This window comes from Brevundimonas sp. ZS04 (assembly GCF_001956865.1).
GTDB lineage: Bacteria > Pseudomonadota > Alphaproteobacteria > Caulobacterales > Caulobacteraceae > Brevundimonas > Brevundimonas diminuta.
Genome location: NZ_MTHE01000006.1, coordinates 1 through 55490, shown reverse-complemented (window position 1 = coordinate 55490; position 55490 = coordinate 1). Strand labels below are relative to the sequence as shown.

At 68.3% G+C, this 55490-nt stretch carries 54 protein-coding genes and 1 pseudogene (1 of these 55 running past the window's edge); 13 read left to right on the top strand and 42 right to left on the bottom strand.

Annotation, left to right across the window (positions count from 1 at the left end):
- Nucleotides 1-2862: the 5' portion of a TonB-dependent receptor domain-containing protein gene (locus BJP32_RS09545; RefSeq protein ID WP_076223823.1), read on the bottom strand. It extends 90 nt beyond the left edge of the window; 2862 of the gene's 2952 nt are visible here — the first part of the coding sequence; the start codon lies at nt 2860-2862; the stop codon falls past the left edge of the window.
- 76 nt (nt 2863-2938) lie between these two features.
- On the bottom strand, nt 2939-4618 hold the full coding sequence (locus tag BJP32_RS09540) for an amidohydrolase family protein (RefSeq protein WP_233126796.1): 1680 nt from the start codon (nt 4616-4618) through the stop codon (nt 2939-2941).
- A gap of 385 nt (nt 4619-5003) precedes the next feature.
- Here BJP32_RS09540 and BJP32_RS09535 point away from each other — a divergent pair, with 385 nt between their 5' ends.
- Nucleotides 5004-6404, top strand: a complete 1401-nt coding sequence (locus BJP32_RS09535; protein WP_046653331.1) for an amino acid permease — start codon at nt 5004-5006, stop codon at nt 6402-6404.
- A 45-nt stretch (nt 6405-6449) separates the two neighbouring features.
- Here the strand turns inward: BJP32_RS09535 and BJP32_RS09530 are convergent, their stop codons facing one another.
- A complete protein-coding gene (locus BJP32_RS09530) occupies nt 6450-7052 on the bottom strand; it encodes a GGDEF domain-containing protein (RefSeq protein ID WP_046653330.1) in 603 nt (200 codons plus the stop codon).
- A gap of 127 nt (nt 7053-7179) precedes the next feature.
- On the opposite strand from BJP32_RS09530, the gene purE reads away from it, so the two are divergent.
- Both purE and BJP32_RS09520 read left to right on the top strand, forming a co-directional pair.
- Entirely contained in the window at nt 7180-7686 is a 507-nt protein-coding gene (gene purE, locus BJP32_RS09525; RefSeq protein WP_040345841.1) for a 5-(carboxyamino)imidazole ribonucleotide mutase, read from the top strand.
- Nucleotides 7686-8759, top strand: coding sequence for a 5-(carboxyamino)imidazole ribonucleotide synthase (locus tag BJP32_RS09520; protein WP_046653329.1), 1074 nt, complete (start codon nt 7686-7688; stop codon nt 8757-8759). The genes purE and BJP32_RS09520 overlap by 1 nt, the downstream gene beginning before the upstream one ends.
- Nucleotides 8760-8850: 91 nt before the next feature.
- Here the strand turns inward: BJP32_RS09520 and BJP32_RS09515 are convergent, their stop codons facing one another.
- Entirely contained in the window at nt 8851-9204 is a 354-nt protein-coding gene (locus BJP32_RS09515) for an endonuclease domain-containing protein (RefSeq protein WP_046653308.1), read from the bottom strand.
- A gap of 114 nt (nt 9205-9318) precedes the next feature.
- Nucleotides 9319-9984: a COQ9 family protein gene (locus BJP32_RS09510; protein WP_046653306.1), complete on the bottom strand. Its 666-nt coding sequence runs from the start codon at nt 9982-9984 to the stop codon at nt 9319-9321.
- A gap of 190 nt (nt 9985-10174) precedes the next feature.
- On the opposite strand from BJP32_RS09510, the gene rpsU reads away from it, so the two are divergent.
- A complete protein-coding gene (rpsU, locus tag BJP32_RS09505; RefSeq protein ID WP_087139870.1) occupies nt 10175-10408 on the top strand; it encodes a 30S ribosomal protein S21 in 234 nt (77 codons plus the stop codon).
- A 135-nt stretch (nt 10409-10543) separates the two neighbouring features.
- Here rpsU and BJP32_RS09500 read toward each other — a convergent pair whose 3' ends face one another.
- The 7 genes and pseudogenes from BJP32_RS09500 to BJP32_RS09475 form a co-directional block, all read right to left on the bottom strand.
- Entirely contained in the window at nt 10544-11986 is a 1443-nt protein-coding gene (locus BJP32_RS09500; protein WP_046653304.1) for an ABC transporter permease, read from the bottom strand.
- Complete coding sequence (locus tag BJP32_RS09495; protein WP_046653303.1) at nt 11986-12948, bottom strand: ABC transporter ATP-binding protein; 963 nt, start codon at nt 12946-12948, stop codon at nt 11986-11988. Before BJP32_RS09495 ends, BJP32_RS09500 begins: the two co-directional genes overlap by 1 nt.
- Nucleotides 12949-13057: 109 nt before the next feature.
- The gene (locus tag BJP32_RS09490) at nt 13058-13684 is read right to left on the bottom strand and encodes a M23 family metallopeptidase (protein ID WP_040345849.1); all 627 of its coding nucleotides are present in this window, start codon (nt 13682-13684) and stop codon (nt 13058-13060) included.
- 195 nt (nt 13685-13879) lie between these two features.
- The gene (locus tag BJP32_RS09485) at nt 13880-15682 is read right to left on the bottom strand and encodes an autotransporter domain-containing protein (RefSeq protein ID WP_076223821.1); all 1803 of its coding nucleotides are present in this window, start codon (nt 15680-15682) and stop codon (nt 13880-13882) included.
- 99 nt (nt 15683-15781) lie between these two features.
- Entirely contained in the window at nt 15782-17011 is a 1230-nt protein-coding gene (gene serA, locus BJP32_RS09480; RefSeq protein WP_232624027.1) for a phosphoglycerate dehydrogenase, read from the bottom strand.
- A 135-nt stretch (nt 17012-17146) separates the two neighbouring features.
- Nucleotides 17147-17671, bottom strand: a pseudogene (locus BJP32_RS17895) (HAD family hydrolase); the annotation flags it as partial.
- Nucleotides 17672-17768: 97 nt separating this feature from the next.
- Nucleotides 17769-18299, bottom strand: coding sequence for a hypothetical protein (locus BJP32_RS09475; protein WP_052748047.1), 531 nt, complete (start codon nt 18297-18299; stop codon nt 17769-17771).
- Nucleotides 18300-18487: 188 nt separating this feature from the next.
- Here BJP32_RS09475 and BJP32_RS09470 point away from each other — a divergent pair, with 188 nt between their 5' ends.
- A complete protein-coding gene (locus BJP32_RS09470; protein WP_040346899.1) occupies nt 18488-19420 on the top strand; it encodes an Hsp33 family molecular chaperone in 933 nt (310 codons plus the stop codon).
- 4 nt (nt 19421-19424) lie between these two features.
- On the opposite strand, the gene BJP32_RS09465 is transcribed toward BJP32_RS09470, so the two are convergent.
- The 7 genes from BJP32_RS09465 to BJP32_RS09435 all read right to left on the bottom strand — a co-directional run bounded on the left by BJP32_RS09465 (nt 19425) and on the right by BJP32_RS09435 (nt 27116).
- A complete protein-coding gene (locus tag BJP32_RS09465) occupies nt 19425-20144 on the bottom strand; it encodes a CPBP family intramembrane glutamic endopeptidase (RefSeq protein WP_003165710.1) in 720 nt (239 codons plus the stop codon).
- A 322-nt stretch (nt 20145-20466) separates the two neighbouring features.
- A complete protein-coding gene (phoB, locus tag BJP32_RS09460) occupies nt 20467-21156 on the bottom strand; it encodes a phosphate regulon transcriptional regulator PhoB (protein ID WP_003165711.1) in 690 nt (229 codons plus the stop codon).
- Between the two features lie 45 nt (nt 21157-21201).
- A complete protein-coding gene (gene phoU, locus BJP32_RS09455; RefSeq protein ID WP_003165712.1) occupies nt 21202-21948 on the bottom strand; it encodes a phosphate signaling complex protein PhoU in 747 nt (248 codons plus the stop codon).
- 10 nt (nt 21949-21958) lie between these two features.
- On the bottom strand, nt 21959-22831 hold the full coding sequence (pstB, locus tag BJP32_RS09450; RefSeq protein ID WP_046653298.1) for a phosphate ABC transporter ATP-binding protein PstB: 873 nt from the start codon (nt 22829-22831) through the stop codon (nt 21959-21961).
- A 5-nt stretch (nt 22832-22836) separates the two neighbouring features.
- On the bottom strand, nt 22837-24132 hold the full coding sequence (pstA, locus tag BJP32_RS09445; RefSeq protein ID WP_046653297.1) for a phosphate ABC transporter permease PstA: 1296 nt from the start codon (nt 24130-24132) through the stop codon (nt 22837-22839).
- Nucleotides 24125-25555: a phosphate ABC transporter permease subunit PstC gene (pstC, locus tag BJP32_RS09440; protein WP_076223817.1), complete on the bottom strand. Its 1431-nt coding sequence runs from the start codon at nt 25553-25555 to the stop codon at nt 24125-24127. The genes pstA and pstC overlap by 8 nt, the downstream gene beginning before the upstream one ends.
- A gap of 163 nt (nt 25556-25718) precedes the next feature.
- On the bottom strand, nt 25719-27116 hold the full coding sequence (locus BJP32_RS09435; protein ID WP_076223815.1) for a cell wall metabolism sensor histidine kinase WalK: 1398 nt from the start codon (nt 27114-27116) through the stop codon (nt 25719-25721).
- 147 nt (nt 27117-27263) lie between these two features.
- Here BJP32_RS09435 and BJP32_RS09430 point away from each other — a divergent pair, with 147 nt between their 5' ends.
- Nucleotides 27264-29594: an ATP-binding protein gene (locus tag BJP32_RS09430; RefSeq protein ID WP_076223813.1), complete on the top strand. Its 2331-nt coding sequence runs from the start codon at nt 27264-27266 to the stop codon at nt 29592-29594.
- 28 nt (nt 29595-29622) lie between these two features.
- Here the strand turns inward: BJP32_RS09430 and BJP32_RS09425 are convergent, their stop codons facing one another.
- Both BJP32_RS09425 and aceA read right to left on the bottom strand, forming a co-directional pair.
- A complete protein-coding gene (locus BJP32_RS09425) occupies nt 29623-29832 on the bottom strand; it encodes a hypothetical protein (protein ID WP_003165718.1) in 210 nt (69 codons plus the stop codon).
- A 29-nt stretch (nt 29833-29861) separates the two neighbouring features.
- Complete coding sequence (gene aceA, locus BJP32_RS09420) at nt 29862-31139, bottom strand: isocitrate lyase (protein ID WP_046653292.1); 1278 nt, start codon at nt 31137-31139, stop codon at nt 29862-29864.
- 156 nt (nt 31140-31295) lie between these two features.
- On the opposite strand from aceA, the gene BJP32_RS09415 reads away from it, so the two are divergent.
- On the top strand, nt 31296-32726 hold the full coding sequence (locus BJP32_RS09415) for a short-chain fatty acyl-CoA regulator family protein (RefSeq protein ID WP_076223811.1): 1431 nt from the start codon (nt 31296-31298) through the stop codon (nt 32724-32726).
- A gap of 130 nt (nt 32727-32856) precedes the next feature.
- On the opposite strand, the gene BJP32_RS09410 is transcribed toward BJP32_RS09415, so the two are convergent.
- The 3 genes from BJP32_RS09410 to BJP32_RS09400 all read right to left on the bottom strand — a co-directional run bounded on the left by BJP32_RS09410 (nt 32857) and on the right by BJP32_RS09400 (nt 36254).
- A complete protein-coding gene (locus tag BJP32_RS09410; RefSeq protein WP_157683882.1) occupies nt 32857-33690 on the bottom strand; it encodes a universal stress protein in 834 nt (277 codons plus the stop codon).
- Between the two features lie 66 nt (nt 33691-33756).
- Nucleotides 33757-35193: a hypothetical protein gene (locus tag BJP32_RS09405; protein WP_046653290.1), complete on the bottom strand. Its 1437-nt coding sequence runs from the start codon at nt 35191-35193 to the stop codon at nt 33757-33759.
- Between the two features lie 77 nt (nt 35194-35270).
- Nucleotides 35271-36254: a YafY family protein gene (locus tag BJP32_RS09400; protein WP_076223809.1), complete on the bottom strand. Its 984-nt coding sequence runs from the start codon at nt 36252-36254 to the stop codon at nt 35271-35273.
- A gap of 100 nt (nt 36255-36354) precedes the next feature.
- Between BJP32_RS09400 and BJP32_RS09395 the strand changes: the two genes are divergently transcribed.
- Together BJP32_RS09395 and BJP32_RS09390 are read left to right on the top strand one after the other, a co-directional pair.
- Nucleotides 36355-36594 carry a hypothetical protein gene (locus BJP32_RS09395; RefSeq protein ID WP_003165726.1) on the top strand — a complete coding sequence of 80 codons (240 nt, stop codon included), beginning with the start codon at nt 36355-36357 and terminating at the stop codon, nt 36592-36594.
- Nucleotides 36595-36680: 86 nt separating this feature from the next.
- A complete protein-coding gene (locus BJP32_RS09390; protein ID WP_046653288.1) occupies nt 36681-37256 on the top strand; it encodes an HdeD family acid-resistance protein in 576 nt (191 codons plus the stop codon).
- Here BJP32_RS09390 and BJP32_RS09385 read toward each other — a convergent pair.
- The 14 genes from BJP32_RS09385 to BJP32_RS09320 all read right to left on the bottom strand — a co-directional run bounded on the left by BJP32_RS09385 (nt 37234) and on the right by BJP32_RS09320 (nt 48507).
- Entirely contained in the window at nt 37234-38700 is a 1467-nt protein-coding gene (locus tag BJP32_RS09385) for an amidohydrolase family protein (RefSeq protein WP_076223807.1), read from the bottom strand. The genes BJP32_RS09390 and BJP32_RS09385 overlap by 23 nt on opposite strands.
- Nucleotides 38701-38739: 39 nt before the next feature.
- Nucleotides 38740-39153: a DUF1801 domain-containing protein gene (locus BJP32_RS09380; RefSeq protein ID WP_076223805.1), complete on the bottom strand. Its 414-nt coding sequence runs from the start codon at nt 39151-39153 to the stop codon at nt 38740-38742.
- A 13-nt stretch (nt 39154-39166) separates the two neighbouring features.
- The gene (locus BJP32_RS09375) at nt 39167-39550 is read right to left on the bottom strand and encodes a cupin domain-containing protein (RefSeq protein WP_076223803.1); all 384 of its coding nucleotides are present in this window, start codon (nt 39548-39550) and stop codon (nt 39167-39169) included.
- A gap of 7 nt (nt 39551-39557) precedes the next feature.
- Nucleotides 39558-40043 (bottom strand): hypothetical protein, encoded by a 486-nt coding sequence (locus BJP32_RS09370; RefSeq protein ID WP_158043304.1) that lies wholly within the window; start codon nt 40041-40043, stop codon nt 39558-39560.
- An 8-nt stretch (nt 40044-40051) separates the two neighbouring features.
- A complete protein-coding gene (locus BJP32_RS09365) occupies nt 40052-40774 on the bottom strand; it encodes a hypothetical protein (RefSeq protein WP_233126794.1) in 723 nt (240 codons plus the stop codon).
- A 72-nt stretch (nt 40775-40846) separates the two neighbouring features.
- A complete protein-coding gene (locus BJP32_RS09360; protein ID WP_076223797.1) occupies nt 40847-42265 on the bottom strand; it encodes an NAD(P)(+) transhydrogenase (Re/Si-specific) subunit beta in 1419 nt (472 codons plus the stop codon).
- A 27-nt stretch (nt 42266-42292) separates the two neighbouring features.
- Complete coding sequence (locus tag BJP32_RS09355) at nt 42293-42664, bottom strand: hypothetical protein (protein WP_076223795.1); 372 nt, start codon at nt 42662-42664, stop codon at nt 42293-42295.
- A 19-nt stretch (nt 42665-42683) separates the two neighbouring features.
- The gene (locus BJP32_RS09350) at nt 42684-42965 is read right to left on the bottom strand and encodes a hypothetical protein (protein ID WP_046653284.1); all 282 of its coding nucleotides are present in this window, start codon (nt 42963-42965) and stop codon (nt 42684-42686) included.
- The gene (locus BJP32_RS09345) at nt 42962-43270 is read right to left on the bottom strand and encodes a hypothetical protein (protein WP_046653283.1); all 309 of its coding nucleotides are present in this window, start codon (nt 43268-43270) and stop codon (nt 42962-42964) included. The genes BJP32_RS09350 and BJP32_RS09345 overlap by 4 nt, the downstream gene beginning before the upstream one ends.
- Complete coding sequence (locus BJP32_RS09340) at nt 43270-43587, bottom strand: NAD(P) transhydrogenase subunit alpha (protein ID WP_003165738.1); 318 nt, start codon at nt 43585-43587, stop codon at nt 43270-43272. Before BJP32_RS09340 ends, BJP32_RS09345 begins: the two co-directional genes overlap by 1 nt.
- On the bottom strand, nt 43587-44720 hold the full coding sequence (locus tag BJP32_RS09335) for a Re/Si-specific NAD(P)(+) transhydrogenase subunit alpha (protein WP_076223793.1): 1134 nt from the start codon (nt 44718-44720) through the stop codon (nt 43587-43589). The genes BJP32_RS09340 and BJP32_RS09335 overlap by 1 nt, the downstream gene beginning before the upstream one ends.
- 125 nt (nt 44721-44845) lie before the next feature.
- Nucleotides 44846-45091: an aa3-type cytochrome c oxidase subunit IV gene (locus BJP32_RS09330; RefSeq protein WP_046653279.1), complete on the bottom strand. Its 246-nt coding sequence runs from the start codon at nt 45089-45091 to the stop codon at nt 44846-44848.
- Nucleotides 45092-45177: 86 nt separating this feature from the next.
- Entirely contained in the window at nt 45178-46530 is a 1353-nt protein-coding gene (locus tag BJP32_RS09325; protein ID WP_076223791.1) for a serine hydrolase, read from the bottom strand.
- 189 nt (nt 46531-46719) lie between these two features.
- On the bottom strand, nt 46720-48507 hold the full coding sequence (locus tag BJP32_RS09320) for a M3 family oligoendopeptidase (protein WP_076223789.1): 1788 nt from the start codon (nt 48505-48507) through the stop codon (nt 46720-46722).
- Nucleotides 48508-48629: 122 nt separating this feature from the next.
- Between BJP32_RS09320 and BJP32_RS09315 the strand changes: the two genes are divergently transcribed.
- From BJP32_RS09315 to BJP32_RS09300, 4 genes are all read left to right on the top strand, one after another.
- Nucleotides 48630-50426 (top strand): DUF4153 domain-containing protein, encoded by a 1797-nt coding sequence (locus tag BJP32_RS09315; protein WP_076223788.1) that lies wholly within the window; start codon nt 48630-48632, stop codon nt 50424-50426.
- 115 nt (nt 50427-50541) lie between these two features.
- Entirely contained in the window at nt 50542-52011 is a 1470-nt protein-coding gene (locus BJP32_RS09310) for a sigma-54 dependent transcriptional regulator (RefSeq protein WP_046653275.1), read from the top strand.
- A gap of 80 nt (nt 52012-52091) precedes the next feature.
- Nucleotides 52092-52853, top strand: coding sequence for a 7-alpha-hydroxysteroid dehydrogenase (gene hdhA, locus BJP32_RS09305; RefSeq protein ID WP_046653274.1), 762 nt, complete (start codon nt 52092-52094; stop codon nt 52851-52853).
- Between the two features lie 82 nt (nt 52854-52935).
- On the top strand, nt 52936-53598 hold the full coding sequence (locus BJP32_RS09300; protein ID WP_076223786.1) for a hypothetical protein: 663 nt from the start codon (nt 52936-52938) through the stop codon (nt 53596-53598).
- Nucleotides 53599-53663: 65 nt separating this feature from the next.
- On the opposite strand, the gene BJP32_RS09295 is transcribed toward BJP32_RS09300, so the two are convergent.
- From BJP32_RS09295 to ykgO, 4 genes are all read right to left on the bottom strand, one after another.
- On the bottom strand, nt 53664-54230 hold the full coding sequence (locus BJP32_RS09295) for a hypothetical protein (protein WP_076223784.1): 567 nt from the start codon (nt 54228-54230) through the stop codon (nt 53664-53666).
- 70 nt (nt 54231-54300) lie between these two features.
- Complete coding sequence (locus BJP32_RS09290; RefSeq protein ID WP_040345878.1) at nt 54301-54615, bottom strand: hypothetical protein; 315 nt, start codon at nt 54613-54615, stop codon at nt 54301-54303.
- A 101-nt stretch (nt 54616-54716) separates the two neighbouring features.
- A complete protein-coding gene (locus BJP32_RS09285) occupies nt 54717-54989 on the bottom strand; it encodes a DUF2312 domain-containing protein (RefSeq protein WP_003165749.1) in 273 nt (90 codons plus the stop codon).
- Nucleotides 54990-55294: 305 nt separating this feature from the next.
- A complete protein-coding gene (gene ykgO / locus BJP32_RS09280; protein WP_003165750.1) occupies nt 55295-55420 on the bottom strand; it encodes a type B 50S ribosomal protein L36 in 126 nt (41 codons plus the stop codon).
- Nucleotides 55421-55490 lie beyond the last annotated feature (70 nt).

The following is a 55490-nucleotide window of genomic DNA, read 5'->3' as shown; positions in this document are numbered from 1 at the left end:
CCAGGTGAACGGCGTCTGCGGCGGCGCTTCATCGGTGAAGTTGTTCACCCCGCCGAAGACAGAGAAGCGATCGAACCGATACTCGGCGCGCAGGTCGTGGGTCAGCCACGACGGAGCCTTCCACACTTCGTACGAGCCGACAGAGTCCTGATTGCTGCGCACGACGCTGCTCAGGTAGCGGTTGGCGTAGGACAGCGACAGCTTGTCATAGTCCCACGACACGCGGAAGTTGACCCGGCGCTTGGGATTGGGCGCCTCGCCGGCCTGTTCGTCGCGCACGCTGGCGTCGCCCGGAACCGGATCATAGGTCAGCTCGTCCAGGAAGCCCGCCGCCACGTTGAACGACAGCGAGCCGTAGGGCGGCAGGCCCAAGGCCTCTAGGTCCGTGCGATAGGACGCCGTCACGTCCCAACCCGAGTTGGTGTACTCGGCGACGTTCATCACCTGGTTGATCACCCGGCTGATGTTGCCGTCGGCGCCGCGCATGACGTTGCCGCAGAACGGATTGTCCAGGGTCGGGCTGTCGACGCAGTTGTTGATGATCGTGCGCGCGCCGAACGAGGCGATGACGTCGCTGATCTTGATGTCGTAGTGGTCGATGGTGACCGCCAGGCCCGGCAGGAAGGTCGGCGTCAGGACGACGCCCAGCGTCAGGGTTTCGCCCTCTTCCGGGTTCAGGTCCGGGTTGCCCTTGCTGACGGACGGCTTGGTCGCGATCGACTGGGTGAAGTCGGGCGCCAGGCCCAGGGCCGCGCAGTTCGCCTTGCGGTTGGCGGGATAGTTGCCCAGGTTCAACCGCGTCGCGTCGCAGGGATCGTCGAACAAGGCGAAGCCTTCGCTGCCGCCGTCGAACAGTTCGCTGATGTTCGGCGCGCGCACGGCCTTGGCGTAGTTGGCGCGGAAACGGATGTTGCGGTCGACCGTCCACTCCATGCCCAGGCCATAGCTGCTGTCGCCGCCCGTGGTGGTGTAGTCCTGGAAGCGATAGGCCGCCGTGAGGTCCAGATACTGGATGAAGGGCACGTCGGCCAGCAGCGGCAGATTCACCTCGCCGAAGATTTCCTTGGACTCATAGGCGCCCTCGGTTCTGGCCTGGGTGTTCTGGAAGATCAGCGCCTTCTGCGAACGCATGTCCGGCACGGCGCGGCTGGCTTCCTTGCGCCATTCCACGCCCGCCGCGAAGGCGACCGGCAGGCTGGTTCCGCTGAACAGCGACGGATAGGAGAACAGCTCGCCGTTGACGCTGGCCACCGCGTTCCACTGACGGATGCGATCATTGCGAACCGTGTAGATGTAGGAATAGTCGATCGCCTCCTGAGAGCCGACATAGGCGCCGAACAGGTTCAGCGGCTGGCAACCCCGCGCCCGCGCATCCGCGCTGCGGCAGACGATCTGGTTCGTCGACGGATCGCGCCAGGCGTCGATCGATTCATAAAACTCCTTCTGCAAACGGTCGAAGTTGGTGAACTCCGACTCGGTCTGGCCGTAGTTGACGTAGGCCTCGAACCGCCAGCCGTTGCTGAAGGCGCCGTCCACCCCGGTCACGAAGCGCGTGGTGTCGTAGACGCTTTGCGTGGTGCGGATGCCGAAGTCGGTGTCGATCCGGCTGATGTCGAAGAACGCCATATTGGCCTGCGCCAGCATGGTCTTCAGTTCATCAGGCAGGAAGGCGTTATCCGCCTTGATACGATAGGCGTTGCCCGTCGACATGCCCGGCGAACTGTCGGCGAAGGTGCCGTTCCGCGCCTGGCTGCTGGCCTCCATATGGAAATACTTGGCTTCGGCGAACAGATTCAGTTCGCTGATGAAGTCGCCCGAGGGCTGGAACTGGTGGCGCAGCTGCAGCTCGCCGCCGAAACGCTCGACCGGGGTGCGCAGCATGTCGTCGCGCAGCTTGAAGCCGTCGCCGCCGATCGACAGCTTCTGCTCGCGCCCGGCGCCGTCGTACAGGATCTGGCCGCGGTCGAACGGGACCAGCTTGCCGTCCGGCGTGAAGGTCAGGGCGAAGGCCTTGTTGGCGCCGATCGGCGTGACGATGACCGGGGTGAAGAAGTCGTTCTGGGTGTTGGTGTAGACGTCCCGCGCCATGATGAAGGACGGCAGGCCGTCGTTGGCGCTCTTCTTGTTCGGGTTCGGAATCTCGGCCAGGGAGCTCATGGCGTAGTCGCGCTCGTGGCGGAACAGCCCCTCGGACTTGTCATAGGTCAGAGCGCCCATGATGTTGGTCCGGTCGTCATTGAAGTTCCGACCCACGGCGACCGAGCCGTAGTAGGTGTTCGGACCGTCGGCCGAGCCGTACTGCGTCTGGACGGCGATGCCGTCGAAGTCCTGCTTGGTGATGAAGTTGACCACCCCGGCCACGGCGTCCGCGCCATAGACCGCCGACGAACCGCCCGTCACCGTGTCGATGCGTGCGATCGTCGTCTTGGAGATGGAGTTCACGTCCACCGCGCTGGTGCCCGCCGTGCCGGCGACATGGCGGCGGCCGTTGACCAGCACCAGGGTGCGGCTGGCCCCCAGATTACGCAGGTTCAGCGTGGCCAGCCCCTGGCCGGCGACGGTGTTGGTGGTGCTGGAGGCCGAGGCGCCCAGGCCGACCTGCGGCTGACGCGACATGGCGTCGATCAGGTTGGTGACGCCGGTGTTCTCGATCTCCTGGGCGTCGACGACGTTGACGGGCGTCGCCGCCTCGACGTTCGGGCGGCGGATACGCGAGCCCGTCACGACGATGTCGGCGACAGCGCTGGCTTCCGGCTCGGAGGCAGGCGTTTCGGATTGGGCCCAGGCAGGCTGGGCGGCGGCGGCCGTGACGGCCAGACCGGCGATTATCGTGCCGGTCTTCAGATACGCAGACAGTCTCATTCGATCACCCCTCGTTTTTGATCTGAAACCCAGGCGGGCCGTCCCCATTCGGCGTCGCCTGCGTCGCTGTTTTGGATCAGCGCCCTCCTTGCGCCTCCCCTCGTTCGGCTTTTTGCCGATCGACCATCGCCTTGACGTCGGCCAGCAGAGCCGGCGCGTCGTAGGCGACCCCGCGCGCCACCGTCCAACGCACCCCGCCGACCGTCTCGATGCGGTTCTCGGGGCTCAGGCGCTCATGTCCGGTGCCGTACAAGGTCTTGAAATTCGCCAGCGGATTCTCGGTCGTGATGACCAGATCCGCGCTCATGCCCGGCCGCACGATACCGAAGGTCGGCGCCTTGCCGGTCGGCTCGGCCAGGGTCGTCGCCCCGTCCATCGTCGCGGCGCGCACGATCTCCAGCGGGTGGAAGCCCGCCTCCTGCAGCAGCTCCAGCTCCTCGATGTAGCCAAAACCGTACAGCTTCCAGATGAATCCGGAGTCCGATCCCACCGTCACCCGACCGCCGACCTTCTTGTAGTCGTTCACCAGCCGCATGAACCGCTCGTAGAAGCGGCGCCACGCCACCTCGTTCGAAGTCGTCCAGTCGAAGAAGTAGCTGCCGTGATTGTCGCGCGTGGACTGGAAATAGTCCGCCAGCGCCGGAAGCGTATAGGTCTGGTGCCAGGGCGCGTTGCGCGCCCGCATCAGATCGCGCGACGCCGCATAGATGGTCATGGTCGGATCGAAGACGACGCCCGCCTTCTTCTGCGCCTCCAGATAGGCGTACCATTGCGCCGAACCCGGCTCGACCTCGTCCCAGATCTCGGCCGCTTCGCCGAAGCGCTTCTGCTCGTCGTAGAAGTTGTAGTCGGTCGGATAGTCCTGGATCGTCCGCCCGCCCAGCAGCGACTCGAAGTGGCCGTAAAAGTGGGTGATGGTCCCCAGGCCCGCCGCCGCCAGCTGTTCGGCGTTCAACTGGGCCACGCCCGGCTGGGCGATGTGGGCCACCGTGCCCATGTGGTTCTTCTTGGCCTCGTCGATGGCGGCCAGGACCACCTCGGGCGTCTCGTCGCCGCGCAGGAAGAATTTGATGCCGTCCACGCCGTTGGCCGCGCCCCAGCGCACCCATTCGCGCGCCATCTCGGGGTTGCGGATGCGGCCGCGCGACCAGCCTGAGCCGATGGTCTGATAGTTGAAGATGCGCGGGGCGACGATCTCGCCGCGCGCCGAACGGGCCTTCTCCGACACGGCGATGTCATGCGGCGCCAGGCTGACGCCGCGCACAGTGGTCACGCCGTGGGCCAGCCACAGCTTGTAGACATACTCCAGGTCCGGCGCCTTCTGCGGGCTGCCGCCGTGGGCGTGGGCGTCGACGAAGCCGGGCATGACGTACATGCCGCGCGCATCGATCTCATGCGCCGCGTTCAGCGGCGGGCGGCCCTCACGCTCGGGCAGTCCGGGCCAACCGGCCTGGATGATGTCCGTGATCTTGTCGTTCTCGATGACGATGTCGACCGGCCCCATGGGCGGCGCGCCCGTGCCGTCGATCAGCATGGCGCCGCGCACCACCATCAACGGATAGGGACCGAAACCCTCATCGGCGCGGCGCGGCGGCGCCGGATTGAGCGTGGCGCGCGCCTGAGCCGCCTGAGCCTGGCCCTGGGCCTGCGTCTGGGCCACAGCCGTGCTCGGCGCCCCCGTCGCCAACAACAGCGCCGCCGCGCAGACAGCCCCCGCCCCCATAAGGACAGCCTTCACCCCTAGCGTCGTCCGCAAGCTGCAATCCCTCCCAAGATTGGGGGCCGAAGCCCCTGCAAGCGCTTGTCCGGCGTTTGACCGGTCCTTGAATCGCTAGCACCCCGGAGGAAGCATGAGCTTCGGATATTGCCGGTACGACGAAATAAAATTCACACGATCGTCGAAAAACTGAGCCATCTTCGAAATGCGCTTTTTCAGGCCAAATGCAGGATCGAAACGTTGTTTCTGCGGCAAATCTGAATTTATGATCCAATGATCAGGATATGAAGCGGCCTTTCAGGGTCGTTTTTTCTGTTGCGGCATAGCTTGGCCACCCCAAGCCTTTGCCGAGAATACTACGGAAAAACACCGTTATTCCGAATATTTTCACATCCGCCGCCAAGAACCGTCTGGGGGAAGACGCATGAGTTTCATGACACGCCGCAAGGCTCTGCCTGCGCTGGGAGGGCCGCCCAAGGCTCATGGCCTGAAACCCACCCTGTCCTGGCCGCATCTGGTCGCCCTGGGCGTCGGCGCCATTGTCGGCACCGGCATCTACACCCTGATCGGCGTGGGGGCCGAACGGGCCGGACCTGCGGTCATGCTGGCCTTCGTCATTGCGGGAATCGTCTGCGTCTGCGCCGCCCTGGCCTACGCCGAGCTGGCGACCATGATCCCGGAGTCGGGCTCGGCCTACACCTATTCCTACACCACCCTGGGCGAGGGCGCGGCCTGGATGGTCGGCTGGAGCCTGATCCTTGAGTACACCGTCGTCTGTTCGGCCGTGGCCGTGGGCTGGGCGGGTTATTTCTCGGGCATGATGGAAGGCATCGGCATGGGCCTGCCCGCCATGCTGACCTCGGCCCCGTCGCAGGGCGGCATCGTCAACCTGCCCGCCGTCATCATCGTCGCCGCCGTGGCGGGCCTGCTGGTCGCCGGCACCAAGGAAAGCGCCTCGATCAACGCCGTGCTGGTGGTGGTCAAGATCGCCGCCCTGATCGCCTTCGTGGCGATCGCCCTGCCCCACTTCAACCCGGCCAACCTCAAGCCCTTCATGCCCTACGGCTTCTCGCACGGCATCGGCGCCGAGATGGGCGTCATGGCGGCGGCGGCCATCATCTTCTTCGCCTTCTACGGCTTCGACGCCGTGGCCACGGCGGCAGAAGAGACCCGCAACCCCGCCCGCGACCTGACCATCGGCATCATCGGCTCGATGGCAGCCTGCGTCGTCATCTACATGGCCGTGGCCATCGCCGCCCTGGGCGCCATGCCCTTCACCGACTTCATGAAGTCGCCCGAACCCCTGTCTCACATCATCCGCACCGTCGGATCGGACCTGTGGGCCACGCTGATCGCGGGCGCGGCGGTCGTCGCCCTGCCCACCGTCATCCTGGCCTTCATGTTCGGCCAGAGCCGCATCTTCTTCGTCATGGCGCGCGACGGCCTGCTGCCGCGCAGCCTGGCCCATGTGTCCGAGCGTTCGGGCGGGCCGGTGCGCGTGACGGCGGGCACGGCCGTCCTGATGGCGATCATCGCCGGCTTCATTCCGCTGGGCGACCTGGCCGCCCTGGCCAACGCCGGAACGCTGGTGGCCTTCGCCTCGGTCGGCCTGTGCCTGATCGTGCTGCGTCGTCGCGAGCCTGGCCGTCCGCGCGTCTTCCGTGCTCCGGTGTGGTGGCTGGTCGGCCCGGTGGCCATCGCGGGTTGCGTCTACCTGTTCTTCAGCCTGCCCGCCTCGACCCAGATCAACTTCGTCATCTGGAACGTGATCGGCGTGGCGGTCTATCTGCTGTACAGCCGCCGCAACAGCCTGCTGAACGACTAAGAAAAGAAGGGCGCCGAGGCTGACCTCGGCGCCCTTTTCAATTCGTCAGCGCGTCGCCTCCGGCCGCGCCTTCTTGCGCAGCCACATGGCCGCATCCGCCTCGGACAGCCAGACCTCCGCGTCGGCCTGTTCAGCATAGGCCCGCACGCCGAACGAACCGCCCAGCGCCAACCGCGTCCCATCCCAGATGAAGCCTTCGCTCTGCAGCGCCTCGCTCAGCCGCCGCGCCTTCTCGCGCCCTTCCTCGGCGCCGGCGTTCATCAGCAACACGGTGAACTCGTCCCCGCCCATGCGGCCCACGGCGTCGGACTCGCGCACGTTCGCCAGCAACAGCTCGGCCACGGCGATCAGCGCCGCGTCGCCCGCCGCATGGCCCAGGTCGTCGTTGATGCCCTTGAACCCGTCCAGGTCGAGATACAGCAGCGCCGCCTCGACCCCGTGGCGGCGGCAATAGGCCAGGTTGCGCGCCAGCACCGTCATGAAGCCGCGCCGGTTCAGCGCGGGCGTCAGCACGTCATGATCCGCCAGGGCCTCGGCTCGCTCGGCCCGTTCGGTCAGGGCCGTCACCTCGGCGCGCAGGCGCGCGAGTTCGGCGTGCAGTTCGTCTTCCGAAACCGGAGCGATGGTCTGATCGGCCAGTGGATTCAAGGCGGGCTCCGGCGTCGCTTTTCCGGCCGACTCAAAGGCCCGCGACGCACCAGAGTCTAGCGTCCTCGGTTGCGGGCGCAACGCGGGTGCTGTAACGGGCCGCTTTCCGCTTGGGGAGCCTTTGCGCATGACCGCCTCCACGCCGCCGGCCACGACGCCTCCTGTCGCCATCATCATGGGCAGCCGCTCCGACTGGCCCACGATGAAGTTGGCCGCCGACCGTCTGGATCAGCTGGGCGTCGCCTGGGAGGCCAAAGTCGTCAGCGCCCACCGCACGCCCCAGCGCCTCTATGACTTCGCCACCACGGCCAAGGACAAGGGCTTCAAGGTCATTATCGCGGGCGCCGGGGGCGCGGCCCACCTGCCGGGCATGGCCGCCTCCATGACCGACCTGCCGGTGCTGGGCGTGCCGGTCCAGTCCAAGGCGTTGAAGGGCCTCGATTCCCTGCTGTCGATCGTCCAGATGCCCGGCGGCGTGCCCGTCGCTACGCTGGCGATCGGCGAGGCGGGCGCCGCGAACGCCGGGATTCTCGCGGCGCAGATCCTGGCTCTGTCCGACACGTCCGTCGCCGAGCGCCTGTCAGCCTTCCGCGCCGCCCAAACCGAATCCGTCGCCGAAACGGTCGAGGACTGATGCCCCAGTTGCCCCTGCCCCCCGGATCGACCCTCGGCATTCTCGGCGGGGGCCAGTTGGGCCGGATGTTGAGCCAGGCCGCCTCGCGCCTGGGCTTCGACGTGGTGATCCTCGATCCCCAGCCGGACTGCCCGGCCGCCCGCGTCTCGCGCGCCCAGATCACCGCGCCCTATGACGACCCCGACGCGCTCCAGGCGCTGGGCCGTCTGTGCGACGTCGTCACCTTCGAGTTCGAGAACGTCCCCGCCGCCTCGGTCGAGACCCTGGCCGAAGCGGGCGCCCTGGTCGCGCCGGGACCGACCGCCCTGGCCGTCGGCCAGGACCGGGTGGACGAGAAGACCTATCTGAACGCCGTCGACGCCCCGACCGTGGCCTTCGCCGCCGTGACGACGCTGGATGACCTCACCAACGCCATCGAACGCCTGGGCCTGCCCGCCCTGCTGAAGACCCGACGCGAGGGCTATGACGGCAAGGGCCAGGTCTGGATTCGCGACGCCGCCGAGGCCGAGGCCGCCTTCGACGCCATCGGCCGCCGTCCCGCCGTGCTGGAAGCCGCCGCCGTCTTCCAGCGCGAGCTGTCGATCATCGCCGCCCGCGGCCACGACGGCGCGGTCGCCGTCTACCCCCTGGGCGAGAACGTCCACAAGAACGGGGTGCTGAAGACCACCATCGCCCCCGCCGCCGTCGATCCCGCCACGCAGGCGCGCGCCGAACAGATCGCCGCCGCGGTGCTGGACGGCCTCGACTACATCGGCGTCATGGGCATCGAACTGTTCGACATGGGCGACGGCGAACTGCTGGTGAACGAGGTCGCCCCGCGCGTCCACAACACCGGCCACTGGACCCAGGACGGCTGCGTCTGCGACCAGTTCGAGCAGCACGTCCGCGCCGTCGTCGGCTGGCCCCTGGGCCCCACGCAGGCCCACGCCCGCATCGAGATGACCAATCTGCTGGGCGCCGAGGTCGAGGACTGGCGCGCGCTGGCCGCCCAGCCCGACGCCCGCCTGCACCTCTACGGCAAGCACGACGCCCGGCCGGGACGCAAGATGGCGCACGTCAACCGCATCCTTTAACCCTCTCCCCGCCTTCCCTCTCCCAATGGGAGAGGGCTTGAGCCTCCAAGAGCGAAGCGATTGGTCAAGGCGAAAGGGTGAGGGTTGGCGATCAGCCGTTCATGCGCCGCGCGTACGCCTTCACCGCTTCAACCAAGAACTCCGGCGCCTCAAAGACCTGATCGTTCGTCACCCGGATCACGGCCCAGCCCAGCGCCTCAAGCGCCTGCTGCCGCTGAACATCACGCGCCGCCACGTCGTCCAACCGATGCACCCCGCCGTCGATCTCGATGATCAGACGCAGCCGGTCGCAGGCGAAGTCCGCAAAATAAGGTCCGATAGGGTGCTGACGGCGAAACTTGTGCCCATCAATCTTCCCGCCGCGCACAACCGCCCAGACACGCTCCTCCGCCCGCCCGGACGACTGGCGCAACCCACGCGCACGGTCGGTTCGGGAGTTCGTCATAGAAGGACTGTGCGAGCCGCGAGGGGGAACGGCAAGCCGGGAACCCTCACCCTTTCGCCTTGCCAATCGCTGCGCTCTTGGAGGCTCAAGCCCTCTCCCATCGGGAGAGGGCAGTTAGGCCTTGGCGCCGTACCGCAGCCGCCCCAGCACGTCGGTGATCGTGCGGACCGGGGCGTCGAAGTCCTTGCCCGCCTTCCACTTCTCGAAGGCCATGACGTTGTCGATGCGGCGGGCGACGAAGCCTTCCGCCGCCTCGCGCCCGTCGAACCAGCGCATCGTCAGGGCGGGAATCAGGATGCCGCCCAAAATCGTTCGCTTGGAGTAGTGATTCTGGTCCGTCGCCGTATCCCCGGCCCAGCGCCACAGATGATCCGCCGTCTCCCACGCCAACTTGAAGCCCAGGTCGACGTTGGTCGGCAGGCTGAGGAAGCCCGCGCAGCGCTTGGCGGCCTCGATGTCCTGCGCCCCCGCTTCCATTCGCGCCGAGACGGCGGCGGCGATTCGTTCGCGAATCTTCATCGTGGACGCGGGCGTGGCTTCCAGCGCCTTCAGCGCGCGGGCGTCGTGGCGACGCGACAGCAGGACCGCCAGATCGCGCGGGCCGTTGGGCAGCAGCAGTTCCTGGTCGCCCAGCGACAGGCCGCAGGCCTCGCACGCGGCGCGCGTCAGGCGCGCGTTCCAGCCCAGCGCGGGCGCGCGTTCTATGGCCGCAGCCAGAACGGCCTGTTCTGTGCGGTCGGCCCAATCGCCTTTCGGAGCGGTGTCGGCTGTCTCGGTCATGGGCGGCACGATACGCCCATCCGGCGGGCGTTTCGACCCATCACGATTAGGCGCGACGATCTGGACACGCCCCCCCCGATCATGTATCAGCGCGCCTTCACTTGAGAGGCCTTCCTCTCGAGCGTGGTTTTGTTTTGTCTGCCCGTCTCCCTTGGAAAGGACGCGGCGGGCGGCCAAAGGAGAGAGACCCCTGGTTCAGATTTTCGTCCGCGACAACAATGTCGATCAGGCGCTCAAGGCCCTGAAGAAGAAGATGCAGCGCGAAGGCAGCTTCCGCGAAATGAAGCGTCACGTGCACTTTGAAAAGCCGTCGGAAAAGCGCGCTCGCCAAAAGGCTGAAGCCGTCCGTCGCGCCCGCAAGCTGGCCCGCAAGCGCGCCCAGCGCGAAGGCCTGCTGCCGGCTCCGAAGGGTCGCGGTCGCTAAGACCCGCTGACGCCTGAAAGATCAAAGGCCGCCCCGGATCGCCGGGGCGGCCTTTTTCTTTGTCTGTTTCGGCTCACGGCCCCGGCTTCCGCCGGGATGAACGGGAGAGAGGCAAGGCCCTCCCTCCCCTAGACCTCATCGCCCCGTCACGGCGCCCATGAAGCTCTTCCAGCTCAGCTTCACGTCCGACAGGGCGCCCGCGCGGAAGGCGCGCCCCGCCGCCCAGACCATCAGAGCCGCGAACAGGAACATCCCGATCAGGCCGCCGATGATCTCGATCAGGGGCGGCCCGCTGGGCGCGCGCGCGGCCATGACGAAGGGGGTGAAGGGCGGGATCAGGCTGATGACCTTCACCACCATGGCGTCCGGCGTGCGGATGGCCATCTGCATGACCAGGATCGGCACGATCAGCACCATCATGATCGGTCCCATCAGGGTCTGGGCGTCACGCGGCGTGTCGCAGAAGGCGCCGATGGCGGCGAACAGCACCGCATACATCAGATAGCCGCCGACCAGGAACAGCAGGAAGTAGACGAACAGGCCGTCGGCCAGCAGCACCGAGCCGATGTCCCGCGCCACATCGGGCATGGCGGCCATCAGGCCGACGGCGCCGATGCCGCCCCAGGTTCCCAGCACGGCCAGGGTCAGCAGGGCCACGCCCAGCACCTTGCCCGTCAGGATCTCGGTCGCCGAAGCCGAGGACAGCAGCACCTCCAGGATCTTGTTCGACTTCTCCTCCATCACGCTGTTCAGCAGGATGGAGGCGCCGGTCATGATCAGCGACCACAGGATGAAGCCGACCGCCAGGCCGACGATCACCGGCAGTTTGTCACGGAACGACACCTCGCCCCCCGACGCGGCGCGCGGCGAGAAGACCGAGACGTCCGGGCGGAACATCTCCGTATCCGACACCACCGCGGGGTCGATGCCGCTGGCGACGAAGACGCGGCTGCGGTTGGCGGACTTCAGGGCGTCGCGGACGGCGTCCTCGACCACGTCGTCGGTGGCGCGTCCGGTCCAGACGCGGGCGCCCGGCTTGCCGTCCTTCTCGGTCAGGAAGACGACGGCGTTCAGCTTTTCGTCCTCGGGCGCGTCCTTGTCGACATAGCGGCGGGCCAGAGCGTCGCGCGCCTCGCCCGGCGCAGCGGCGGTCAGGGCGGCGGGCGCCTCGACCAGTTCGAACGCGCGCTTGGGCGTCTTGAAGCTTGCCCCAGCGCGCGGCGCCTCCTTCTTCAACGCCTCCAGCCCGGCGTCGAAGCCGCCCTTCTCGGCGGCTTCGCGCACGCGGTCGCCGCCCGCCGTCCCGGCTTCGGGCACGGCGGCCATCCGCAGGGCGGCGATGTCGGCCCGCCCGCGCTCCATCTCCAGCGCCTGACGCACGGCGACGGCCAGACCGGACCCGGCCGGGGTCTCGTCAATGATGACGGCCTCGCGCACCGGCTCGGCGTGGTTCATCAAGGCGGGGATCGCCCCGCCCAGAACGGCGAACAGCGGAAAGGCCAGCAGGGACAGCCAGAAGCCGACCGTCTTGGCGTAGGCCAGGAACTCGCGGCGCGCGATCAGAAGAATCCGGTTCATCAGGCGGCTCCCGCTTTATCGGTCTTGGAGACGGACTGATCTTCGTCCGGGTGGTCGCCGGTCAGGGCGATGAAGGCGTCGTGCAGGGTCGGCTCCTTCATCTGGAAGCGCCTTACGTCCAGCCCGCCCAGGAAGGCGGCGCGCAGGGCGCTTTGCGCCTCCGCTCCCGGCGTCAGGCCGACGCGCAGGGTGCTGACGGGGCCGTCCTCGACCAGCACCTCGATTCCGCCGACGCCCGGCAGGGCGGCGACCGCGTTTCGATCCAGCGCCCCTTCCAGCTCCAGAAAGCGTGGCGAAGTCGCCCGCGCCTCATCCACCGTGCCCTCGAACGCCTTACGGCCGCGGGCCAGCAGCACCACCTTGTCGCACAGACGCTCGGCGTGCTGCATGACGTGGGTCGAGAACAGAACCGTCGCCCCGTTGTCGGCCAGAGCGCGGATCATGGCCTCCAGTCCCTGCTGGTTCATCGGATCGAGGCCCGAGAACGGCTCGTCCAGGATCACGAACTCCGGCTGATGCACGACCGAGGCGATCAGCTGAACCTTCTGGGCCATCCCCTTGGACAGTTCCTTCATCTTCTTCTTGCTGGCTTCGCCCAGGCCCATCTGCTCCAGCATCTCGCGGCCGCGACGGCGGCCTTCGGGCAGGGGCAGGCCCTTCAGCCCGCCGAAGAAGGCGATGGCGTCCACCGGCGTCATCTTTTTATAGAGGCCCCGCTCCTCGGGCAGGAAGCCGATCCGATCGCGCACCTTGCGGCCGTCGTCCGCGCCCAAGATGTCGATGCGGCCGGTGGTGGCCGGTTGCAGCCCCAGGATCATCCGTAGCGTCGAGGTCTTGCCCGCCCCGTTCGGGCCCAAGAAACCGCAGATCGAGCCCTTCTCGACCTGGAAGCTCAGGTCGGAGACCGCCTGGAAGCCTCCGTATCTCTTACTGATTCCATCCAGCGTCAGCGCCGCGACCATTCGGTCCCCCTGCAAAAAGCCCAAGGATCGAATCTAACGGCAGCGCGCAGGCAATGGAAAGGGTATTTTACATTACGGTTTGGTCATGATGCCGCGCCGTCTGATGGGGTCAGACCGGGGCCTTCACCCGGATGTCGAAGCTCTGGCCGACGATCTTGGCTGGGTCGACCTGACCGCCGTTGCGACGCACCTCGAAATGCAGGTGGGGGCCGGTCGAATAGCCGGTCGAGCCGACCAGGCCGATGCGCTCGCCCGCCGTCACCGTCTTGCCGGAGTGAACGTCGATGCGGCTGAGGTGGGCGTACAGGCTCGTCATGCCGTTGGGATGCTGCAGCTCGATGAAGTTGCCGTAGCCGCCCGCCTGATAACCCGCGCGCAGCACCTTGCCCTCGGTCGTGGCGAAGACGCCGGTGCCGGTCGGGGCGGCGACGTCCACGCCCTTGTGGGCCCGCGCCTTGGCCTCGATCGCCAACTTGCGCAGGCCGAAGGGCGAGTTGATGCGATACCCCTTCAGCGGGGCCTCAAAGACGATCTTGCGGGTGACGGGACCGGCAGGCTCCGCCACCGCCTTCACCGGCGGAGCGATGGGCGCCGAAACCTCGACGACCTTCTCGGGCGAGGCGGCGATCATGCCGACAGGGGCGGCCGCCATCGCCAGGATCGCCAGACCGGCCAGGGCGCCTGTCTGACCGAAACGGATCACATGCGGCCGCACGGCCGGGGGAACTAAACGCATACTCTAACGACTCATTTTGAGCGCATCGTCAGCGCGGAGGAGCCGTCAGAAAGGCGCGAAACACGCGCACAGGCAGCGAAAACTCAAAGTCGCCGACGGCAGGAATTGACCGTCTTTTGCAATTTCACCGGGACATGAATGGGGCGCTCCGAGGGCGACACGGGGTCGCACCTCGGAAACCTTCGTTTTCCAGACCTACAGCGGCAGGCTCAGTTTCACCGCCGCCATATGGCTGTCGGCATGATCGCCGAAGCGGCCCTTGTAGCCGATCGACACCTTCAGCCGCTCCATGACCGTGCCCTCGATCCCGGCGGCGGCCAGCACCTGCCCCCCGAACGGCAGATCCACGTCGCGGGCCAGAACCTGGGCGGGATTGCCCAGGATGCCGGTGCGCACGGCGTCGCTGTCGTCGCTCAGGCTGTCACGATAGCCGCCCTCGGCGTAGAAACGGATCCGCTCGGTCCCGCCCTCGGCGCGCAGGGCGATCTCGGCCGTCGTCGCCTGCACCGAACGGTCGGCATAGGCGTATTGCGCCGCCGGACCCTGTTCATAGAATCCGTCCACGTCGGCGTTGATCCAGGCCACAGCCGCGCGCGGCGACAGGGCGAAGCCGCCCAGATCGAACCACATGCCGCCCTGCAGACGCGCCCCGGTCGAGACGCCGCGCGTCGAGCCGCTGTGGACGATCGGCGCCAGACTGGTCAGGCGGTTAACGTCGTTGAAGTCGTCCTGGGCCACGCCCGCCGCCGCATTGAGGAAGACATCACCGGAGCGCCAGCCGCCGTAGACGTCCAGCCCGAAGCTGTCGACGTCGGCGCGCAGGGCGCCCGCATCCACGTCCGCGTTGCGATAGGAGCCGGCCAGGCCGAAGCGCAGGCTTTCCGTGCCGCTTTCCAACGCGATGCGCACGCCATAGCCGTCGGAAGTCGCCTTGCCGATGGCGCCGCGCGCATCCGTCTCGGTCTTGTCGGCCAGCCCCTCGACCGAGATCGAGGTTCCGCCCGTCCACGCCTCACGCCCCGACAGGACGGCGGTCGAGCCGTCCAGCGCGTCCTCGCGGTGCCGCCACGCTGTCTCGCCCAGCACCGCCGTCTGGCTGCCCAGATCGCCGTAGTAAAGGTAGTCGTTCGCCAGACGCGCGATCACCGCATGGCCCTTGGCCGTCGGGTGAACCCCGTCGAAATAGAAGTAGTCGTCCGGGTTGGAGCACAGGGTCACACCGTTGAAGCAGGCCTGGGTCACGTTCGACACGCCGAAGGCGCTGGGGTTGGCCGAAATCACGTCCCCGACCTTGAACAGGTCCATCAGGATGATGTTCGTTCCCGGCCGCGCCGCAGCCGTCGTGTTCAGCCCGGTCAGCAGGGCCCCGTTGAACGTCGTGACGGCGTAGTCGGCCAGCGGCGCGGCGGGCGTGCCTCTGAACTGCGGCGTCAGACTCAGCTTGGGCAGGTTGGTGACCAGCACGGTCCCCGCCCCGGCTTCGGCGATGCCGTTGACGATGAAGTTGATGTCCGCCGCCGCGCTCTGCGCCACAGGGGCGATGGAGCCGGTCGGGTTGGGCGAAGCCCCCGCCGCCGGGAGACCCTGGAAGATGTTGTTCGCTCCGCCCAGCACGCTGACCAGATCGTTCGCGCCGAACTTGCCGCCGCGCTGCAGATACTGACCCAGCTGCAGCCGCATCCCCAGCGGCTGGGCCTGGCTATCGGTGCGCGCTCCGCCGAAGGCGTAGTTGATGCTGCCCGTCACCGGCCCCATGAAGTTGGCGGCGGTGAAGCCCAGCCGCTCGGTGAACACCGGCCCGTTGGAGAATCGCCCCGCGCCATAGGGCGGCGAGGTCGGCGTGGTTCCGCCCGTCGCCAGATACAGGTTGCCGTTGTCCGACAGGCTGTCGCCGAACACCACCAGACGGTTGTAGCTCTGGGCCGAAGCGGCCCCGGCGGCGGATACGGCGGCCAGGCTCAGAGCAGCCAACGCCGCTCCGCGAAGAAGACGAGACATCGATTTCCCTCCCATCGACCGTCCGTATGCGGTCGTTATCCGCCACTCTGCGCCGCTTTTCGCAGGACGCAAGATGACGTGACGGAAGGTGATCGACGATCAGTGCAGTCGGCGGAAGCGGATCGTGCCGGGAAGCTGCTTCAGCGCCGTCAGCGCCTCGCGGTCATAGTCGCGATCCACGTCGGTGATGACATAGCCGGTCCGCTCGTCCGTCTTCAGGTGCTGGCCCAGGATGTTCAGCCCCGCATCCGACAGGGCGCGGTTCAGTTCGGCCAGCACGCCCGGCTGGTTGCGGTGGATGTGCAGCAGTCGGTGCGCGCGCGTCACCTCGGCCAGCTGCACGTTGGGCAGGTTGACGCAGAAGGTGGTGTCGCCCCGGTTCAGATAGCCCAGCAGCCGCTCGGCCGCGAACTCGGCGATGGCTTCCTGCGCCTCTTCGGTCGAGCCGCCGATGTGCGGGGTCAGGATGGTCTTGTCCAAACCGACCAGAGGACTGTCGAACGGGTCGGCGTTGGTGCGCGGCTCCTCGGGGAAGACGTCGACCGCCGCCCCGCCCAGACGGCCGGACTTCAGCGCCGCCGCCATCGCGTCCACATCGACCACATGGCCGCGCGACAGATTCAGGAACAGGGCGCCCGGCTTCATCCTGGCGAACTGGTCGGCCCCGATGATGGCGGTGTTTTCCTTGCGGCCGTCGACGTGCAGCGTCACCACGTCCGCCTCGGCCAGCAGGGCGTCCAGCGAGCGCATCCGCCGCGCATTGCCCAGCGCCAGCCGCTCGGACAGGTCGTAGAACAGCACCCTCATGCCCAGGTTCTCGGCCAGCACCGACAACTGGCTGCCGATGGCTCCGTAGCCGACGATGCCCAGCGTCTTGCCGCGCACCTCGCGCGATCCCGTGGCCGACTTGTTCCACACGCCCTTGTGCATTTCGCGCGACTTGTCCGCCACGTCGCGCATCAGCACGATCATCATGCCGATGGCCAGTTCGACCACCGAGCGGGTGTTGGAATAGGGGGCGTTGAACACCGCCACGCCCTTGTCCGCCGCCGCGTCCAGATCGACCTGATTGGTGCCGATGCAGAAGGCCGCCACGGCCATCAGCCGGTCCGCGGCGTCCAGCACCCTGCGCGTGACATTGGTCTTGGAGCGGATGCCCAGGACGTGCACGCCCTTGATCGCCTCGATCAGGTCGTCCTCGTCCAGCGCGCCCTTCATGGTCTCGACGGTATAGCCCGCCTCCTCCAGCCGTTCGACGGCGGCGGGGTGGACGTTCTCCAGCAGCAGCATGCGGATGCGGTTGCGCGGATAGGACCAGCGCCCGGCCACGCCCTCGGCGTACAGCACCTCGTCCAGAGAGGCGGCGACGGCGTCGGCGGCCTCGATCACCTTGGCGCGGCTGACGATCTCGGTGAAGGCGTAGAAGCGGTCGGCCGCGCCCTGAATCTTGACCTCGGCGTCGGTCCAGCCGTCGCCGACCATGACCACCGGCCCTTCCAGGTTCAGCGCCCGGATGACCTCAGGCTTGCCGTTCTCGCGCGACAGCGGGTTGGCCGTGTCCACGCCCGTGACGCGGCCTTCATCGTCATAGATCAGGTCGTTGGCCAGCACATGATCGGACGCCACGCCTAGCCGCTCGGCCAGGGGGGCGATCACCTCGCGAAAGCCGCCCGACAGGATGTAGATGCGCTCGGCGTTGCGCTGGAAGAAGTCGACGTTGCGGCGAATGGAGACCGTCGCCTCGTCCAGGATGCGATCGGTCAGGGTCTCGACGTGTTCACGGCGCAGCGCCAGCAGGTCCAGCCGCTGCTTCAGCGCCTCGCCGAAGCCGATGCGGCCGTTCATGGCGTCGTCGGTCAGGGCCGCGATCCGGGCCTTGCGCTCGGCGGCGTCCGGCGCATCCTTCAACGCCAGATCGGCCAGCGCCTCCAGCGTTTCGATGCGAACCAGGGTGGAATCGAAGTCGAAGATGAAGACGGGCGAGATCATGCGCGGGCTCTAGACCTTCTTCGCACTCGCAGCAATAAAAAGGGGCGCCGCAGCACCCCTTTCCGCATATTTTTTCCATTTACGGCGGAAAACCGGCTCAGCGGCCGCCGTTTCCGGCGCGCCGGCGGCTTTCCAGCGCCGCCGCGCCGATGGCAGCGGCGATGGTGGCCACAGCCAGAAGGGCGCCGCCCTCCTTGGCGTGATCGCGGGCGAAGTCGCCGGCGTCCTCGACATAGCGGCGCGCCTGCTTGGTGTAGCGGCGCATCGGACGGCGCGATTTCTTCCTGGTGCGGCGATACCAGTCGTCAGCCCGATCCCGCGCCTCGGCGCCGAAGCGGCCCGCGCGGTCCTGGGCGTAGCCGCCCAGATCGGCCGCACGGTGGGTCAGGTCGTCCGCGCCGTCGCGCACGCCGCGCGCGATGTCGTCAAAGCGGTGGCGCAGAGCCTCGGCGTCGAACCAGCCGCGCGGGTCGATGCGGGTCTTGATCCGCTCATAACGCGTCGGGCCGGTGCGTTGGCTCAGCAGGATGGTCGCCAGACCCACGCCCGCCAGCACAGCCACCACCCCCGCCGTGATTCCGGGATGCTTGCGGACCTCGTCCACGACGTTGAACTCACGATCCATCATGTCAGACCTCTCGGGAAGGAAACGGTTTCATCTAAGGGAGCGAGCTTCAGCACAAAGGGTTCCCTTCATCCGGTCAAGCTTGTCGCCGCCGCGCGCGGTCGTGACGCAGGCGACACGCCCTCCCCTTACCAAGCCGCCCGCGGCTCCCTATGTTGCGCCGCTTCCGACAGTTTTCAGGATTTCACGCCGTGACCGATCACGCGCCCGACGCCCCCATCGCCGCCCCGACGGACGACTTCGCCGCCGCCTTCCAGATCGAAGGCTGGCCGGTGCGCGGCCGCCTGGTCCGCCTGGGCGAAGCGGTCGACAAGATCCTGTCGGCCCACGCCTATCCCGAGCCGGTCGCCGCCCTGCTGGGCGAGGCCTGCGTCCTGGCCGCCATCGTCGGCTCGGCGCTGAAGTTCGACGGCCGCCTGATCGTTCAGGCCCAGGGCGACGGCCCGGTGCGCTATGTCGTCGCCGACTACGGCACGGACGGCCATCTGCGCGGCTTCTGCCGGTTCGACCCGGAAGAAGTGGCCAAGGCGTCGGAAGGCTTCGCCCGTCCGGGGGCCAAGACCCTGCTGGGCGGCGGCGTCTTCATCATGACGGTAGACCGCGGCGCCGACTTCGAACGCACCCAGGGCGTGACCCCCATCGAGGGCGAGAGCCTGTCGCTGTGCGCCGAACACTACTTCACCCAGTCCGAGCAGGTGCCGACCAAGGTTCGCCTGGCCGTCGGCGAGGTCGAAACCGACGCGGGCCGCACCTGGCGCGCGGGCGGGGCGATGATCCAGGTCATCGCCGGCGACGAGTCGCGCGGCTCGACCGAAGAAGTGTGGGAGCGCACCCGCGCCCTGTTCGCCACCCTGGGCGACGACGAGCTGATCGACCCGACCATCAGCGCCGAGACCCTGCTGTACCGTCTGTTCCATGAGGACGGCGTGCGGCTGGAAGGCGCCAAGGCCCTGGCCGCCGTCTGCCGCTGCTCAAAGGACCGCATCGCCACCGTGTTGCAATCCTTCCCGGCGGAAGAACGCGCCGAAATGGTCGAGGACGACGGCAAGATCCGCGTGACGTGCGAGTATTGCTCGACCAACTATGAGATCGACCCGGCCGAGCTGGAAACGGCCGAGGCCTGATCCCTCAGACCAGCATGAAGACGGCGTTGCCGTAGTTGTGCAGCAGGACCGGCAGCAGCACGCTGCCGGTCTTTTCGCGCAGCCAGACCAGCAACAGGCCCGCCAGCCCCGTCGTCGCCATCGGCGCCCAGTCGAAGGTGAAGCCGCCGTCCTGATAGCCCAGGGCGTGGGTCAGGCCGAACGCCAGCGCCGTCAGCGCCGCGCCCCAGCCCATTGGCGCGCCCAGCACGCGGACCGGCCGCCCGAACGCCTCGTTCAGCATCAGCAGCAGCACGCCGCGATAGAAGATCTCCTCGTCCAGCCCCGGCATGGTCAGTTGAAAAGCCAGGCTGTCTGCGTCGAACCCCTCGCCCGGCATCGCGATCGCCAGCCCAAGAAACAGCAGGACCAGCAGGCCCGACAGGATCAGCGCCCCCTTCAGTCCCTGCCGGTTCTGATGCAGGGTCAGGCCGCTGCGCCGCCACCCCACGATGGGCAGGCTGGCGACCGCCAAGGACAGCAGGACGGCCAGCGTCTTGCCCTCCCAGTTCCAGCGCGAGGGACCGAAGTCCAGCGGGATATGGCCATAGCCGCGCGTCAGCACGGCGTCATAGACCGCCATCAGCAGCAGAGCTGCGGCCAGCCAGCCCCAGCGCACCTTGCCGCGCGACAGCACGGCCGCCGCCCCGCCCGCCAGTGCGACCGCCCCGACCCAGCCTGACATGGCGATAATGGCGTCCGGCATGGCTTCCCTCCCCCGATGCGACGTCGTCGTTCAGAGGCGGCGGCATGGCCGAGCAGATGCAGATGAAGAAAAGTTAAGCTCCTGCTCCTCGCCCCCACACGCCCGGGCTTCGCCCCATACGCACCGTTTCCCGCCTCTACACGCCGTCATCCTCGGGCTTGCCCCAAGGATCCAGGGCGACGGCGCGCTCACCCGTTCAACGCCGTGCAGGCGGACGGCTGGATTCTCGGGGCAAGCCCGAGGATGACAGCAGGGGATGGGGCGCCGTGGCGCGTCGTAGAGCGGTGTGGAGTGACGTGGCCCGCGCCGCAGGAGGCGCCGCCTAGTTGTTCAAGTCCAGCGAATAGCCCGCCGAGCGCACGGTGCGGATCGGGTTGACCGTGCCTTCGACGTTCAGCGCCTTGCGCAGGCGGCCGACGTGGACGTCCACCGTGCGGGCCTCGACATAGACGTCCGAGCCCCAGACCGCGTCGAGCAGCTGCTCGCGGCTGAACACCCGGCCCGGATGCTTGAGGAAGTGGTCCAGCAGACGGAACTCCGTCGGCCCCAGATGCACCTCGCGGCCCGCGCGGCTGACGCGGTGGGCGACGCGGTCCATGATGATGTCGGCATGATTGACCCGGTCGTCGGCCAGGCCCGGACGGATGCGGCGCAGCACGGCGCGGATGCGCGCGGTCAGCTCCGTCATCGAGAAGGGCTTGGTCATGTAGTCGTCGGCGCCGGTGTCCAGGCCGCGCACGCGGTCCGTCTCTTCGCCGCGCGCGGTCAGCATGATGATGGGCAGGTTGCGGGTCTCGGCCCGGCCGCGCACGCGACGGCAGACCTCGATGCCCGACAGCTTGGGCAGCATCCAGTCCAGCAGGATCAGGTCGGGGGTGCGTTCGTCGATCTGCAACATCCCCTCCTCGCCGTCGGCGGCGACGGCCACGTCATAGCCTTCCTTCTCCAGATTGTACTGGAGCAGGGTGGCCAGGGCGTCCTCGTCTTCCATCACCAGGATATAGGGTTGCACGTCAGCCTCTCCGGTTCGTCGAAGTCGTCAGCGATGTAGGGGGGATCAGTCGTCCGCCGCGTCGGGCGACGCAGACAGGTGCGGGGTCGGCGTCGGCTCTTCGCCGGGACCGGGCACGGCCTTCGGCCGCTCGCCCAGCATGTCCTCGCCCGTGATCTCATAGTGGACCGTCTCGGCGATATTGGTCGCGTGGTCGCCGATCCGCTCCAGGTTCTTGGCCATGAACAGCAGGTGGGTGCAGGCCGTGATCGTGCGCGGGTCGCCCATCATATAGGTGAGCAGTTCGCGGAACAGGGCGTTGTAGTGTTCGTCCACCTCGTCGTCGGTCTGCCAGACCGACAAGGCGCGCTCGATCTCAGAGGCCGTATAGGCGTCCAGCACGTCGCGCAGGCGGTTCGACACCAGCCGTCCCATCCGCTCGATCGAGCGGGTCAGGGGCTGCATCGGCTCGGCCTCGGCCAGGATCAGCGCCCGCTTGGCGATGTTCTTGGCCAGGTCGCCGGTCCGCTCCAGGTCCGAGGCCAGCTTCATGGCTCCCAGCGTCCGACGCAGGTCGCTGGCGACCGGCTGGCGCAGGGCGATCAGGCGGATCGCCTTCTTCTCGATGTCGCGATGCAGGGCGTCCAGGCGGTTGTCGCGCTCGACCACCGCCTTGGCCAGCGCCACGTCGCGGCGGGCGACGGATTCGATGGCGTCCGCCACCTGCGCCTCGGCCAGGCCGCCCATGCGGACCACCTCGGCCGTCAACTGGTTCAGCTCGTCGCCGTAAGCCTTGACCGTATGCTGGTTCATCGTCGCGTCCTCAGCCGAAGCGGCCGGTGATGTAATCGAGCGTGCGCTTTTCGCGCGGGTTGGTGAAGATCTCTTCGGTGTCGCCGGTCTCGACCAGCTTGCCCATATGGAAGAAGGCCGTGCGCTGCGACACGCGGGCCGCCTGGGCCATCGAGTGGGTGACGATGACGATGCAGTAGCGCTCGCGTAGTTCGTCGATCAGCTCCTCGATCTTGGCCGTGGCGATCGGGTCCAGCGCCGAGCAGGGCTCGTCCATCAGGATGACTTCGGGTTCGACCGCGATGGCGCGGGCGATGACCAGACGCTGCTGCTGACCGCCCGACAGGCCGGTGCCCGGCGAGTGCAGGCGGTCGGCGACCTCGTCCCACAGGCCGGCGCGCTTCAGCGACTTCTGGACGATCTCGTCCATCTCGCCCTTGGTCGAGGCCAAGCCGTGAATCTTGGGCCCATAGGCCACGTTCTCATAGATCGACTTGGGGAAGGGGTTCGGCTTCTGGAACACCATGCCGACCTGGGCGCGCAGCAGCACCGGGTCGATCTTCTTGTCGTTGATGTCCGCGCCGTCCATGTCGATCCGGCCGGTCACGCGGGTGCCGGGGATGGTGTCGTTCATGCGGTTCATCGTCCGCAGGAAGGTCGACTTGCCGCAACCCGACGGGCCGATCAGCGCCGTCACCGTCTTGTCCGGAATCTCCAACGAGACGTCGAACAGGGCCTGCTTCTCGCCATAGAAGACGCAGACGTCGCGCGCGGCGATCTTGATCGGACCCAGCGGCGCCGAGGCGTGAGCGCCGACGGCCGGGGCGGTCGACAGGGTGGCGGCTTCAGAGGGGGCGGCGCCGGTCGACGAGCCGTCGGGAGCGCGGAAGATGCGGGACTTCATAAGATTTACCACCGGCGTTCGAAGCGACGGCGCAGCAGGACTGCGGCGGCGTTCATGACGATCATGAAGGCGAGAAGGACAAGGATGGCGGCCGCCGTCCGTTCGTGGAAGGCGCGCTCGGACGCGTTCTCCCAGATGTAGATCAGCGACGGCAGGGCGCCGACGGGCTCGTCGATGGCGTGCGGCACGCCCGGCACGAAGCTGATCATGCCGATCAGCAGCAGCGGCGCCGTCTCGCCCAGCGCATGGGCCATGGAGATGATGGCGCCGGTCATCACGCCGGGCATGGCCAGCGGCAGGACGTGGCCGAACACCGTCTGGGTGCGGCTGGCGCCCATGGCCAAAGCAGCCTCGCGGATCGAGGGCGGCACCGCCTTCAGCGACGAGCGGGTGGCGATGATGATGGTCGGCAGGGCCATCAGCGCCAGCACCAGACCCCCGACCAGCGGACTGGCGCGCGGCAGGTGCAGGAAGTTGATGAACAGCGCCAGACCCAGCAGGCCGTAGACGATGGACGGCACGGCGGCCAGGTTGTTGATGTTGACCTCGATGATCGCCGTGATGCGGTTGCGGGGGGAATACTCCTCCAGCCACACCGCAGCGCCGACGCCGACCGGAATGGCGATCAGGGCCGTCACCATCAGCATCAGGGCCGAACCGACCACGGCGCCCAGCAGGCCCGCCAGCTCCGGCTGGGTCGAGTCGCCCTTGGTGAACAGGGCCGCGTTGAAGTGGGCGCGCACGGCGCCCGAGGCCTTCATCCGGTCCAGCCAGTCCATCTGCTCATTGGTGACGCGGCGCTGGTCCTCGGGCTGATCGCGGGTGATCTTGCCCTTCAGATACATCTCGGCGTCGTCCGACAGCGGCGCGGCGACCGGCACGGTCTGGCCCAGCAGGCTGGGCTGGCGCGCGATCATCTTGGCGGCCTGGAACTTCAGCTCCGAGGACAGCAGGGCCTTCATGGTCGAGGCCTTGGTTCCCTGCGCGTCGTCCTGGATTCCCAGGCGGCGGATCTGTTGCTCGGCGACGATCTGCTCGAAATTAGCGCCTTGCGGATAGGAACGGTCGATCCGCGCCGGGTCCATGTAGACCGGCAGGGTCACGGTATGGGCGTAGAAGGCGGTGTAGCCCTGGGTGACGATGCTGCCCAGCAGGATCACCAGGAAGGCCAGAGCCACGCCGATGGCCGCACGGCCGTACCAGCGGAAGCGGGTCTCACGCGCATAGCGGGCGCGCAGGCGGCTTTTCAGACGCTGGGTGCGCGGGCTGACGCCGGTCGAGGGAGAGGCGGCGTCAGTCATACTGTTCCCGATAGGCTTGCACGATGCGCATGGCGACGATGTTCAGCATCAGCGTGACCACGAACAGGGTCAGTCCCAGGCCGAAGGCGGCCAGGGTCTTGGGGCTGTTGAACTCCTGGTCGCCGGTCAGCAGGGTGACGATCTGGACGGTGACGGTCGTGACCGTCTCCAGCGGGTTCAAGGTCAGCTTGGCGGCCAGACCGGCGGCCATGGTCACGATCATGGTCTCGCCGATGGCGCGCGACACGGCCAACAGCAGGGCCCCGGCCACGCCCGGCAGTGCGGCGGGCAGCAGCACCTTCTTGATCGTCTCGGACTTGGTGGCGCCCATGGCGTAGGAGCCGTCGCGCAGCGACTGCGGCACCGCGTTCAGGATGTCGTCCGACAGGGAGCTGACAAAGGGGATGAGCATGATCCCCATGACCGCGCCCGCGACCAGAGCCATCTGGTTCTGCACCAGCGACAGGTAGAGGCCCAGATCGTTGAACGGCCCGCCGATCAGCATCTCGCCGATGCCGTTGAAGAAGACGCGCAGAGCCGGCCCAACGGTCAGGGCGGCGAAGAAGCCGTAGACCACGGTCGGCACCCCGGCCAGAACCTCCAGCGCGGGCTTGACCAGGGCGCGGGTCTTCTTGCCCGAATACTCCGACAGATAGACCGCCGAGAACAGGCCGATCGGCGCCGCCACCGCCATGGCGATGGCCATGATCAGGAAGGTGCCCGCGAACAGCGGCACGGCCCCGAAGGCGCCCGACGACCCGACCTGATCGGCGCGGATGGCGATCTGCGGGCTCCACTTGGTCCCGAACAGGAACTCGGTGATCGGCACCATGCTGAAGAAGCGCAAGGAATCGATCACCAGCGAGAAGATGATGCCGACCGTGGTCAGCACCGCCACCGCCGAACAGGCGAACAGGACGCCGGTGATCCAGCCCTCGACCTTGTTGCGCGCGCGCAGGTCCGGGCGAATGCGGGTGAAGACGAACAGGCCGCCCAACACGGCGGCGATCAGGGCGGCGACGCCCCCGCCCCAGTCCAGGGCCGCGGCGATGCGGTGGGCGCGGCGGCCCTCGGCCGGCAGTTCCTCGGCGTAGGGCGCAGGCCAGATCTGGCGCGCCTCCTGCCCCGCCCCGACCAGACGGGCGTCGGCGAAGAAGGCTTCGCGGCGGAACGGCTCCAGCTGGGTGACGCTGTCAGGCGCGCCCGCCCGCATCATCTGCTGCTCGATGGGCGTGGAGAAGATCGAGGCGGCGATCAGCATCGCCAGGGAAGGAACACCGACCCAGATCAGGGCGTAAAGCCCGTGTTGGCCAGGACGCGAATGCGACTTCGCACCCTGGCTCCGACGAACGGCCAAGGTCCGCCCGGCCACATAGGCCAGGACGGCGAAGGCGATCAGCAGCAGCAGGAAAATCCAGATCATCCGGTCCGATCAGCGCAGAAATCAGCAACGCGCCGGGTTCGGTGCGTTTCGGCCGGGAAACTGCCTGCGATACGTCAGCGGATTAAGACGGCTGGATGACAGTTCTGTTACGACGCCCAGCCGCAATGTCGCAGCTGCATGACGATCGCTCCGAATACGGACCTCACGCCTCGGATGCAGGAGCCAGCGGGAAACAGGCCGCGAAGATCGCTCCATGCCCCGGCGCGCTGTCCACTGACAGGCCGCCCCGGTGACGGATGATGATGTGGCGTACGATGGCCAGGCCCAGGCCCGTGCCCTGCCGATCCCCGCTCTTCTGACCCTCGACTCGATAGAATCGCTCCGTCAGGCGCGGCAGGTGCTCGCGCGCCATGCCCGGCCCGTGATCGCGCACGGTGACGACGGCGTAGCGCTGACCCGTTTCGCGATCCGGGGTCGCCAGCGACAGGCGGTTGCCCTCGGGCATTCGCGCCGCCATGGCCTCGTCCAGGGTGCGGTCGATCTCGATGCCGACCTCGATGGTCCCGCCCGCGCTGGAATACTTCAGGGCGTTGTCGATCAGGTTCTGCACCACCTGGGCGATCTCGTCCCGATCGCCGGTCACAGCCGCGCCGCCGTGCGGCAGCTCCGCATGGATCGTCACCTGACGCTCGCGCGAGAGGACGCTGACCGCATCGACCACATCGGCCGTCGCCCGCGCCAGATTGACCCGCCCCAGGGGCGCGATGTGTTCGTTCAGCTCGATCCGGCTCAGCGACAGCAGATCGGCCACCAGCCGCCGCATCCGGTCGGCCTGCACCGCCATGATGTCGAGGAATTTGTCGCGCGCCTTGGGGTCGTCCTTGGCGTGGCCCTTCAGCGTCTCGATGAAGCCCGACAACGACGCCAGCGGCGTGCGCAGCTCATGGCTGGCGTTGGCCAGGAAGTCGACGCGCATCTTCTCCATGCGGCGCACGTCCGTCTCGTCGCGCAAAGCCAGAAGCGCCAGCATCCCGCCGCCCCAGGCCGAATCCTCGCGTGCGGGCAGGGGTCGTATGAAGGCGCGCCAATGCCGTTCCTGAACGCCGCCGCCCACATAGTCGACCTCGGCTCCGACGCCGCCGAACAGGGCCTCGTCCACCGCCTCCAGCACGCGCGGCTCGCGCAGCACCGAAACCAGTAGCCCCCCGCCCGTCCCGTTTAGCTTGAACAGCTCGCGCGCCGCCGCATTGGCCAGGGCGATGCGGCGCCCGGCGATGTCGTCCGCCTCGCCTCCGCTGATGATCAGCAGCGGGTCGTCCAGCGCCTCGAACACATCGCCCAGCAGGGCCGCGTCCGGTCCCAGATCGACCCCGCCCGGCTCGAATTCCATCTCATCGGCGGCCGGCGGCGGATTGCGGTTCACCAGCCAGGTCGCCAGCGCGACCGCGACGGCCCCCGCCGCCAGCCATCCGGCCAGTTCCGGCTTCATCACGGCCAGAACCGCCATCACCAGTATGGCCACGCCGCCGCTGGCGCCGGCCGTCCACAAACGGGACGACGCTGTAGGCGCAACGGGAGACGGAGAGTGATCGTAAGGCATTTCGACCGACGTTATCTCATTCTTCAGCAGCTCGACCTAGGTTGGTCCGTCGGCAGCCCGCTGAGTCGGCCGGTTCGACGCACGGGATGTGTAGCTTGGTTTCTTCACGGATTTACGGCGGAACGGTTTAGGGGCTGAGGGCGCATCATGTTGGACGGTGTTCTGAGCTGTCTGGTTGAACGCCACGACTGGCGAATCGCCGCTTTCGCCATCCTGGCCTGCGTTTTCAGCCTCGGCATCGCCTTGTTGCTGTCCGAGCGTGCGCGACGCCTGTCGCCCCGAGCACGCCGCGCCTACACCCTGTCCGCGCCCCTGGTCGGGGGATTGGGCGTATGGACCACCCATTTCATCGCCATGCTGTCCTATGACGTAGGCGTCGAGGTCCGTTACGACGCCCTGCAGACCTTCCTGTCGCTGGTGATCGTGGCGGCCGCCTTCTGGATCGGAATGCAGTTGCACCTGATCGGCCCGGCGGATGCGAAGCTGCGGCGTCGGTGGGGGCTGGTCGCCGCAGTCGCCGTCACAACCGGCGTCGCGGCCATGCACTTCGTCGGCATGGACGCCATGCGCCTGTCGGGCGCGGTGCTGACGTGGAATGCGCCGCGCGTCGGCCTGGCCGTCGCGGGCGGGCTGGTCCTGTTCAGCACGGTCGTCTTCCTGCCGCCCCTCGGCCGCTGGAAGCAGTTGGCCGCAGCGACCGCCCTGACCGCCAGCGGCGTCGCCTGGCTGCACTTCATCGCCATGACCGCCGTGAGCCTGACGCCTGCGCCCGGCGTGATCCTGCCCAGCGACGCGGCGAGCGCCCTCGTCGTCGCCCTGTGGATCGGCCTGGGCGTGACGTTGACCGTCGTCGTGGCGGCCTTCTTCACCGGCATGATCTGGTGGTCGCGGCGCAGCGTTCTGGGTCAATTGCTGGAAGCCGTCCACGCCATGCCCGACGGCGTCAGCGTCTATGACGCCGATGACCGCCTGATCCTGTGGAACCAGCGCTACAGCGAGATCGCACCTCATCTGCAAGGCGTGCTCAGGCCCGGCGTCACCTTCCGCGAAGTATTGGAGGCCGGGATCAGAAGCGGCGTCTATCCCGACATCGTGGGCCGAGAGGACGCCTGGATCGAAGAGCGGCTGGCCTGCCGCCGCATCGCCACCGCCCCGCGCGAGATCAAGGTCGCCGACCGTTGGCTGCGGGTTCAGGATCGCCCGACCGTCGGCGGCGGCGCGGTCACGGTCTGCTCGGACATCAGCGACCTGAAACGCGACGCGGCCGCCCTGGCGGAAGCGCGCGATGCAGCAAACGCCGCCAATCGCGCCAAGAGCCGCTTCCTGGCCAATATGAGCCATGAGATCCGCACGCCCCTGAACGGCGTCATCGGGGTGGCCCAGGCTTTGACCCGCACGAAACTGTCACAGCATCAGCAGGAAATGCTTGAGCTGATCCAGTCCTCCAGCCGCACCCTCCAGACCCTGCTCAGCGACATACTGGATCTGGCGCGCGTCGAATCCGGACGACTGGAGCTGAAGGAGGAACCGCTCGACCTCGCCCGGACGGTGGAGGAAGCCGCCCTCCTCTACGCCGCCGCCGCGCGCGACAAGGGGCTGCAGTTCATTGTCGAGGTCGCGCCTGAGGCGCAGCGTTGGATTTATGGCGACGCCGTCCGCCTGAAGCAGGTTCTGACCAACCTGGTCTCCAACGCCGTCAAGTTCACCGCCTCGGGCTTCGTCAGCCTGACCGTCGACGCCGTCCCAGCCGAGGCGCCCCAGACCTTGCGTTTCGTGGTCCAGGACACTGGGATCGGCTTTGACGCCCAGACGCAGGCCCGGCTGTTCAACCGCTTCGAACAGGCCGACGGCGACATCACTCGCCACTACGGCGGCTCTGGCCTGGGCCTGGCGATCTGCCGCGAACTGGCGGCCATGATGGGCGGCGACCTGGGCTGCGAAAGCGAGCCGGGCGCGGGCGCCGCCTTCATCCTCAGCCTGCCGTTCAAGCCGGCTCAGGCGCCGCCCGTCCCGCTTCGTCCCGACCGGCAGGACGCCGACACAGCCTTCGCGGCCGAGGTCGACCAGGCGCCGCGCCGCCTGCGCATCCTGGCCGCCGACGATCACCCGACCAATCGCCGCGTCGCCGAGCTGATCCTGGACGGCGCCGTCTTCGACCTCGTCTCGGTCGAGAACGGAGCCCAGGCCGTCGAAGCCTACCGCGCCCAGACCTTCGACCTGGTGCTGATGGACATGCAGATGCCGGTCATGGACGGCCTGACCGCCGTGCGCGAAATCCGGCTGCACGAGTCCGTCCTGGGCCTGCCGCACGTTCCCGTCGTCATGCTGACCGCCAACGCCCTGCCCCAACATCTGGACGAGGCCCTGGCCGCCGGCGCCGACCGCCATATGGCCAAGCCCTTCAGCGTCGAAGACCTGTTGGCCATGGTCGCTGACCTGACCGCACAGACGCCTAAGATCGCGGAAGCCGCGGCCTGAGGTCTCTTTCTTCCAATATCGAGGCGGCTCACTCGTAGCCGTGCGCCGCCTCGTTGATGACCTGGCTGGGCATGGTCGAGAAGTCCACGCTCAGCGGACGGACCGCCTTGGCCTCGAAGGTCTTGAGGACGTGCTCCAGACGGCGGCGCACCTCGCGCTCGGCCTCGGTCGATCCGTCCAGCGCCAGCGGCGCCAGGCAGAAGTCGATGATGGCTTGCGGACGGGTCATGGGCTCCATGTCGTTTCCTTTCCTGTGAGGCGTGGAACTCAGGCGGCGTGGAACTGGGCGGTTTCGGTCGAGTCCTTCAAAGCCGTGGTCGAGGACTGGCCCGAGGAGATGACCGTGGCGACATCATCGAAGTAGCCGGTGCCGACCTCGCGCTGGTGGCGCGTGGCGGTGTAGCCGGCGGCCTCATTAGCGAACTCGCGCTGTTGCAGCTCGGAATAGGCCGCCATGCCGCGATCGCGATAGCCCGAGGCCAGCTCGAACATGCCGTTGTTCAGGCTGTGGAAGCCCGCCAGCGTCACGAACTGGAACTTGTAGCCCATGGCCCCCAACTCGCGCTGGAACTTGGCGATGGTGTCCTTGTCCAGCTTGGCTTCCCAGTTGAACGAGGGCGAGCAGTTGTAGGCCATCAGCTTGCCCGGATATTTCTTCTGGACCGCCTCGGCGAACTTCCTGGCGTCGTCCAGATCGGGGTGCGAGGTCTCCCACCACAGCAGGTCGGCGTATTTGGCGTAGGACAGGCCGCGCGCGATGCAGTGATCCAGACCCGTGCCCGGCTTCAGACGATAGAAGCCCTCGGGCGTGCGGTTTTCGCGGTCGATGAAGGGATGGTCCCGCTCGTCGATGTCCGAGGTGATCAGCTGGGCCGACTCGGCGTCGGTGCGCGCTACCGTCAGGGTCGGCGTGCCGCAGACGTCGGCCGCAAGGCGCGCCGCGATCAGGTTGCGCTCATGCGCCTGGGTCGGGATCAGCACCTTGCCGCCCAGGTGGCCGCACTTTTTCTCAGACGCCAGCTGGTCCTCGAAGTGGACGCCGGCGGCGCCCGCCTCGATGAATGCCTTCATGATCTCGAAGCTGTTCAGCGGGCCGCCGAAGCCGGCCTCGGCGTCCGCCACGATGGGGGCGAACCAGTCGCGCTTGGCGCCGCCCTCGGCGTGCTCGATCTGGTCGGCGCGCTGCAGGGTGCGGTTGATGCGGCGGCACAGTTCCGGCGCGGCGTTGGCCGGATACAGGGACTGGTCCGGGTACATGGCGCCGGCCGTATTGGCGTCGGCCGCGACCTGCCAGCCCGACAGATAGATGGCCTTCAGGCCCGCGCGGACCATCTGCATCGCCTGGTTGCCTGTGACCGCGCCCAGGGCGTTGATGTAGGGCTCGGTGTGCAGCAGCTCCCACAGGCGGTTGGCGCCGCGCTCGGCCAGGGTGTGCGTGACCGGCACCGAGCCGCGCAGACGCAGGACGTCTTCAGGCGAATAGGGGCGCTCGATGCCGTCGAAACGGCCGGCGGGCGAAGGAACCAGATCGGCGAAGGTCGTCATGTCTCGTCTCGGTCTCGATAAGGCGCGGCCGCAGCCGCTGTCCCCAAGACCTGAACATGCATCCGTCACGAATGACACAGAGCTAGACACGTCATTCAAGTCAAACAGTCACATCATGACACTTGCCATGAAGTCATGATGTGACATGATAGCGCCATGAACGCCGCCGCCGATCGCAAGCTGTTTCTGGGCGGCCGCCTCAAGCGGCTGCGGCGCGAACTTGACCTGTCGCAGACAGCGATGGCGGCCGACCTGGGCGTCTCGCCCTCTTATCTGAACCATATCGAGCGCAACCAGCGCCCCGTCTCGGCTCAGCTTCTGCTGCGTCTGGCCGAAACCTATGACGTCGACCTGAGGAACCTCGGCCAGTCCGGCGGCCCGGCGTCGGAGGCCGAACTGTCCGAGGTCTTCGCCGACCCCTTGTTCCACGGCTTGGCCGTGCCCCGCCACGAGATCATGCAGCTGGCCGAGGATCAGCCCGCCGCCGCTGACGCCGTGCTGCGCCTCTATCGCGCCTTCTCCGACCGCCGCGTGCGCGACCGCGCCGAGACCGAGGCCGGCGGCGGCGCCGCCCCGACCGACAGCCCTTCGGAATGGGTGCGCGAATACGTTCAGGCCCGCCACAACCACTTCCCCGAACTGGACGCCCTGGGCGAAGCCCTGCACGACGCCCTGCGCGCGGAAGCCCCCGCCCCCGACGAAGGATTCGAGGCCCTGGCCCGCGCGCGCCTGTTCGCCCGCCACGGCCTGACCGTCCGCACCCTGCCCGCCGAGGTCATGGTCGAATGGACCCGCCGCTTCGATCCGCACCGGGGGCGCCTGCTGCTGTCCGACGCGCTGGGCCCGTCGTCGCGCGCCTTCGCCGTCGCCAACCAGCTGGCCCTGATGGAGCACGGGCCTGAGCTTCAGGCCCTGACCGAGGCCGCGAACGCTCCCGACGCCCCGACGCGCAACCTGCTGAAGGCCTCGCTGGCCAACACCCTGGCCGCCGCCGTGCTGATGCCCTACGCTGCCTTCCAGCGCACGGCCGAGGAAACCGGCTATGACCTGGCCCGGCTACAGGCCCGCTTCGGCGTCGGCTTCGAACAGGTCGCCCACCGCCTGACCACCCTGTCGCGGCCGAGGGCGCGGGGCGTGCCCTTCTTCCTGATGCGAGTGGATCAGGCGGGTAATGTGTCCAAGCGCTATGCGTCGGACGCCTTTCCCTTCTCGCGCTTCGGCGGGGCCTGCCCGCGCTGGCGGCTGCACTCGGCCTTCCGCACGCCGGGCCGCATCGTCACCCAGATCATCGAGACGCCGGACGGATCGCGCTGGTTCACCCTGGCCCGCACCGTCGACCGTCAGGGTCAGGACGCATTCACCGAGGGGCATGACCTGGCCATCGGCCTGGGCTGCGAGCTTCGCCACGCCCACCGCCTGATCTACGCCCGCGGTCTGGACCTGCAGAAGCCCGAGGTCACCCCCATCGGCCCGGCCTGCCGCCTGTGCGAACGCCACCCCTGCGCCGAACGCGCCGCCCCGCCGGTCGGCCGCGCCCTGACGGTGGACGACTGGTCCAAGTCCGTCAGCCCCTATCCGTTCGCCTAATTTCCCCTTCTCCCCTTGTGGGAGAAGGTGGCCGAGCGAAGCGAGGTCGGATGAGGGGTCTCTCAACCGACAGTGCAACCCCTCATCCGGTCCTTACGGACCACCTTCTCCCGCAAGGGGAGAAGGAAAGTCAGTGCGCCAGCATCAGCGCCACGGGCGCTTCGTTCAGCAAGGTCTGCGTCACCCCGCCGAAGATCCACTGCCGCATCCGCGCATGCCCCCAGGCGCCGGAGACCATGAGCCCCGCCCCCATTTCCTCGGCGCAGTCGATCAGCCGCCGCCCGCCCGAGCGGTCGTCATGGGCGCGGGCGTCTGGTTCAGCCGCGATCCCGTGCCCCGCCAGCCAGCGCACGACATCCTGCGTCCGCAACCGGGCGCCGTCCATGTCTTCGGGGTCGCACAGCTCGACCACCCGCACCCCGTCAGCGCGTTTCAACAGGGGCATGGCCGCCTGCGCCGCCAGTCGGCTCTCGCGCGTGTCGGTCCAGGCCAGCAGCGCCGTGGCATCCACCATCGAGCGGATCGGATTGGGCGGCAGGACCACGATCGGTCGCCCCGCCCGCATGGCCAGATCAGCCGGATGCGGCGCGCGCCAGGCGCTGGCCCCGCCCGCGTCGCGCCCGACCAGGGCCGCGTCCGCCGCCCGCAGGCAGCGCAGGGTCAGGCCGGTCGGGTCGCCGACGTCGCCCCGCCATTCACCCTCGACGCCCGCCGCCTCGATCGCGCCCCGGAAGCGCTGCTCAGCGGACTTCAGCGTGGTTTCGTTGCGCGTCTGCTGAGCCGCCATCACCTCGCCCAGAAGAATGCCCGCCCCATAGGCGTCGGCCACCGGCGTCTCGGGTGCGCAGCCCGACACCCCGATCAGCCGCGCCCCATGCGCGCCGGCCAGGGCGCAGGCCTCGGTCAGGCGGGCGGGGTTGTCGGCTTCATCGTCCACATAAACGATCAGACTGGTCCAGGGCATGGCGGCCTCCTGCTTCAGGATACGCCACATCAACGCACAAACCGCCGTTCCGCGCCTTGAGCAGGATCAATTCGCCAGAAGGATGCGCCCGTCCTCGACCCGGTGCGGCACGCCTGCGCGGCGGAACAGGCTGGCGATCTCGGCGACGGGATCGGCCGCGCCCTGGTCCAGCATCCGCCCGATGTCGGCCGCCAGCGTCGGATCGCCCGACACGCGCGTCAGGGCGTTCAGCCATTCGGCGCGGCTCAGCACCCCGTCCCGGCGGTTGGCGTCCAGCAGAGGCCGCAGGAAGCCGAACCAGTCGCCGCCGTCGCGCCGCTTCTGCGCCCCCTCGGCCGTCATCGCGAAGACGGCGCCGCAGGCGTAATAGGCGCGGTGTTCGCCCCGCACGCCCGCCTCGGCCACGCCGCGCCCCTGGCTCAGGGTCACGCAGTCGTCGACCTCTTCCTGCAGGGCCTTGCGGTCGTCATAGGCCGGGTCCAGCGCCTTCAGCGCCCGCACCGCCATCAGGTCGGCGCCGCCCTCGGTGATCCAGGCGTCGCGCGCGAACTCGTACCGCACGGTCTGGCCCAGCCAGAAGTGGGCGCTCTCATGGCCGATGAACCAGCGCGACACCCGCTCCATCTCCGCCGTCGGCCGGGTCACGCCGGTCCCCTCGAACGACATGACGATCAGACCGGGCAGGACGCTGCCGCCCATGCTGGTCATCCGCTCGGTCGGGCCGTTCCACGACACCATGACCACCGGCTTGTCGCCGCCCGAGCCGGGCCGCCCCAGGCGTTGCAGGTAGAACTGGCCCACGCGCGGGGCGAAGTCGCGGATCTTCTCGCCGATCCAGGGCGGCAGATTGGGGTCCATGACGGTGGTCAGCCCCTCGCCCGGCGTCACCCGCGCCTGTCCCAGCAGGACATAGGAGCGCTCGCCCGTCGTCGTCAGTTCGGCGTGGCGCTCGCCGTTGAACAGCACCGGCCCGTCCAGGTCGCGCCAGGTCACGCGCGACGCCCCGCCGTCCAGATTGACGCCGTTGAGGTCCGCCGGCATCGCCTCCGCCGCCTCGGGCGAGCCCAGGGCGAAGACGTCCATCTGCCGCGTCGGCAGGGCCACCGCCCCGTCCGAGAAGACCAGGGTCTTGTATTCCGCCTCCAGCTCGACCGCCTTGGGCGTCACGCTGAAACGGACATGGCGCGGCACGGGACCGCCGTTCGTGCTGCGGATGATGTCGTAATGGCCGCGTCGCTCCATCACCACGCCAGGCGTCTCGACCGTCCACTGGCGCGGCCTCCACGGCTCGCGCACCTCCGAGATCAGGGCCGAGTCCATGAAGGCCCAGACCACGGCGTCGCGGTTGAAGACATAATCGACCGTCAACCGCCCGTCCTCGCGCGTCACCGTCACCTGCGGCGCCGCCTCGACGTTCCAGGGGCCGGGCGCAGGGCTGGCGGCGCAGGCGGTCAGCAGGGCGACGACAGAAAGGACGGTTGCAGACAGGGCTTTCAGACGCACGAAGAGCAGTCTCCTACAAGGAACGGCGCAGCTTAGGGCTCCCAAACGTCGCCCGTCACCTTACGGTTTCCTCAGCTTTACGCCCGTTCGAGGGCGCGGCCCGCCGCCCCAAGCGCCTCGGCCATCACCGTCTTCAGCCGCTCCGGCTCCAGGATGGTCGCCTGCTCGCCCCAGGTGAACAGGTGCCAGGCCAGTTCGCGCATGCCCGAGGCGCGGAACCGCACCACGACCGATCCGTCGGCCCGATCCTCGATCGTCTGGGTCGGGTGCCAGCGCCAGCCGCGCGCCTCGTCCGCCCCCTCGGGCGCGATACGGACGGCGACCTCTTCGATCTCGTCCTGATAGATGCCGAAGGACTGGCTGGCGAAGGCGCCCAGGTCGAAGTCTTCGGGCGGGCGCGCCGTGCCCTCGCCCGCCTCGACCGCGCTCATCCGGTCCAGACGGAAGGTCTGGATGCGCCCGCTCTCGCGGTCGGCGGCCACCAGATAGTTGGCCCGCCCGAACATCAGGCCGCACGGCGTCATGGTGCGGGTGCGCGCCTCGGCCCCCGGCCGGGCGTAGATGAAGTTCAGCGGCCGCTCGGCCAGCACCGCCCCGCGAATCTCGGCCAGCACCGTCTCATCGGCGCTGGGGCGCGGCCCGGCCTGGACGGCGATGGTCTCGGCCCGGACCAGAGCCTCCAGATCCGGCGCCATGCGGTTCAGGGTGGTCGAGCGCATCGCCGCCTTCACCTTGCGCTCAAGACTTTCCAACGCCGCCGCCCGCGCCGGTTCGCCCGCCGCGCGCAGGGCCGCCGCCGCCTTGGTCAGCTCCAGCATCTCGGTGGCCGTCGGCGCCTGTTCAAAGGCCGACAGCCCCCCCCGGATGCGCCAGCGCTTGGTCGGCGGATCCGACACCTCTTCCACCTGCGGGAACAGCATCAGCACGGCGTCGCGCATCCTCTCGGCCGTGCGGCGCCCGACGTTCAGCTGTGCCGCCATCTCGTTCAGCGTCAGCCCCTCGGCGCTGGCCGCCATGCCCCGCGCCAGATCGATGACCATGGCCGCCTTGTCGTGCCGCAAATGACTTCTCCACAGAGATACGTCCGAAACTGGCGCAATGCTGTCGCATCTTCATCCTGTCAGCAAGAGGCGACCGCCTCCGCACCAGGAGTTTTCCCCTATGGCCTTCGTCCGCACCCCCACCGTCCAGAAGCCCGCCCGCAAGACCTTTTCCGATCGCTACATGATCGTGCCGTGCGAGACCGAGAGCGACCTGGCCGTCATCTGGGACCGTCAGGAGGAACAGGTCGTGGACGTCATCAGCGCCTCGACCAGCCGCTACACCAACGAAGACGCCCTGTGGGACGAGTTCCACACCCCGCCGTTCAACGCCCGGTCCGACTGGCGCGCGGCGGCCTGAGCCGAGAAGTTTGCGGAACTCCCGCCCCCGCTCCGACGTTGCGCCAGCGTGGCCATATGCCGCCACGCCCAAGGGGAGCTGAAACCATGTCCTCGTCCAACGCCGCGCCTTCGCTGGAAGGCTTCGTCAAATCCGCCCTGCATCGATCCTGGTGGCTGCTGCTGTTGCGCGGGATCGCCGCCGTGGCCTTCGGCGTGCTGACCTTCGTCTGGCCGCAGATCAGCCTGCTGACCCTGATCATGGTCTACGGCGTCTACGCCCTGATCGACGGCGTTCTAGCCCTGATCGCAGCGATCCGGGGCGGCGGGTTCGTCCCGCGCTGGTGGCTGGCGCTGGGCGGCGTGGTCAGCATCCTGGCTGCTGTCGTCGCCTTCGCCTGGCCGGGCCTGACGGCCCTGGTCCTGGTCTATCTGATCGGCTTCTGGTCGATCCTGCGCGGCGTGCTCGAGATCATCGGCGCCATCCGTCTGCGCAACGAGATCGCCAATGAGTGGACGCTGGGCGTCGCCGGCGCCCTGTCGGTGATCTTCGGCCTGATCCTGGTCTTCATGCCGGGCGCGGGGGCCTTGGGTCTGCTGTGGCTGATCGCGGCCTGGGCCGTGCTGTTCGGCCTGCTGCTGATCTGGGTCGCCTTCAAGGTCAGGAAGCTGGCGAAGGCTTAAAGACCGCATTGCGCGCCGCGACCCGAGCGCGGATTTCGGCGCGCATCCGCTCCAGTTCAGCCGCATCGATCAGTCGGCCGCGCAGCACCACGGCCTCGGCGTCGCGCGTGGCGCTGACGTCGGTCAGCGGGTCGGCCTCCAGCACCAGCAGATCGGCCGACTTGCCCGCCGCCACCGCGCCGTAACGCTCCCCCTGATTGAGGAAGCGCGGCCCGTCCACGACCGAGCCCATCAAGGCCTCGCGCGGCGTCAGGCCCAGCGACACATAGAGCTCCAGCTCGTCGTGCAGCGAAAAGCCCGGATAGTTGAACGAGTTGAGGAAGCCCGCGTCCGTCCCTGTCAGGATGGTCACGCCGGCATCGCGCAGCATGGGCAGGGTGCGTGCGGTGACGTCCTTGACGAAGTGACGATCCTCGACCTGCTGCGGCGTGGCCTGGGCGGCGCGCTGGACGCGCCAGTCATAGGTCGCCCGGATGCCCGGCCCGACATAGGCCAGGCCGTCGTCGTGCGTATGGTCGTCCTTGTCCAGATTGGCCAGGGTGGTCGAGCCGTAGAGGGTCGGCGATACCGCCGTACCCAGCTCCGCCAGCCGCGCATAGACCCGGCGCGCCGTCTCCACGTCGAAGGTGTCGGCGTAACGCCGCATGGTCTGGGCGTAGGTGTATTTGCCCGCCAGATAGTCGGCCGCGATGGCCGCCTCATCGCGCGAGCCGGCCTTCATGGCGTAGTCGAGGTGCTCGATCGACGACAGGCCCGCCTCCGCGGCCTCCAGCACCGTAATGCTGGCCGGGATGTGGGCCGAAGTCTTCATGCCCCGCTTCTTCGCCTCGCGCACCGCGTAGAGGAAAAGCTCGGGCGTCAGGGTGTTGTCGGTGATCTTGACGAAGTCGACGCGCAGGGCCTGAAGTCGGTCCAGGGCGGCGTCCACCTCCGCCTCGCTGCCCGTCTCGATCACGCCCTTCCAGACGGGGGCGACGCCCTCGATCTTGGGGCCGGAGGTGAAGATGCGCGGCGCATCGGCGGTCGGCGGCGACGCGCGCCAGTCCAGCACCTGCTGCGCCAGGTCGCCCGCCGCGTCGCGCACCGCCACCACGCCATTGACCACGAACAGCGGCATCAGCTCGGCGTTCTCCTCGATCAGGGGCTCGCCGCCGCCGAAGTGGACGTGCATGTCCCACAGGCCCGGCATGACGTAGCGGTCGCCCAGATCCAACGTCCGCGCGGCCCGATAGCGGCCCGCCTCGCCCTCAGGCCCCACGGCCACGATGTCGCCGCCGCGCACGGCGACCAGTTGATCCGGCGTCGTCGTTCCCTTCTCGACATCGACCACCGTGGCCGAGGTCAGCAGCAGATCGACCGGCTGGACCGGCGTTTCGGCGGCGGCCAGCGGCGCCAGGGCGCAGGCGGACAACAGGGCGGAGGCGGCGATCAGGAAGGTGCGCATGAATCCGCTATAGTCCGTTGGCCGCCGTCGGCAAGCCAATCACGGATAGCGGCGTTTCATCTCGTCCCAACTGGCGACGCAGAGGTCGCGCAACACGCCCATGTCCGCCTGATCCAGCCGCTTGATGTAGAGGCAGGCTGTGCTGGTCGTGTGCGGACCCAGCCGCGCCAGCATGGCCTCCGTCTGCGGGGTCGAGGCGAGATAAAGGGTCAGCGCCGCCTTGCGCGGCGAAAAGCCCATGCGCGGCCAGTCGGCGCTCTTGCCGTTCGCGGTGACGTTGGCGTAGCGGCCGAAGCCGACGATGGACGGCCCCCACATCACCGGCGCCTCGCCCGACACCGCCTGCATCAGGGCGCACAGCGTCCGCCCCTCCTCGCGCCGCCGCGCCGGTTCGACCGCCGCCAGAAAGTCCTCGACCGAGGCGTCGGTAGGCTTGGTCTTCGGCTCGCTCATTTCGGCCTCCCGCTCAGGACAGGCCGTCACCTTGCGCCTGTCCGATCCGGCCCGCCAGACACCATCCGCCGACCGCCCGCGTCCTCAGCCAGCCGCCCGCCGGAACCGTCACCCACTGACCCGATCCCGCCGCCAGGGTCTCGCGCCGCACGCCCGTATCCGTGGCCAGCTCGACCTCAAGCGCCGCGCCCATATAGGCGGTCCACAGCTCTTCGGCCTCGACCACGCGCCAATCGAGCGGCGCCTCGGGCGTCAGCAGGCGATAGGCGCCGACCGCCTCTCCGCGCGCGGCGGCGTCCGCCCACGCCATCGGCCGCCCCCAACCGCCCTCGACCAGCGGCCGCAGCCCCAGGTTCTCGACGACCTCTTCGAGCGTGAAATCCGCCTCGCCTTCCATCCAGCCGCTAGTGAGGTGCTTCGCCGCCTGCGTCCACGCGCGGACCGCGCTCCTGCGGCGTGACAGGACGCCAACGGCCGTTCTCGAACACCACCTCGTCCCCGCCGCGCCAGGGCACGCGGCTCAGTGGCCCGCCGGTCAGGCCGTAACCGACGATCGCGTATCGCACGCCGGGTTTCAGCGGCGCCGCCTCTACTGTCGTTTCAAACCCCTCGGGCGTCTCGCCATAGACCACCTGTCTCAGGCCCCGGCAGTCGCGGCCGCGCGCCTCGATCGACCAGACCGGGCGCATCATGGCGTTCGACCGCTTATGCACGGCGATGCCGCCCAGGCAGGCCTTCTCGGGCTTGGCGGGATCGGCGCCGAAGGTCGCGACTGGCCGTTCCAGCCCGCCGCTGATGTTGACCGGGATCATCGCCGAGCACGCGGCCAGGGCGACGGCCGTCGTCGCCAGCGCCGCTCCGACGCGCCAAACCGCGCCGCGTTTCATCACCCTCGCCCTCAGCAGCCGCCGTAGGGGATGTAGCCGACCTCGATCTCGTCGATGCGGACGGTCTTCAGCTCGCGCACCGCCATCTGATCGAAGTCGGCGCTACAGTTGAAGCCGGCATCGATGACGTAATCCTCGCCCTTGGCCGCCTTGATGGCGTCGCGGATGCGGAAGGAGGCGTCGATCGTGGCGTCGCTGACCATCACGGCCGAGGCGCGAATGCCCGGCGACACGCGCGGACCGGCGCTTTCCAGATAGAGCCACGGGTCGGCCGCATTGCCGCACAGCATCAGGCAGTCGGCCTTGAAGTCGGCGTTGCCGCGCGCGGCGGCGAACTCGCCCATGGTCAGGTCGATCTTCTGCGGCAGATCATAGTCCTTCAGCGCCGCCAGCGCCTGGGTCGAGCAGGCCGACGTCATCGGCACGGCGTAGCCGACGACCTCGTCGCCCTCGGCGCGGACGCGGACCGTGCAGCCGCCGATCTCATAGGTGCGCTCCTTGTCCTGAACCGTGCGGGCCGGACCCAGCTTGGATTCCAGATAGGCCACCTGCACGCCCATCATCTGGTCGATGGTCGGCGCGCCGCCCGTTGCAGGCGCGGCTTCAGGCGCCGCCTGGGTCGCCTCGGCCGGAGCGTCAGCCTTGTCGGCCGTCTTCTCCGCCTGACCGCAAGCGGCCAGTCCCGCCAGCACGCCCAGCACGGCGACGGTTTTCAGTCCTTGGAATGCGGTCATGATCTCTCCACGGCTCAGGTTGAGCGTCGCAAGCCAACGCACCGCCGCGCGAAGGGTTCTCGCGCACGACCGTCAGAGGGCCTTCACGATGCCTTCGACCATCTTCTTGGCGTCGGCGAACAGCATCATGGTGTTGTCGCGGAAGAAGAGTTCGTTCTCGACCCCGGCGTAGCCGCTGCCCATCGACCGCTTGATGAACAGGACGGTGCCCGCCTTCTCCACGTCCAGCACCGGCATCCCATAGATGGGCGACTGCGGATCGGTCTTGGCCGCCGGATTGGTCACGTCGTTGGCGCCGATGACGAAGGCCACGTCGGCCGAGGCGAACTCGCTGTTGATGTCCTCCAGCTCGAACACCTCGTCATAGGGGACGTTGGCCTCGGCCAGCAGGACGTTCATGTGCCCCGGCATCCGGCCCGCAACGGGGTGGATGGCGTATTTCACCTCGACGCCTTCTTCCTTCAGCGTGTCGGCCATTTCGCGAAGGGCGTGCTGGGCCTGCGCCACCGCCATGCCGTAACCGGGCACGATGATGACCTTGGAGGCGTTCTTCATGATGAAGGCGGCGTCCTCGGCCGAGCCCTGCTTGACCGGCCGCGTCTCGACAGCCCCGCCGCCCGCAGCCGCGCCCGCCTCGGCGCCGAAACCGCCCAGGATGACGCTGATGAAGCTGCGATTCATGCCCTTGCACATGATGTAGCTGAGGATCGCGCCCGACGACCCGACCAGGGCGCCGGTGATGATCAGGGCGATGTTCTCCAGCGTGAAGCCCAGCGCCGCCGCCGCCCAGCCGGAATAGGAGTTCAGCATGGACACCACCACCGGCATGTCCGCCCCGCCGATGGGGATGATCAGGGTCGCGCCCAGGATCAGGGCGATGGCGAACACGCCCCAGAAGGCCCAGATCGCCGTCCCGCCCGTCCCGATCAGGATGCCGATCAGGAAGACCAGGGCCAGCGCCAGGGCGATGTTGATGAGGTGCCGCGCCGGCAGGATGATCGGCGCCCCGCTCATCCGCCCGTCCAGCTTGGCGAATGCGATGACCGATCCGGTGAAGGTGATGGCCCCGATGGCCACGCCCAGGCTCAGTTCGACGATGGACAGGGTCTTGATCCCGCCCGTCGCCGTGACGATGCCGAAGGCGTCGGGCGCATAGACCGCTCCCACCGCCACCAGACAGGCCGCCAGGCCGACCAGGGAGTGAAACGCCGCGACCAGTTGCGGCATGGCCGTCATCGGCACGCGGTTGGCGATGACCGCGCCCGCGCCGCCGCCGACCACGACCCCGCCCGCGATCAGGACCAGGGTCAGGGGGTCCAGGGCGCCCGACGTCCCCAGCGTCAGCAGGGTGACGCCGACGGCCAGGGCCATCCCGACCATGCCGAGCGTATTGCCCCGTCGGCTGGTCACAGGGCTGGACAACCCCCTGAGCGAGAGGATGAACAGAACCCCCGCCGCCAGATAGGCCAGCGCCGCGATCGATGCGTTCATCCCCTCCCCCCTTGTTTCATGCCTAGATCAGAAAACGTTGACCACGGCGGGCGCCGCGCCGTTGGTGCCGGCGGCGGTCGCCTGGCCGTTCTTGACCACGGCCACGCCGACCGGACCCCGGCCGCCCGTCTTGGTCACGCGGCAGCTGCCGTTGTCGCCCGGCAGGCGTCCGGCCATCCGGCCCGAGCCGGTGTGGTTGATGCGGTTCATGTGCACGCCCCTGATGGTCACCGGGGCGAAGCCGCACTCCAACGTCCAGCTGGCGCCCTGGGGCGCGGCCACCGACCAGTGCAGGCCGGTATAGGGATCATTGCCCACTTCGCGCGCGGATTGCGCCGAGGCCGCGCCGGCGACAGCGGCGGCCGACAGGGCCAGGACAGAGATCAGGGAAGCTTTCATCACGCAATACTCTTCGAGGTTAACGTTTGACGGATTGGGTGCGCGACAGACGCCACAGCGCCGCCGCGATGAACAGAGGCCCCAGCAGGATCATCGCCCAGTCGAAGACCGTCATCTGACGATCCTGGATGATAATGCGCGTCAGGACGGCGGCGAAAACCAGCACGACCCCGCAGTCCTGGAACCGCAGGCGCCCGATGGGGTCTTTCACCCGCACCCAGCTCCAGATCCACAGGGCCACGCCCAAGCCGGTGACGGCCCAGGAGGCATAGAAGGCCAGCAGGATAGGCGACAGGGTCACGAGGCGGCGGAACCTTCAGCCAAACGCTTGCGCCGCGCCCAGATTATACGAACGCCGCTCCAGGCGATGAACAGGGTGAACACCACGGCGCCCAGCGCCGCAAACTTGTCTCCGGCCTCCATCAACCCCGCCGCGCGCCAGATCAACAGGGCGACGCCGATCGGAAAGAAGACCAGCGCCAGGCCGAGCTCGACGCGACGACGCGCCTCAGCCGACAACCTGCCGCCTAACGTAGCGGCCGCCAGAACCACCAACACGGCGACGGCCAGAAGAACCAGGATCAGGCCGTTGATAAGATTGTACATCAGGCGCGCTCCTTCTTCTTGTACATGGCCAGCATCCGGCGCGTGACCATGAAGCCGCCGAAGATGTTGACGCTGGCCAGGGTGACTGCGGCCACGCCTGCGCCCTTGGCGATCCAGGCGTTCGGCCCGCCCGCCTGCGCGCTCATCGCCGCCGCCGCGATCAGGCCGCCGACGATGATGACGCTGGAAATGGCGTTGGTCACGGCCATCAGCGGCGTGTGCAGCGCGGGCGTCACGCTCCAGACGACATAGTAGCCGACGAAGATCGACAGGACGAAGATCGCCAGGCGAAAGACGGTGGGATCGACGTGTTCCATCAGCCTCTCACTCCTTCATGCACCACGGCGCCGCCGTGGGTGACGACGGCGGCCTTGAGGATTTCCTCCTCCAGGTCGACCGCCAGGGCGCCGTCCTTGATCATCAACCCCAGGAAGGCGACCAGGTTGCGCGCATAAAGAGCGCTGGCGTCCGCGGCGATGCGGCCGGGCATGTTGCTCCAGCCGACGATCTTCACTCCGTTCGCGGTCGTCACGACCTCGTTCGGCTTGGAGCCTTCGACGTTGCCGCCCGCCTCGACCGCCAGGTCGATGATGACCGAGCCCGGCTTCATCGAGGCGACGTGCGCCGCCGTCACCAGCATCGGCGCCGGACGACCGGGGATCAGGGCCGTGGTGATCACCACGTCCTGCTTGATGATGTGGGCGGCGGTCAGGTCGGCCTGCTTGGCCTGATACTCGGCCGACATGGCCTTGGCGTAGCCGCCCGCCGTTTCAGCGGCCTTGAACTCTTCATCCTCGACCGCGACGAATTTGGCGCCCAGGCTCTCGACCTGCTCCTTGGCGGCGGGGCGCACGTCGGTGGCCGTGACGACCGCGCCCAGGCGCCGCGCCGTGGCGATGGCCTGAAGCCCCGCGACGCCCGCCCCCATGACGAAGGTCTTGGCGGCGGCCACCGTCCCGGCGGCCGTCATCATCATGGGGAAGCCCTTGCCATAGGCATAGGCCGCCTCGATCACCGCCCGATATCCGGCCAGATTGGCCTGTGACGACAGCACGTCCATCACCTGCGCCCGCGTGATGCGCGGCACGAACTCCATGGCGAAGGCGGTGGCGCCTGCGCCCCTCAACGCCTCAAGCGTGGCCTTGTCGCGCCAGGCGTCCAGCAGGCTGACGACCACCGCGCCGGGCTTCAGGGCGCTGATCTCCGACGCCGTCGGGCCGCGCACCTTCAGCAGGATGTCCGCTCCCGCCAGCGCCGCCGACAGGTCCGGCTTCACGCTGGCCCCGGCCTCGGCGTAGTCGGCGTCAGGCAAGGATGAGCCGAGGCCCGTCCCGGCCTCGACGCTCACCGTCGCGCCCAAGGCGATCAGCTTCTTCACCGTTTCAGGCGTAACCGCGCAGCGCGTCTCGCCTTCACGACGTTCACGGGTCACGGCGATGGCGACGGCCAAGCGAATCCCTCCCACTCCCCAGGGTCAGATCGACGTTAGGCCTAAGGTCGAAGGGTCGTCAAACAAGCAAAAGGCCCGCCGGACACGCCGACGGGCCTTGCTGCATTCAATAGGTCGGATCGCGCTTAGTGCGCCTTCTTGCTCTTCAGCATGAAGTAGCCCGCCACCGACAGAACCGCGCCGCTGATGAAGGCGGGAACGAAGCCGGCGCCGACGGCGAACCACACCGTCAGGAACAGGATCAGCACGGCCGTGGCCAGCGACAGCCACTTGGTCAGGCCCATGAACAGGCTCCAGGTCCAGGCCTGTTCCGAGATGTTCATATCCCCGTGGACGTGGGGGGCGGTCGCTTCAGCGTGCTGGTCGGCCATGGGGCATCCAAAAAAAGAGTCGAGATTTCGACGGCTCTTATAGCGAGGCCTGCGCGCGGCTCAAGCCCGTCAGGATCAAGGGCGCCTCAGTCGAGGCTTTCCAGCACCGAACGCGCGAAGGCGGCGACGTCGAAGGGCTTGCCCGCCGGGTCTTCGCCGCGCCGCACGATCACCACCTGGCGGCTGGGCACGATCACCACATACTGCCCCCGGTTGCCGAAAGCGGCGAACACATCGACCGGCACGCCTTCGGAGCGGTTCATCAGCCAGAAGGTCGCCCCATAGCCGAAGTCGCCCGTCGGCGGCTGCGGCCCGGTCGGGGCGGTAACGTAGTCGCGCCAGCCCTCCGGCAGGAGGCGCTCGCCCTCCCACACCCCGTCCTGCAGATACAGCTGGCCGAAGCGGGCCAGATCGCGCGCCGTGGTCCAGACCTGGCTCGACAGGATGTAGTTGCCGCGCCAGTCGGTCTCGGCCCAGGTGTGCGTCATGCCCAGCGCATCGAACAGTTCGGCGGGCGGATGGGCGGTGAAGGTCGGGGCGGCGGCCATGGTCGCCAGCAGGGTGTCGTTGTTGGCGTAGCGATAGACCGTCCCGACCGGCGCCAGCAGCGGCCAGCCCGGCGCCTGCTCATCGACGGCCACGCCGCCAAAATAGAGGCCGTCGGTGCGGTTGCCCGCCGTGTCGCTGGTCAGGCCCGACGACATCCGCATCAGGGCGTCGACGGTGATCGCCGCGCGCGGATCGCCGGGGCGGCTCCAATTGGCGATGGCGGCGGGCGCCTTCACATCCAGTTCGCCGCGCTGAACCGCCGCGCCGATGACGGTTCCGGCCAGGCTCTTGGCCACCGACCAGGTGCGCTGGGGCGTGTTCGGGCCGAAGTCGGCGGCATAGCGTTCCGCCACCCGCTTGCCGCCCTGCATGACCACGACGCCTGTGGTGTTGGTCCCTGCGCCGAAGCCCTGATCGAAGGCGCGCGCGACGGCGGCCTCCAGCGCGCGAGCGTTCCCCTTGGGCCGCGCGGTCGGCAGGTCCGGCGCCGAGGCCCGGCGCGCCAGCGGCGTCCGCTCAGGCGCGGCGCCCGGCGCATAGCCCATCGGCTCGATGACGCAGCCGCGCCCGTCGGTCCAGGTCGCGACGCGAGGCGGCGCGGCCTGATCCCAGGCGACAGTGACGGCGTTCCCGGCCATCTCGGCCTTCATGCTTCTGACCAGCGGCTGAAGCTCGGGATAGACGCCGACCAGCTCGTTCGCCTCGACGCTGGCGACCGTGCGATCGGCTCCCGCCGCACGCGCCGAATGCAGGGCGCTGCACACCGTCAACGCCTTATAGCCCGCCGCCAGGGCGCGGTGATTGGCGGAAGGTTCAGCCGTCTGGGCGAAGCCCGTCGTCGGCAGGGCGAGGACGGCGGCGAGAACAAGCACACGGGACGCGATTTTCATGCGGCCACGCTTCAACGCCGCGTCCCGCCTGTCAACGCCCTTTCCCTTCTCCCCTTGTAGGAGAAGGTGGCAGGCGGAGCCTGACGGATGAGGGGTTGCGGGACATTAAGGTCAGCCCCCCATCAAGCTGCGGAGAACCCCCTCATCCGGCCCTGACGGGCCACCTTCTCCTACAAGGGGAGAAGGAAGTCAGAGCGCCTCGAACCGATCGATCAGGCCTTCCAGCCGCTTGGTGCCGATGGTCCAGAAGGCCGGGTCGCGCGGGTTCAGGCCGAACGGCTTCAGCGCCTCGACATAGGTCCGCGCCCCGCCGCCCGACAGCAGGTCGCGATACAGGGGCGTAAAGGCCGCCGGATCCTTGGCCCGCGTCTCCATCAGCGCCGCGACCAGCAGGTCGCCGAACGCATAGGCGTAGACATAGAAGGGCGCGTGGACGAAGTGGCTGACATAGGCCCACCAGTCCTCATAGCCGGTCAGGTCCACTGCGGGCCCGAGGCTGGCGCCCAGTTCCTCCATCCAGATCTCGCGGATGCGCTCGACCGGCACCTCGCCCGCCGCCCGCTCGTCATGGAAGCGCGTCTCGAAGCGGTGGAAGGCGATCTGGCGCACCACCGTGTTCAGCCCGTCCTCGATCCGGCCCGCCAGCAGGGCGCGCTGTTCGTCCGGCGTCGCCTCGGCCAGCAGGCGGTCGAAGGTCAGGCCCTCAGCGAAGATCGACGCCGTCTCGGCCAGAGTCAGCGGCGTATCGGCCAGCAGGCTGCCCTGCCCCGCCGCCAGCGTCTGGTGCACCCCGTGGCCCAGTTCATGCGCCAGCGTCAGCACGTCGCGCCGCTCGCCCATCCAGTTCAAGAAGACATAGGGGTGCCGATCCGCCGTCACCGGGTGAGCATAGGCGCCGGACTGCTTGCCCGCCCGCGCCCGCGCATCGATCCACGGCCGGTCGAAGAACCAGCCCGCCCGCTCGGCGAAGTCTCCGCCCAGATCAGCAAAGCTGGACAGCACCACCGCGCGCCCGCCCGCCCAGTCATAGGCGCGCGACGCCGCCGCCTCGATCGGCGCATTGCGGTCCCAGTGGGCCAGCCGATCCTTGCCCATCGCCTTGGCCTTCAACGCATAATAGCGATGCGCCAGACGCGGATAGGCCTGCGCCACCGCCTCGGCCATGGCGTCCACGCTCTCGCCGTCGACTTCATTGCCCAGATGGCGGCTGTCGGCGGGGCGTTTGAAGCCGCGCTTGCGATCCTCCAGCGCCTTTTCGGCGGCGACGGTGTTCAGCACCATGGCCATGGTCCGGGCGATGCCGGAAAAGGCCGTCGACAGGCCCTCGCCCGCCGCCTGACGCTTGGCGCCGTCCGCGTCGCTGAGACGGTTCAGCCCCTCGGCCAGGGTCAGCTCATCATCCCCCACGGGTGCGCGCAGCACGGCCAGGGTCTCGTCGAACAGGCGCGGCCACTGCGCCTGAATCGGGCCGCGCTCAGCGATGAAGGTCTCCAGCTCGGCCGACAGTTCATGCGGCTTCATCGCCCGCACCCGGCGCAGCCACGGCGCCCAGCGCGCGGCGGGCGCATGGGCCGCCAGCGCCGCCTCAACCGCCGCCTCGTCCAGCGCATTAATCTCCAGCGTCAGCCAGACGGTCGGCGTGGCGATGACCGTCAACTTCTCGCGCACATCGGCCTCGAAGCTTTGCGCCGCCGCATCCTCGCGATTGGTCGAGGCGGCCAGGAAGGCGTAGGCGCCCAAGGCCCCCATCACGTCCGCCGCCTGCTCATAAAGCCCGATCGCCTCGTCCAGCGCCCGACCCAGTTCGGCGCCCGACAGCGCGGCCAGCCGCCCCTGCCAAGCGTTCATCCGGTCGACCAACGCCCTGGCCCGCTCCAGATCGGCGGCGATGCGCGCATCCTCGCGCGAGGCGTAGAGGTCGGACAGATCCCACAGCGGGGCGTCGGCGAATTCGGTCGTTTTGACGGGCGCGTTCATGCCCTTGGTTGTGGAGAGACGAGGGGCGCGATGCAAGCCGCCCTTCTCTCAGCAGGTCAGCCTCAAACCAGGACGATGAAAAGCGTCTTCCCTTCGCCGTCAAAATCGAGCACTGTTCAAATATGACCCATACCGCCCCCGACCCCACCGGCCGCGCCTCGCTGGAAGGCGCGCGCGGGCTCGCCGCCATCCGCATCGGGATCGGTCTGATCCAGGGGCTGGTTCTCTATCTGCTGTATCGCTCGGCGTCGGACGCCACGGCCCTGGCCTGGCCCGCAACCCAGCCTTCGCTCTTCGCCGCCCTGGCGCTGGCGGCGGCGTTCGCGCCGATCATGCTGCTGGCGGGCGTCGGGCGGATGGGATGGAAGACGCTGGCGCTGTGGGGCGCGGTCGCGGCGGCGGTTCTGGCGCTGCTGGGCTGGCACGACGCAGCCCAGCAGGCGAGCGACTATTTCCGCCCGCCCTATCTGCGCTTCCCGGTCGTGGCCTTCGCCGCAGCCGCCCTGTTCATCGCCCATCACCTGATCGTTCCGGCCGTCCAAGGGCGACGCTGGATCGCCGACTACGACGACTATTTCGACACCGCTTGGAAGGCGGGCGTGCAACTGGTGCTGTCGCTGGGCTTCACCGGCGCCTTCTGGCTGCTGCTGTTCCTGGGCGCGGCCCTGTTCCGCGTCATCGGCCTCAGCTTCCTGAGCGACCTGTTGGGCGAGGAGTGGTTCTCCATCCCCGTCACCTGCCTGGTCTTCGCCGTGGCGGTGCAGCTGACCGACGTGCGCGGCGGCCTGATCCGGGGCGTGCGGACGGTGGCGCTGATGCTGTTGTCCTGGCTGCTGCTGGTCATCACCGTCCTGGTGGCGGGCTTCCTGGCCGCCCTGCCCTTCACCGGACTGGACGGGCTGTGGAAGACGGGCAGCGCCACGGCCCTGGTGCTGTCGGCCGCCGCCGCCCTGATCGTGCTGATCAACACCGCCTATCAGGATGGACGCGAGGACAATCTGCCGCCCGCCGCCCTGCGCCTGGCGGTGCGGGTCGCCTCGGTGCTGCTGACGCCGCTGATCCTGATCGCGGTCTGGGGCCTGTCCTTGCGTATCGGCCAGCACGGCCTGACGCCCGACCGCATCATCGCCTCGGCCTGCGCCCTGGTCGGCGTCCTGTACGCCGTCGGATACGGCTGGGCCGCCCTGTCGCCCTTGTGGCGCAAGACCGCCTGGATGAAGCCGCTGGAGCGCTCCAACGTCCTGGCCGCCGTCCTGACGGTGCTGGTCATCCTGGCCCTGTTCAGCCCCCTGGCCGATCCGGCCCGCCTGTCGGTCAACGACCAGACCGCCCGGCTCAAGCGCGGCGCCGTCAGCGCGGCCCAGTTCGACTACGCCTTCCTGCGCTTCGGCGCGGGCAAGACGGGACGCGCGGCCCTGGCCGAGCTGGCGAAATCCTCCGACGCCGAGATCGCCCGTCGCGCCAAGGCGGCCCAGGCCGTGACCTCGCGCTATGACATAGAGGAAGCCGCCCTGCCCCCGCGCGCGCCGAACATCGCCCCGTGGCCGGAGGACAAGCCCCTGCCCGCCGCCTTCCTGGCCCCGGCGCCGTCCGGCGATCCGCGCTACGCCTGCAACAGCGACTACAACTGCCTCGCCGCACAGCGCGACCTGAACGGCGACGGCCGCGACGAAATCCTGTTGGCGACCACTTACAGGATCGCCCTGTTCGCTCAGGGCGCCGATGGCCGCTGGGTCCATCAGGGCGACTATCAGGTTCCGCATTGTCCCGGTCCCGGCGGCCGCGATCTGCGCGAGTCGCTCAAGCACCCCGATCTGAAGACCGCCGCATCGCCCTGGCCCGATCTGAACATGGGCGCCGTGACCGGGCGGCTGCAGCCGGAAGCCGTCTGCCCGAAGCCCGCCCCCGTTAACCCCTGACTCAGGTCTCCGAAACCCGATCTTCATTCCCTCCGTTCTAGGGTTGTGTCGAAACGAGCCAGTCCCGACCCAATGAGGACGGCCGTTCGATGGTGATGTTGAAGGGTGTGCTCCAATGGCCAAGACCGTTCTGGTCGTCGACGATGATCCCACGCAGCGCCGCCTGATTCAGGCGGTGCTCGACCGTGAAGGCTATGCGGTCGTCCACGCCGAAAGCGGGGGCGAGGCCATCGACCGTCTGACCAAGGGCGGCGGCGCCGACGTGGTGCTTCTGGATCTCGTCATGCCCGGCCTGTCGGGCATGGAGGCCCTGGCCGAGATGCGCACGGCGGGCGTGGCCACGCCGGTCATCGTGCTGACGGCCAACGGCGGCATCGAGACGGTGGTCAAGGCCATGCAGGCCGGGGCCCAGGACTTCTTCGTCAAGCCGGTCGGCCCCGACCGCCTGCTGGTCGGCGTCCGCAACGCCCTGCAGATGACCCAGCTGACCGCCGAGATCGGCCGCCTGAAGAAGCGCGCTGCGGGCCGCTCCTCCTTCGACGACATGGTCGGCGACAGCGAACCCATGCGGATGGTCAAGGCCCTGGGCCAGCGCGCGGCCAAGTCCTCCATCCCCGTGCTGATCACCGGCGAAAGCGGCGTCGGCAAGGAGGTCATCGCTCGCGCCCTGCACGGCGCCTCGGACCGGGCGGGCAAGCCCTTCGTGGCGGTCAACTGCGGCGCCCTGCCCGCCAATCTGGTCGAATCCATCCTGTTCGGCCACGAGAAGGGCGCCTTCACCGGCGCGCACGAAAAACACGCGGGCAAGTTCGTCGAGGCGAACGGCGGCACCCTATTCCTGGACGAGATCGGCGAACTGCCGCTGGACATGCAGGTCAAGCTGCTGCGCGCGCTTCAGGAAGGCGAGGTCGATCCCGTCGGCGGCAAACGCCCGGTCAAGGTCGACGTCCGCATCGTCTCGGCCACCAATCGCGACCCGGCCCAGCAGGTCAAGGAAGGCGCCTTCCGCGAAGACCTCTTCTATCGTCTGAACGTCTTCCCGATCGAGGCCCCGGCCCTGCGCGAACGGCGCGAGGACATCCCGGCCCTGGTCGAGCACTTCATCGCCCGCTTCAACGTCGAGGAAGGCAAGCGCGTCGCGGGCTGCTCGCCCGAGACTCTGGCCCTGCTGCAGGGCCACGACTGGCCCGGCAACGTCCGCCAGTTGGAGAATGCGGTCTATCGCGCCCTGGTCCTGGCCGACTCTCCCCTGTTGCAGCCGCACGACTTCCCGGCCATCTCGGGCGTCGCCGTGCCGCTGGACGCCGTGGCCGCTCCCCGGAGCGGCGAGCACGCGCCCGCCTCGGCCTCCGAGTCCGCCTCGAGCGACGAGGACGCCCAGCACGACAGCCCGGTCCGCATCACCGATGACCGCGGCCACGTCCGCACACTGGAGCAGATCGAACGCGACCTGATCCAGCACGCCATCGAGGTCTACTCCGGCCACATGTCCGAAATCGCCCGCCGCCTGGGCATCGGCCGCTCTACCCTCTATCGCAAGGTCCGCGAACAGGGCCTTGAGGAACAGCTCAAGGAAGCCGGCTGAGAGGCCCGAAGACCACAGGCGCAGGAACCCTCGCGCGCGCCTGACGCTTCCCTAGTGGGATTTCACACAGGGGCTGCACCATGGACGCACATTTCCGATTGGACGGTCACGTCGCCCTGGTGACGGGCGCAGGGGCCGGAATAGGCCGCGCCATCGCCGAGACCTTCGCCGCAGCGGGCGCCGCCGTGGCCGTCACGGACCTGGATGCAGCCAAGGCCCTGGCCGTGGCGGACGGCGTGGCCCGGGCCGGCGGACGCGCGGTCGGCCTGGCCTGCGACGTCACCGACGAAGCCCAGCGCATCGCGACTGTCGAGGCCGTGGTCGCGGCCTTCGGCAAGCTGACCCTGCTGGTGAACAATGCGGGCGGCGGCGGCCCCAAGCCCTTCGACATGCCCATGAGCGATTTCGAGCGCGCCTATCAGCTCAACGTCTTCGCCCCCTTCCGCTTCATGCAACTGGCGGCGCCGCACATGCAGGACGCAGGCGGCGGGGCGATCCTGAACATCACCTCCATGGCCGGAGACAACAAGAACGCCCGCATGGCCTCCTACGGTTCGTCCAAGGCGGCGGTCAGTCATCTGACCCGCAACGTCGCCTTCGACCTGGGTCCGCGCGGCGTTCGCGTCAACGCCATCGCGCCAGGCGCGATCAAGACCGACGCCCTGGCCGGCGTCCTGACGCCCGAGATCGAACAGGCCATGCTCAAGCACACGCCGCTGGGCCGCCTGGGGCAGCCGGAGGACATCGCCCGCGCGGCCCTGTTCCTGTGCTCGCCCGCGGCGTCGTGGATCAGCGGCCAGATCCTGACCGTCTCCGGCGGCGGCGTTCAGGAACTGGACTGACCCACGATGCTTGAGGCTTCCAAACGGCGGCGGTTCCGGCCACAGGTCTCCCCTCCAGTTCAACCGGGGGGAGCCCGCCATCTTGTTTCGTCATACCGCCGCCGTTCTGACCGTGGCGTCCGTCGTCGCCCTGACCGCCTGCTCCAACGCCGAGGCCCCGCCCCCGGCTGAAGCCGGCGCTTCCGCCCTTTTGTCCAAGGCCGCCCTGCCGTCCGAGTGCGTGGATCACCCGCTTCTGGCGGCCATGCCGACGGCCCAGACCATCGCCGGTAAGCCGCTGACCGAGGTCGAGTGCCAGGCCTTCTCCGTCTCCATGACCTATGGCGAGCCGGGGACCAGCGCCGAAATCCTGCTGATCGATTCCAAGGCCCCCGTTCCCGAGGAAAGCGGTCCCATGTCCGGCCTGCTCGCCGCAGCTCAGGAGACCGCTTTCAAGAGCGTCGTCGCAGGCGTGGAAATGACCAAGGGCGTGCGCGAGATGGCCCTGTCCTCCCCGCCCGCCCTGGCTTCGATCGGCGGCGAGGACTATCTGCCCGTGGTCATGGACGCTCCGTCCGGCGAGCCCATCGTCATCGGCGTCGAACCCAAGGATTCAGGCGGCCGCGTCGGCTCGATGATGAGCGCGCTCAAGGGCCGCTACGGTCTGACCATCCATATCGAACAGGACGACCTGTCCGGCGCGGCGGCCGCCCGCGCGGCCTATCAACCCTATCTGTCGGCCATGCGCCTGAACGCCCTGCCCTGAAAGCGATTGGAAGGGCGGCTGAGTTCGCCTCCGCCGCCCTTCGCCATCGTTTCGCTGTCCCCGAGTCAGTTCCGGCTGACCGTCAGGGCGTAGGCGCCTTCCGATCCCCGGCGCGCCGTGGCGCGAGGCTGGAACGGGGTGATGACATAGGTCGTGTCCTTGGCGGCCTTCAGCTCGGCCGTTTCGCCCTCGACCTCGCCCCGGAACACGGCCGCGCCGCTCTGGTCCGCCGCGTCGCTGATGTTGAAATACAGGTTGGTGTTGGACGGTTTGAAGGCGACCTTCAGCGTCTGTCCCGCCGCGACGGGTACGGCGTAGACCGGCGCCGCATAGCCCTTCACCGTTCCTTCCTTCGTCACCGATCCGGCCCGCTCGAAGGTCAACACCTCCAGCGTGGAGCCTTCCTCACGAACGAAGGCGCGCGCGGCGGCCTCGTCGACGACAGGCAAGGCCAGGACGGCGTTCGGCGTCGGGCTGACCGCCTGGGGCGCCGCCGCCGGGCCGCCGCTGAGATCGACCGTCGCCTCAGACGCGGCCTCGGGCGCCGCCCCCGGACGATCGCCGCACGCCGCCAGCGCCAGGCTCAAACTCAGAAGACCGCCGGTCAGGACGGCGGGGGCGAAGGGTTTCATTAGTCTTCCCTCTCAAGAGGCTTGGATATCCGCAGACGCAACGCACGGCCAAGCTGAACGGTTGCGGGCTTCATTCAACCTCATCGGGCGTCGACTGGCTTTCTTTCCGGCGTCGCCCGAATCGACGCGGTTCGCCCTTGGCCTTGGCCGTGATCTCTTTCAGCTTGCGGCCCTGCATGGCCGACAGCGCCTGGCCCGGCGCGCCCTTTTCCGGGTCGGCGAAGGCGCGGCCATGGGTCTGGATTCGCTCGCCCACCGAATCGAGGAACTCCCCCTCCCATTCGGACAGGGAAACGCCCGCCTTCTCTGCCGAGCGGCGGGCGCGTTTCAGGGCATTGAGCGCGGATCGTTTCGCCGCCTCCTTCTGCTGCTCCCAGGGGCTCAGAGAAGGTTTGGTTTTAAGGGCGCCGCCGCCCTTCAGGCTGCTGGAGCGTGAAGGGCCGTCGCCGGAGGGCTTGAAGGGCGTGCGCTTCAGGCCCGCCTCCCTCAGATCTCGCCGAGAGCCGAGAGGTAGAGGTCCAGAATCGCTTCTTCTTCCTGACGCTTGGCCTTGTCCTGCTTGCGCAGGCGCAGAACCTTGCGCAGCACCTTGACGTCATAGCCTTCGCCCTTGGCCTCGGCGAAGACCTCCTTCATGTCGACCATGACGGCCTGCTTGTCCTCTTCGAGGCGCTCCAGGCGTTCGATGATCGAGCGAAGACGGCCCTGGGCCGTGGCGGTCAGGACGTCGGGGCTGGCGTCGAAGGAAGCGTCGTCCATGACTGAACTCCAGAACTCAAATCAAGCTGCGCCCTCAAGCAGGCCGAGGGCCGTCAGGGCAGGAAAGAACCGCGCCCTCAAGCAGGCCTAGGACCGTTAGGGCAAGAAAAAAGCACGTCCTCAAGCAGGCCGAGGGCCATTGGGACGACTTGGAAAAGAATCACTAGTCAGACGCGAGCCTGCGCTCAACGCCGGACGCGAAAAAGCCGCGGACAACGCCCGCGGCCCTGTGGATAGTCATCCCATCCACCGACGGTCGGCGCGCGCCTCGCCCGCGAAAGGCGGGGCGCGCCGATCACGCCTGATCAGCCTTGCTTGGCTTTGAAGCGCGGGTCGGTCTTGTTGATGACGTACAGAACGCCCTTGCGGCGAACGATCTTGCAGTCGCGGTGGCGACCCTTCAGCGACTTCAGCGAGCTACGGACCTTCATGGTCGGACGTCCCGGTTGGAGGCCCGTGAGGGCGAGTAAAACAAAAGAGCCGCGGGCGAACCTGCGGCGG

Excerpts from the sequence above, each read along its gene's own strand:
- BJP32_RS09535 (WP_046653331.1), top strand. The coding sequence starts at position 5,004 with ATGAGTTTCATGACACGCCGCAAGGCTCTGCCTGCGCTGGGAGGGCCG.
- purE (WP_040345841.1), top strand. The coding sequence starts at position 7,180 with ATGACCGCCTCCACGCCGCCGGCCACGACGCCTCCTGTCGCCATCATC.
- BJP32_RS09520 (WP_046653329.1), top strand. The coding sequence starts at position 7,686 with ATGCCCCAGTTGCCCCTGCCCCCCGGATCGACCCTCGGCATTCTCGGC.
- BJP32_RS09515 (WP_046653308.1), bottom strand. The coding sequence starts at position 9,204 with ATGACGAACTCCCGAACCGACCGTGCGCGTGGGTTGCGCCAGTCGTCC.
- BJP32_RS09510 (WP_046653306.1), bottom strand. The coding sequence starts at position 9,984 with ATGACCGAGACAGCCGACACCGCTCCGAAAGGCGATTGGGCCGACCGC.
- BJP32_RS09500 (WP_046653304.1), bottom strand. The coding sequence starts at position 11,986 with ATGAACCGGATTCTTCTGATCGCGCGCCGCGAGTTCCTGGCCTACGCC.
- BJP32_RS09495 (WP_046653303.1), bottom strand. The coding sequence starts at position 12,948 with ATGGTCGCGGCGCTGACGCTGGATGGAATCAGTAAGAGATACGGAGGC.
- BJP32_RS09490 (WP_040345849.1), bottom strand. The coding sequence starts at position 13,684 with ATGCGTTTAGTTCCCCCGGCCGTGCGGCCGCATGTGATCCGTTTCGGT.
- BJP32_RS09485 (WP_076223821.1), bottom strand. The coding sequence starts at position 15,682 with ATGTCTCGTCTTCTTCGCGGAGCGGCGTTGGCTGCTCTGAGCCTGGCC.
- BJP32_RS09475 (WP_052748047.1), bottom strand. The coding sequence starts at position 18,299 with ATGATGGATCGTGAGTTCAACGTCGTGGACGAGGTCCGCAAGCATCCC.
- BJP32_RS09465 (WP_003165710.1), bottom strand. The coding sequence starts at position 20,144 with ATGCCGGACGCCATTATCGCCATGTCAGGCTGGGTCGGGGCGGTCGCA.
- phoU (WP_003165712.1), bottom strand. The coding sequence starts at position 21,948 with ATGAACCAGCATACGGTCAAGGCTTACGGCGACGAGCTGAACCAGTTG.
- pstB (WP_046653298.1), bottom strand. The coding sequence starts at position 22,831 with ATGAAGTCCCGCATCTTCCGCGCTCCCGACGGCTCGTCGACCGGCGCC.
- pstA (WP_046653297.1), bottom strand. The coding sequence starts at position 24,132 with ATGACTGACGCCGCCTCTCCCTCGACCGGCGTCAGCCCGCGCACCCAG.
- pstC (WP_076223817.1), bottom strand. The coding sequence starts at position 25,555 with ATGATCTGGATTTTCCTGCTGCTGCTGATCGCCTTCGCCGTCCTGGCC.
- BJP32_RS09435 (WP_076223815.1), bottom strand. The coding sequence starts at position 27,116 with ATGCCTTACGATCACTCTCCGTCTCCCGTTGCGCCTACAGCGTCGTCC.
- BJP32_RS09430 (WP_076223813.1), top strand. The coding sequence starts at position 27,264 with ATGTTGGACGGTGTTCTGAGCTGTCTGGTTGAACGCCACGACTGGCGA.
- BJP32_RS09425 (WP_003165718.1), bottom strand. The coding sequence starts at position 29,832 with ATGGAGCCCATGACCCGTCCGCAAGCCATCATCGACTTCTGCCTGGCG.
- aceA (WP_046653292.1), bottom strand. The coding sequence starts at position 31,139 with ATGACGACCTTCGCCGATCTGGTTCCTTCGCCCGCCGGCCGTTTCGAC.
- BJP32_RS09415 (WP_076223811.1), top strand. The coding sequence starts at position 31,296 with ATGAACGCCGCCGCCGATCGCAAGCTGTTTCTGGGCGGCCGCCTCAAG.
- BJP32_RS09410 (WP_157683882.1), bottom strand. The coding sequence starts at position 33,690 with ATGCCCTGGACCAGTCTGATCGTTTATGTGGACGATGAAGCCGACAAC.
- BJP32_RS09395 (WP_003165726.1), top strand. The coding sequence starts at position 36,355 with ATGGCCTTCGTCCGCACCCCCACCGTCCAGAAGCCCGCCCGCAAGACC.
- BJP32_RS09390 (WP_046653288.1), top strand. The coding sequence starts at position 36,681 with ATGTCCTCGTCCAACGCCGCGCCTTCGCTGGAAGGCTTCGTCAAATCC.
- BJP32_RS09385 (WP_076223807.1), bottom strand. The coding sequence starts at position 38,700 with ATGCGCACCTTCCTGATCGCCGCCTCCGCCCTGTTGTCCGCCTGCGCC.
- BJP32_RS09380 (WP_076223805.1), bottom strand. The coding sequence starts at position 39,153 with ATGAGCGAGCCGAAGACCAAGCCTACCGACGCCTCGGTCGAGGACTTT.
- BJP32_RS09375 (WP_076223803.1), bottom strand. The coding sequence starts at position 39,550 with ATGGAAGGCGAGGCGGATTTCACGCTCGAAGAGGTCGTCGAGAACCTG.
- BJP32_RS09365 (WP_233126794.1), bottom strand. The coding sequence starts at position 40,774 with ATGACCGCATTCCAAGGACTGAAAACCGTCGCCGTGCTGGGCGTGCTG.
- BJP32_RS09360 (WP_076223797.1), bottom strand. The coding sequence starts at position 42,265 with ATGAACGCATCGATCGCGGCGCTGGCCTATCTGGCGGCGGGGGTTCTG.
- BJP32_RS09355 (WP_076223795.1), bottom strand. The coding sequence starts at position 42,664 with ATGAAAGCTTCCCTGATCTCTGTCCTGGCCCTGTCGGCCGCCGCTGTC.
- BJP32_RS09345 (WP_046653283.1), bottom strand. The coding sequence starts at position 43,270 with ATGTACAATCTTATCAACGGCCTGATCCTGGTTCTTCTGGCCGTCGCC.
- BJP32_RS09340 (WP_003165738.1), bottom strand. The coding sequence starts at position 43,587 with ATGGAACACGTCGATCCCACCGTCTTTCGCCTGGCGATCTTCGTCCTG.
- BJP32_RS09330 (WP_046653279.1), bottom strand. The coding sequence starts at position 45,091 with ATGGCCGACCAGCACGCTGAAGCGACCGCCCCCCACGTCCACGGGGAT.
- BJP32_RS09325 (WP_076223791.1), bottom strand. The coding sequence starts at position 46,530 with ATGAAAATCGCGTCCCGTGTGCTTGTTCTCGCCGCCGTCCTCGCCCTG.
- BJP32_RS09320 (WP_076223789.1), bottom strand. The coding sequence starts at position 48,507 with ATGAACGCGCCCGTCAAAACGACCGAATTCGCCGACGCCCCGCTGTGG.
- BJP32_RS09315 (WP_076223788.1), top strand. The coding sequence starts at position 48,630 with ATGACCCATACCGCCCCCGACCCCACCGGCCGCGCCTCGCTGGAAGGC.
- BJP32_RS09310 (WP_046653275.1), top strand. The coding sequence starts at position 50,542 with ATGGCCAAGACCGTTCTGGTCGTCGACGATGATCCCACGCAGCGCCGC.
- hdhA (WP_046653274.1), top strand. The coding sequence starts at position 52,092 with ATGGACGCACATTTCCGATTGGACGGTCACGTCGCCCTGGTGACGGGC.
- BJP32_RS09295 (WP_076223784.1), bottom strand. The coding sequence starts at position 54,230 with ATGAAACCCTTCGCCCCCGCCGTCCTGACCGGCGGTCTTCTGAGTTTG.
- BJP32_RS09285 (WP_003165749.1), bottom strand. The coding sequence starts at position 54,989 with ATGGACGACGCTTCCTTCGACGCCAGCCCCGACGTCCTGACCGCCACG.
- ykgO (WP_003165750.1), bottom strand. The coding sequence starts at position 55,420 with ATGAAGGTCCGTAGCTCGCTGAAGTCGCTGAAGGGTCGCCACCGCGAC.